At 67.3% G+C, this 57671-nt stretch carries 55 protein-coding genes, 1 pseudogene and 1 riboswitch (2 of these 57 cut by a window edge); of the genes and pseudogenes, 31 read left to right on the top strand and 25 right to left on the bottom strand.

Annotation, left to right across the window (positions count from 1 at the left end):
- The 3 genes from MLP_RS11995 to MLP_RS29230 all read right to left on the bottom strand — a co-directional run.
- Positions 1-332, bottom strand: partial view of an exo-beta-d-1,3/1,6-glucosidase gene (locus MLP_RS11995; protein ID WP_013863357.1) — the 5' end (the start) only. The gene continues 1924 nt to the left of window position 1, outside the view; the window shows 332 of its 2256 coding nt (coding positions 1-332); its start codon is at positions 330-332; its stop codon lies off the left edge, out of view.
- Positions 333-472: 140 nt separating this feature from the next.
- On the bottom strand, positions 473-985 hold the full coding sequence (locus MLP_RS29235; protein ID WP_013863356.1) for a TroA family protein: 513 nt from the start codon (positions 983-985) through the stop codon (positions 473-475).
- Positions 986-996: 11 nt separating this feature from the next.
- Positions 997-1506 (bottom strand): ABC transporter substrate-binding protein, encoded by a 510-nt coding sequence (locus MLP_RS29230; protein ID WP_013863355.1) that lies wholly within the window; start codon positions 1504-1506, stop codon positions 997-999.
- Positions 1507-1652: 146 nt separating this feature from the next.
- Between MLP_RS29230 and MLP_RS11980 the strand changes: the two genes are divergently transcribed.
- The gene (locus tag MLP_RS11980; protein ID WP_013863354.1) at positions 1653-2129 is read left to right on the top strand and encodes a glutathione peroxidase; all 477 of its coding nucleotides are present in this window, start codon (positions 1653-1655) and stop codon (positions 2127-2129) included.
- Positions 2130-2144: 15 nt separating this feature from the next.
- Here the strand turns inward: MLP_RS11980 and MLP_RS11975 are convergent, their stop codons facing one another.
- Together MLP_RS11975 and MLP_RS11970 are read right to left on the bottom strand one after the other, a co-directional pair.
- Positions 2145-3032 (bottom strand): M56 family metallopeptidase, encoded by an 888-nt coding sequence (locus MLP_RS11975; protein ID WP_013863353.1) that lies wholly within the window; start codon positions 3030-3032, stop codon positions 2145-2147.
- Positions 3029-3391, bottom strand: a complete 363-nt coding sequence (locus MLP_RS11970) for a BlaI/MecI/CopY family transcriptional regulator (protein WP_013863352.1) — start codon at positions 3389-3391, stop codon at positions 3029-3031. Before MLP_RS11970 ends, MLP_RS11975 begins: the two co-directional genes overlap by 4 nt.
- Positions 3392-3529: 138 nt before the next feature.
- On the opposite strand from MLP_RS11970, the gene MLP_RS11965 reads away from it, so the two are divergent.
- The 7 genes from MLP_RS11965 to MLP_RS11935 all read left to right on the top strand — a co-directional run bounded on the left by MLP_RS11965 (position 3530) and on the right by MLP_RS11935 (position 11744).
- Positions 3530-5020 (top strand): cytochrome ubiquinol oxidase subunit I, encoded by a 1491-nt coding sequence (locus MLP_RS11965; protein WP_013863351.1) that lies wholly within the window; start codon positions 3530-3532, stop codon positions 5018-5020.
- A 45-nt stretch (positions 5021-5065) separates the two neighbouring features.
- The gene (cydB, locus tag MLP_RS11960) at positions 5066-6091 is read left to right on the top strand and encodes a cytochrome d ubiquinol oxidase subunit II (RefSeq protein WP_013863350.1); all 1026 of its coding nucleotides are present in this window, start codon (positions 5066-5068) and stop codon (positions 6089-6091) included.
- 79 nt (positions 6092-6170) lie between these two features.
- Entirely contained in the window at positions 6171-7835 is a 1665-nt protein-coding gene (gene cydD, locus MLP_RS11955) for a thiol reductant ABC exporter subunit CydD (RefSeq protein ID WP_013863349.1), read from the top strand.
- On the top strand, positions 7832-9493 hold the full coding sequence (gene cydC, locus MLP_RS11950; RefSeq protein WP_013863348.1) for a thiol reductant ABC exporter subunit CydC: 1662 nt from the start codon (positions 7832-7834) through the stop codon (positions 9491-9493). The genes cydD and cydC overlap by 4 nt, the downstream gene beginning before the upstream one ends.
- 106 nt (positions 9494-9599) lie before the next feature.
- Positions 9600-10310 carry a hypothetical protein gene (locus tag MLP_RS11945; protein WP_013863347.1) on the top strand — a complete coding sequence of 237 codons (711 nt, stop codon included), beginning with the start codon at positions 9600-9602 and terminating at the stop codon, positions 10308-10310.
- Between the two features lie 57 nt (positions 10311-10367).
- The gene (locus MLP_RS11940) at positions 10368-11381 is read left to right on the top strand and encodes an LLM class flavin-dependent oxidoreductase (protein ID WP_013863346.1); all 1014 of its coding nucleotides are present in this window, start codon (positions 10368-10370) and stop codon (positions 11379-11381) included.
- A gap of 33 nt (positions 11382-11414) precedes the next feature.
- Positions 11415-11744 carry a nucleoside triphosphate pyrophosphohydrolase family protein gene (locus MLP_RS11935; RefSeq protein ID WP_013863345.1) on the top strand — a complete coding sequence of 110 codons (330 nt, stop codon included), beginning with the start codon at positions 11415-11417 and terminating at the stop codon, positions 11742-11744.
- A gap of 150 nt (positions 11745-11894) precedes the next feature.
- On the opposite strand, the gene MLP_RS11930 is transcribed toward MLP_RS11935, so the two are convergent.
- The 7 genes from MLP_RS11930 to MLP_RS11900 all read right to left on the bottom strand — a co-directional run bounded on the left by MLP_RS11930 (position 11895) and on the right by MLP_RS11900 (position 18691).
- Positions 11895-13370: an aldehyde dehydrogenase gene (locus tag MLP_RS11930; RefSeq protein ID WP_013863344.1), complete on the bottom strand. Its 1476-nt coding sequence runs from the start codon at positions 13368-13370 to the stop codon at positions 11895-11897.
- 118 nt (positions 13371-13488) lie between these two features.
- Positions 13489-14505 carry an aldo/keto reductase gene (locus MLP_RS11925; RefSeq protein ID WP_013863343.1) on the bottom strand — a complete coding sequence of 339 codons (1017 nt, stop codon included), beginning with the start codon at positions 14503-14505 and terminating at the stop codon, positions 13489-13491.
- 242 nt (positions 14506-14747) lie between these two features.
- Complete coding sequence (locus MLP_RS11920) at positions 14748-16337, bottom strand: FG-GAP repeat protein (RefSeq protein ID WP_041789996.1); 1590 nt, start codon at positions 16335-16337, stop codon at positions 14748-14750.
- Positions 16338-16470: 133 nt separating this feature from the next.
- A complete protein-coding gene (locus MLP_RS11915) occupies positions 16471-17013 on the bottom strand; it encodes a hypothetical protein (RefSeq protein WP_013863341.1) in 543 nt (180 codons plus the stop codon).
- Positions 17006-17581 (bottom strand): RNA polymerase sigma factor, encoded by a 576-nt coding sequence (locus tag MLP_RS11910; protein WP_231851456.1) that lies wholly within the window; start codon positions 17579-17581, stop codon positions 17006-17008. The genes MLP_RS11915 and MLP_RS11910 overlap by 8 nt, the downstream gene beginning before the upstream one ends.
- Before the next feature lie 162 nt (positions 17582-17743).
- Positions 17744-18145: a VOC family protein gene (locus MLP_RS11905; protein WP_013863339.1), complete on the bottom strand. Its 402-nt coding sequence runs from the start codon at positions 18143-18145 to the stop codon at positions 17744-17746.
- A 135-nt stretch (positions 18146-18280) separates the two neighbouring features.
- On the bottom strand, positions 18281-18691 hold the full coding sequence (locus MLP_RS11900; RefSeq protein ID WP_041789994.1) for a PepSY domain-containing protein: 411 nt from the start codon (positions 18689-18691) through the stop codon (positions 18281-18283).
- A gap of 7 nt (positions 18692-18698) precedes the next feature.
- On the opposite strand from MLP_RS11900, the gene MLP_RS11895 reads away from it, so the two are divergent.
- On the top strand, positions 18699-18977 hold the full coding sequence (locus tag MLP_RS11895; RefSeq protein ID WP_156821129.1) for a hypothetical protein: 279 nt from the start codon (positions 18699-18701) through the stop codon (positions 18975-18977).
- Positions 18978-19027: 50 nt separating this feature from the next.
- On the opposite strand, the gene MLP_RS11890 is transcribed toward MLP_RS11895, so the two are convergent.
- Entirely contained in the window at positions 19028-20515 is a 1488-nt protein-coding gene (locus MLP_RS11890) for a sensor histidine kinase (RefSeq protein WP_013863337.1), read from the bottom strand.
- The gene (locus tag MLP_RS11885) at positions 20512-21237 is read right to left on the bottom strand and encodes a response regulator transcription factor (RefSeq protein WP_013863336.1); all 726 of its coding nucleotides are present in this window, start codon (positions 21235-21237) and stop codon (positions 20512-20514) included. The genes MLP_RS11890 and MLP_RS11885 overlap by 4 nt, the downstream gene beginning before the upstream one ends.
- 114 nt (positions 21238-21351) lie before the next feature.
- Between MLP_RS11885 and MLP_RS26310 the strand changes: the two genes are divergently transcribed.
- Genes MLP_RS26310 through MLP_RS11865 form a run of 4 tightly spaced genes read left to right on the top strand, consistent with a single transcriptional unit; the run spans position 21352 to position 25473 of the window.
- Complete coding sequence (locus MLP_RS26310; protein WP_013863335.1) at positions 21352-23067, top strand: HlyD family efflux transporter periplasmic adaptor subunit; 1716 nt, start codon at positions 21352-21354, stop codon at positions 23065-23067.
- Positions 23064-23816 carry an ABC transporter ATP-binding protein gene (locus tag MLP_RS11875; RefSeq protein WP_013863334.1) on the top strand — a complete coding sequence of 251 codons (753 nt, stop codon included), beginning with the start codon at positions 23064-23066 and terminating at the stop codon, positions 23814-23816. Before MLP_RS26310 ends, MLP_RS11875 begins: the two co-directional genes overlap by 4 nt.
- Entirely contained in the window at positions 23813-25123 is a 1311-nt protein-coding gene (locus MLP_RS11870; RefSeq protein WP_013863333.1) for an ABC transporter permease, read from the top strand. Before MLP_RS11875 ends, MLP_RS11870 begins: the two co-directional genes overlap by 4 nt.
- A gap of 5 nt (positions 25124-25128) precedes the next feature.
- Positions 25129-25473, top strand: a complete 345-nt coding sequence (locus MLP_RS11865; protein WP_156821128.1) for a hypothetical protein — start codon at positions 25129-25131, stop codon at positions 25471-25473.
- Positions 25474-25529: 56 nt separating this feature from the next.
- On the opposite strand, the gene MLP_RS11860 is transcribed toward MLP_RS11865, so the two are convergent.
- Positions 25530-26189: a DUF7255 family protein gene (locus MLP_RS11860; RefSeq protein ID WP_172641563.1), complete on the bottom strand. Its 660-nt coding sequence runs from the start codon at positions 26187-26189 to the stop codon at positions 25530-25532.
- Between the two features lie 107 nt (positions 26190-26296).
- Positions 26297-26514: riboswitch (cobalamin riboswitch) on the top strand.
- A gap of 141 nt (positions 26515-26655) precedes the next feature.
- Between MLP_RS11860 and metE the strand changes: the two genes are divergently transcribed.
- The gene (gene metE, locus MLP_RS11855) at positions 26656-29022 is read left to right on the top strand and encodes a 5-methyltetrahydropteroyltriglutamate--homocysteine S-methyltransferase (RefSeq protein ID WP_013863330.1); all 2367 of its coding nucleotides are present in this window, start codon (positions 26656-26658) and stop codon (positions 29020-29022) included.
- Positions 29023-29154: 132 nt separating this feature from the next.
- Complete coding sequence (locus MLP_RS11850; protein WP_013863329.1) at positions 29155-30069, top strand: SDR family NAD(P)-dependent oxidoreductase; 915 nt, start codon at positions 29155-29157, stop codon at positions 30067-30069.
- Positions 30070-30160: 91 nt separating this feature from the next.
- Here MLP_RS11850 and MLP_RS11845 read toward each other — a convergent pair whose 3' ends face one another.
- The 9 genes from MLP_RS11845 to MLP_RS11805 form a co-directional block, all read right to left on the bottom strand.
- Complete coding sequence (locus tag MLP_RS11845; protein ID WP_041789988.1) at positions 30161-30874, bottom strand: GntR family transcriptional regulator; 714 nt, start codon at positions 30872-30874, stop codon at positions 30161-30163.
- Positions 30874-32322 (bottom strand): FAD/NAD(P)-dependent oxidoreductase, encoded by a 1449-nt coding sequence (locus MLP_RS11840; protein WP_013863327.1) that lies wholly within the window; start codon positions 32320-32322, stop codon positions 30874-30876. Before MLP_RS11840 ends, MLP_RS11845 begins: the two co-directional genes overlap by 1 nt.
- Positions 32319-32606 (bottom strand): (2Fe-2S)-binding protein, encoded by a 288-nt coding sequence (locus MLP_RS11835; protein ID WP_013863326.1) that lies wholly within the window; start codon positions 32604-32606, stop codon positions 32319-32321. Before MLP_RS11835 ends, MLP_RS11840 begins: the two co-directional genes overlap by 4 nt.
- Positions 32607-32753: 147 nt before the next feature.
- Positions 32754-33926, bottom strand: coding sequence for an NAD(P)/FAD-dependent oxidoreductase (locus MLP_RS11830; RefSeq protein WP_013863325.1), 1173 nt, complete (start codon positions 33924-33926; stop codon positions 32754-32756).
- The gene (locus MLP_RS11825; protein ID WP_013863324.1) at positions 33923-34924 is read right to left on the bottom strand and encodes a proline racemase family protein; all 1002 of its coding nucleotides are present in this window, start codon (positions 34922-34924) and stop codon (positions 33923-33925) included. Before MLP_RS11825 ends, MLP_RS11830 begins: the two co-directional genes overlap by 4 nt.
- A 100-nt stretch (positions 34925-35024) precedes the next feature.
- Positions 35025-35927, bottom strand: a complete 903-nt coding sequence (locus tag MLP_RS11820) for a dihydrodipicolinate synthase family protein (protein ID WP_013863323.1) — start codon at positions 35925-35927, stop codon at positions 35025-35027.
- Between the two features lie 193 nt (positions 35928-36120).
- The gene (locus MLP_RS11815; RefSeq protein WP_013863322.1) at positions 36121-37422 is read right to left on the bottom strand and encodes a flavin-containing monooxygenase; all 1302 of its coding nucleotides are present in this window, start codon (positions 37420-37422) and stop codon (positions 36121-36123) included.
- A gap of 69 nt (positions 37423-37491) precedes the next feature.
- The gene (locus MLP_RS11810) at positions 37492-38232 is read right to left on the bottom strand and encodes an SDR family NAD(P)-dependent oxidoreductase (protein WP_013863321.1); all 741 of its coding nucleotides are present in this window, start codon (positions 38230-38232) and stop codon (positions 37492-37494) included.
- Positions 38229-38966, bottom strand: a complete 738-nt coding sequence (locus MLP_RS11805; RefSeq protein WP_013863320.1) for an SDR family NAD(P)-dependent oxidoreductase — start codon at positions 38964-38966, stop codon at positions 38229-38231. Before MLP_RS11805 ends, MLP_RS11810 begins: the two co-directional genes overlap by 4 nt.
- A gap of 214 nt (positions 38967-39180) precedes the next feature.
- Between MLP_RS11805 and MLP_RS11800 the strand changes: the two genes are divergently transcribed.
- The 14 genes and pseudogenes from MLP_RS11800 (at position 39181) to MLP_RS11740 (ending at position 54058) form a co-directional block, all read left to right on the top strand.
- Positions 39181-40089 (top strand): LysR family transcriptional regulator, encoded by a 909-nt coding sequence (locus MLP_RS11800; protein WP_013863319.1) that lies wholly within the window; start codon positions 39181-39183, stop codon positions 40087-40089.
- Positions 40090-40139: 50 nt separating this feature from the next.
- Complete coding sequence (locus tag MLP_RS11795; protein ID WP_013863318.1) at positions 40140-40877, top strand: GntR family transcriptional regulator; 738 nt, start codon at positions 40140-40142, stop codon at positions 40875-40877.
- 186 nt (positions 40878-41063) lie between these two features.
- Positions 41064-43094, top strand: coding sequence for an oxidoreductase (locus MLP_RS11790; RefSeq protein ID WP_013863317.1), 2031 nt, complete (start codon positions 41064-41066; stop codon positions 43092-43094).
- 43 nt (positions 43095-43137) lie between these two features.
- A complete protein-coding gene (locus MLP_RS11785) occupies positions 43138-43914 on the top strand; it encodes an electron transfer flavoprotein subunit beta/FixA family protein (RefSeq protein ID WP_013863316.1) in 777 nt (258 codons plus the stop codon).
- 61 nt (positions 43915-43975) lie between these two features.
- Positions 43976-44956 (top strand): electron transfer flavoprotein subunit alpha/FixB family protein, encoded by a 981-nt coding sequence (locus tag MLP_RS11780; RefSeq protein ID WP_013863315.1) that lies wholly within the window; start codon positions 43976-43978, stop codon positions 44954-44956.
- A 44-nt stretch (positions 44957-45000) separates the two neighbouring features.
- Entirely contained in the window at positions 45001-47184 is a 2184-nt protein-coding gene (locus MLP_RS11775; RefSeq protein WP_013863314.1) for a cytochrome b/b6 domain-containing protein, read from the top strand.
- Positions 47185-47774: 590 nt separating this feature from the next.
- Entirely contained in the window at positions 47775-49094 is a 1320-nt protein-coding gene (locus MLP_RS11770; protein WP_231851455.1) for an MFS transporter, read from the top strand.
- A 107-nt stretch (positions 49095-49201) separates the two neighbouring features.
- Positions 49202-49591, top strand: a complete 390-nt coding sequence (locus MLP_RS11765) for a universal stress protein (RefSeq protein ID WP_013863312.1) — start codon at positions 49202-49204, stop codon at positions 49589-49591.
- A 400-nt stretch (positions 49592-49991) separates the two neighbouring features.
- The gene (locus MLP_RS26305) at positions 49992-50792 is read left to right on the top strand and encodes a hypothetical protein (RefSeq protein ID WP_013863311.1); all 801 of its coding nucleotides are present in this window, start codon (positions 49992-49994) and stop codon (positions 50790-50792) included.
- Positions 50793-50821: 29 nt separating this feature from the next.
- On the top strand, positions 50822-51604 hold the full coding sequence (modA, locus tag MLP_RS11755; protein ID WP_013863310.1) for a molybdate ABC transporter substrate-binding protein: 783 nt from the start codon (positions 50822-50824) through the stop codon (positions 51602-51604).
- A 19-nt stretch (positions 51605-51623) separates the two neighbouring features.
- Positions 51624-52466 carry an ABC transporter permease gene (locus MLP_RS11750; protein ID WP_013863309.1) on the top strand — a complete coding sequence of 281 codons (843 nt, stop codon included), beginning with the start codon at positions 51624-51626 and terminating at the stop codon, positions 52464-52466.
- Between the two features lie 53 nt (positions 52467-52519).
- Positions 52520-52942, top strand: a pseudogene (locus tag MLP_RS29485) (ATP-binding cassette domain-containing protein); the annotation flags it as partial.
- A 6-nt stretch (positions 52943-52948) separates the two neighbouring features.
- Positions 52949-53533, top strand: coding sequence for a TOBE domain-containing protein (locus MLP_RS29480; RefSeq protein WP_407939013.1), 585 nt, complete (start codon positions 52949-52951; stop codon positions 53531-53533).
- 120 nt (positions 53534-53653) lie between these two features.
- Positions 53654-54058 carry a TOBE domain-containing protein gene (locus tag MLP_RS11740; protein WP_013863307.1) on the top strand — a complete coding sequence of 135 codons (405 nt, stop codon included), beginning with the start codon at positions 53654-53656 and terminating at the stop codon, positions 54056-54058.
- A gap of 95 nt (positions 54059-54153) precedes the next feature.
- On the opposite strand, the gene MLP_RS11735 is transcribed toward MLP_RS11740, so the two are convergent.
- The gene (locus MLP_RS11735) at positions 54154-54363 is read right to left on the bottom strand and encodes a TOBE domain-containing protein (protein ID WP_013863306.1); all 210 of its coding nucleotides are present in this window, start codon (positions 54361-54363) and stop codon (positions 54154-54156) included.
- Between the two features lie 939 nt (positions 54364-55302).
- Here MLP_RS11735 and MLP_RS11730 point away from each other — a divergent pair.
- Positions 55303-56217, top strand: coding sequence for a LysR family transcriptional regulator (locus MLP_RS11730; RefSeq protein WP_013863304.1), 915 nt, complete (start codon positions 55303-55305; stop codon positions 56215-56217).
- 519 nt (positions 56218-56736) lie between these two features.
- Positions 56737-57671 carry the 5' portion of an NAD(P)/FAD-dependent oxidoreductase gene (locus MLP_RS11725; protein WP_013863303.1) on the top strand. It continues 319 nt past the right edge of the window, so 935 of the gene's 1254 nt are visible here — the first part of the coding sequence; the start codon lies at positions 56737-56739; the stop codon falls past the right edge of the window.

The raw sequence follows: 57671 nt of genomic DNA, 5'->3' as shown, positions 1-57671 counted from the left end.
CAGGAGCAGGCCATCGCCAGCTGGCTGCCGAAGATCGTCGCGCCGGGCCAGAACGAATGCCCGTGGATGCAGTCGTCGGCGGTCAGCAGCGGGATCCCGAGCCGGGTCTGGGTCTGCAGATCGATGGCCTCCAACACCCGAGCCGGCGAGGCGTGCAGGATCGAGCCGACGTGCTTGTCCTGGATCAGGTCGACCACGCCGGCGCGGGCATCCAGCTGCAGCATCTGACCGACCTTCTCCGCCAACGTCATCCGGCTGAGCAGATCCTCGACCCGCTCCTCCGCCGGCAGTGACGAGTCCTGATATGGCGCCTGATCGGTGGGGAGGGTCACGGGTTCCTTCTCTCACTGGGTCTCAATGGATCGACCGGCCGGCCCGCGGCTGGGGCGGAGGGCTCTGGTCGGTGCTCATCGTAGAGTGCCTCAGCAGAGATTCGCCGGTCGACTCGGCACCGTCGTCGCCCAGCCGTCAATCAGGCGTTCGGGTCCGTGGCGAGATCCCCGTCGAGCGCCTTGACGATGCGTGGCGTCGCGTTCTCCAGAGCCCAGCGATAGCTGAGGATGCTGCCCCAGTCCATCGAGTAGAGCAGGTCGTCATTGCCGCCGTTGGGCGCAAGCACGTAGCGGCCTTCCTTGGTCGTCCGCAGATCCCGGACCAGCTTGTTCTCCAGCAGCGCCTTCGTGTCGGTGTACTCGGTGGTCCAGATCACCACGTCCAACTCGTCGATCAGGTCGACCTTCTCACTGCTGAGCGGGGCGTTGTACTTCTTGCCGACCAGCTTGGCCAAGGAGTCCGGCATGGACATCCCGAGATCGATCAGGAACTGGGTGCGTGGCGCGCTGGCACCCAGGATGCTGAAGTCGGCACCCCAGAGCTCGGCGCAGGCCGCGTGCTTCCCGTCCAGGATCGGGTTCTGCTTCCGTGTCTCGGTGAAGGCCGCTTCGAGGTCGGCCACCAGCTTCGTCGCCTCGTCCGGCTTGCCCAAAGCGGCCCCGATCAGCTCGGTGTGGGGCTTAGCGGGACTGCCCAGTCCTCGTAGTCCGCCGGCTGTGCCACCGTCGGCGCCATCGCGCTGAGCTTGGCGTAGTCGCCCTTGGTGGTGCCGCTCATCACCGCGAGGATCAGGTCCGGTTCGAGCGCGGCAACCTTCTCGAATTCGATCTCGAGCATGTTCAGCACCGGCGGCGTGGTGCCGAATGCCTGCTTGTTCCAGGGCCGCACCGGTGTGTAGGTGCTGTCCACGAATCCGGCGAGGGCGATCGGCGTGTAACCGAGCGCCACCGTCGGGTCATGGTCGGTCTGCCCCAGGCACACGATCCGCTTCGGCGCAGCCGGCACCTCGGTGGTCCCGTACCGGTGCTTCACCGTGGCCGGGAATGCTGCATCGGGCGCTGCCGAGGGCGTACCCTCCTCGGCACCAGGTTGATTTGCCGGATTGGCGCAGCTGGCTACCCCGCCGGCGACGGCGAGACCGGCCAGGGCGGCGAGAAATTGACGACGATGCATGCTGACCCCCAAGATCAGTTCGACGGTGATGGTTAGGCTGACCTAACTCGTCGGCAGATGCAAATCTGGCTTGCCGGTGGCAGTCAAACTGGTCCAAGGCCGGCTCAGATCAGCTGAGGCCGGCTCCGGAGAACCAGGAGAAGACAATGACCACACTCAGTGATTTCGAGGCTCGCACCATCACCGGCCAGGAGCAGCCCTTGGCCGCGTACGCGGGCAAGGTGGTGCTCGTGGTGAACACCGCGTCCAAATGCGGACTGACCCCGCAGTTCGCCGGTCTGGAGCAGCTCTACGACGACCTGAAGGACCAGGGATTGATCGTCCTGGGCTTCCCCTGCGATCAGTTCGCCCACCAGGAGTTCGACTCCGACGCCGAGACCGCCGAGTTCTGCCAGCTCAACTACGGCGTGACCTTTCCGATGTTCACCAAGATCGACGTCAATGGCGAGCATGCCCACCCGCTGTACTCCTGGCTGCGTACCGAGGCCGACGGCGCGACCGGCGAGGACATCCAATGGAACTTCACCAAGTTTCTGCTGAATCGCGCCGGCGATCCCGTGGCCCGCTACGAGCCGACCGTCGTACCCGCCGATCTCGAGGCAGACATCCGCGCCGTGCTGTGAGATGCCGCCAGGGAGCTAGATCACCAGGGCAAGCAGTGGTGCGGCCACCACGATGACGGCCAGCCCATAGACAGCGGCGGCCAACAGAGCTGATGCCGGATGCGTCAGCCGCTCGATCCGGAGACAGGTGCTCCCCTCGGCCGCACCGAGAGCCTCGGTCGGCACGACGGACTCCGCGAGTGCCACCAGAGCGCGGGCCAGCGGTTCTGGTCCGACAGCCCGCACGGCAGCGTCATCAGCCAGCATCTCCACCAGCAGCCGCGCCTGCTGAGCCGGCAGGTCACTGCGGATGGCATGGGGAAACGCCTGATGCACCGCATCGAAGGTCGCCAACACCAGGTCATGACGGGCGTGGAGATGTGACTTCTCATGAGCGAGCACCGCAGCGATTTCCATCGGCGAGAGCACCGCCAGGGTGCCGGCGCTGAGCACCACTCGCGGCTGCCACAAGCCCGGCAGGCAGTACGCCAGCGGCCGGGCCTCGGCGAGCACTCGCAACTCGGACAACCGCCCAGCGACGTCAGCAGAGGTCTTCGAGGCGAGCAGGTCGACGAGGTCACGGTGCCGTCGACGGCGAGCCCCCGTGGAGGCGATCACACCGACCAATGCCCACACCAGGCGACCAGCAACCAGACCGGCGAACAGCACCACGGTTCCCGTCACGGCCCAGTCCCACCAGGCGACCGACGACTCCTGCGACCACGTCGCGGCGCTCAATAGCCAGGCGACCCCGAAGATACTGATCAAGGCGGCCACCGCGCCGGCCTGCCAGAGCACGACGGCAGCCCTCGGCACCCGATACAAGAATCCCCAGCGCGCCACCCAGGCGGGCCCTGGTCCCACCAGCACCACAGCCCCGAGCGCCAAAATCCCCGCCACCAGGAGCGGCGGGAGTGCGCTCATCGCGACTCCAGCCTCGCCAACGCCGCCCGCAGCGCAGCCGCCTCGTCGTCGCTGACCCGGTCGACGAAGGCGACCAGAGCAGCCGAACGGTCCGTCCCGCCATCAGCCAGGGCGGTATGCATGACCTCCGCCACCAATTGCTCCCGGGTGTGCGCGGCCGCGTACCGAAAGGCGCGACCATCCTGCTCGCGGTCAGCCAGGCCCTTCTTCGCCAGCCGGTCGAGCACCGTCATCACCGTGGTGTAGGCGATCACGCGCTCGGTGGCGATCGCCGTGTGCACCTCGCGGACCGTCAACGGCCGGCGGGCGCCCCACAGCTCCTCCATCACTCGACGTTCGAGGTCTCCGAGAGCATTCACGGTTCGAGTCTACTCGTACTACTACGGAAATAAGTACTACACGAGGACGTACGACGATGCGTAGTAGGCTGCGACCGTGGGCGTGGTCGCCCGCACCTCGACCCCACCAGACCTTGACCCCCCGAGGGAGAAACATCGATGGACGAAGTGAGCCTGGCCCGATGGCAGTTCGCCATCACCACCGTCTACCACTTCTTCTTCGTCCCCGTGACGATCTCGATGGCCAGCCTGGTGGCCGGATTCCAGACCGCCTGGGTGGTCACCGAGAAGGAGAAGTACCTCAAGCTCACCAAATTCTTCGGCAAGCTGTTCTTGATCAACTTTGCGATGGGTGTGGCCACCGGGATCGTGCAGGAATTCCAGTTCGGGATGAATTGGAGCGCCTACTCCCGGTTCGTCGGTGACATCTTCGGCGCTCCGCTGGCTCTGGAGGGCCTGCTCGCCTTCTTCCTCGAGTCGACCTTCCTCGGCCTGTGGATCTTCGGCTGGGACCGACTGCCCAAGAAGATCCACTTGATGACGATCTGGCTCGCCGCCATCGGCACCATCGCCAGCGCGTACTTCATCCTGGCGGCCAACTCCTTCATGCAGAACCCGCTCGGCTACACCTTCAACGACGGCCGCGGGCGTGCCGAACTGACCGACTTCTGGGCGGTGCTGACCAACCCGGTGGTCCTGGTCACCATGCCACACCAGATCACCGGCTGCTTCATGGTTGGCGGGGCGTTCATCGCCGCGGTCGCGGGCTGGCACCTCTATCGGATGGACAGGGCCGAGCGGAAGTCTCTCGACGCCCGCGAGCCCGAGCACGGACCGGTCTTCCAGGCCGCGATCCAGGGCAAGACCACGGTGATCCCTGCGGACCGACCCGCCTTCAAGACCGCAGTGAAGGTCGGCGCGATCGTGCTGATCATCGCCGGACTCGGCACGGTGATCAGCGGCGATCAGCAGTCGAAGGTGATGTTCGAGGTGCAGCCGATGAAGATGGCCGCCGCCGAAGCGCTCTACGAGACCGAGAAGCCGGCCGGCTTCTCGATCGTCACCGTGGGCACTCCCGACGGCAAGCGGGAGCTGTGGTCGGTCACCGTCCCCGGGCTGCTCTCGTTCCTGGCCACCGGGGACTTCGACGGCAAGGTCGTCGGCATCAACCAGCTCCAGCAGGAGTACACACAGCAGTTCGGACCGGGCACCTACTACCCGTACATCCCCCTCACGTACTGGTCGTTCCGCGTGATGATCGGGCTCGGCATGGCAGCCATGGCCATCGGCGCGCTGTTGCTGCTGTGTGTTCGCGGCGAGCGGCGACTGACCTCGTTCTGGTGGCCAACTGTGCTGGTAGCCCTGCCGCTGTTGCCGTTGTTCGCCAACTCGTTCGGCTGGATCTTCACCGAGACCGGCCGGCAGCCGTGGGTGGTGTTCGGGCTGCTCAAGACCGCCGCAGGAGTCTCGCCCACTGTCGGGGCAGGCAGCGTACTGACGTCGTTGCTGGTGTTCACCGCGCTGTACGGGGTGCTGGCGGTCGTCGAGGTGAAGCTGATGCTGAAGTACCTGCGACTGGGGCTGCCGGATGTCAGCACCCGCGAGCAGACCGACGACGACTCTGACGCCCCACTGGTCTTCAGCTACTGATGGCTCCGGCTTTGGGCCCAGCGAGCTGAGAGAGAGGAACGCGAGATGGAATTGTCCACCGTCTGGTTCGCGCTGATCGCCGTGCTGTGGATCGGCTACTTCGTGCTGGAGGGGTTCGACTTCGGCGTCGGCATGCTGGTGCCGATCCTGGGCAAGGACGACCGGGAGCGCCGGGTCGTGATCAACACCATCGGCCCGGTATGGGATGGCAACGAGGTCTGGCTGCTGGTCGCCGGCGGCGCGACCTTCGCGGCCTTTCCGGAGTGGTACGCCACCTTGTTCAGCGGCTTCTACCTTCCATTGCTGCTGATCCTGCTCGCGCTGATCGTCCGCAACGTTGCCTTCGACTACCGCGGCAAGCGCAACGAGCTGGCCTGGCGACGGCGCTGGGACCGCTGCATCATCGTCGGCTCCTTCGTGCCGGCGCTGCTCTGGGGCGTGGCCTTCGGCAACATCGTGCGAGGGGTGCCGTTGGATGCCGATCATGAGTACGTCGGCGGCTTCTTCAACCTGCTCAACCCGTTCGCGCTGCTCTTCGGCCTGGTCACGTGCTCGATCTTCTTGACCCACGGGGCGATCTTCCTGGCCCTGAAGTCGGACGGGGTCATCCGGGAACGGGCGAACGCGCTGGCGGCGAAGGTCGGGCTGGTGGCGGCCGGGCTGGCGGTGGTGCTGTTGATCTGGCTGAACCTGGCTCACGGCGACGTGTTCTCGGTGATCGCCAGCGCGGTGGCCGCCGTCGGTCTGGTCGGCGGGCTGCTGGCCAACCGGGCTGGGCGCGAGGGCTGGGCCTTTGTCGGCACCGCGGCGGCGATCGCGTTCTTCGTGGCCGCGGTGTTCCTTGCGCTGTTCCCCAACGTGATGCCCAGTCATCCCAACCCGGAGAACAGCCTGACGATCGCCAACGCATCCTCCACGCCGTACACCTTGACGATCATGACCTGGGCCGCGGTGATCCTGACGCCGGTCGTGATCGCGTACCAGGCCTGGACCTATTGGGTCTTCCGCAAGCGGATCTCGGTGCAGCACATCGCCGACGACGTGGTGCTGCCGGAACCCGCGAAGAGCTGAGACCTTGCCCGCTATGCCGCATGCCGCACGCCGCACCGATCGGAATTTCCGGTTACCTGTCCACGCCACGGGTGGACAGGTGACCGAAAGTTCGGCCCGGGGGGCGGTCGACCCGAGGCTGTTGCGGCGGGCGCGTGCCACTCGGGCCTATCTCGTCGCCGGGGTCGCAGCCGGGACGTTGACTGCGCTGCTAATCGTCGCTCAGGCGTGGCTGTTGGCGACGGCCATCGCCGGCACGTTCGAACACCGGGACCTTGCTGCGGTCGGCGCGACCTGGCTGCCGCTGGCTGGGGTGTTCCTCGCTCGAGGACTGCTGACCTGGCTGAACGCTGTGCTCGCCCAACGGTCCGCCGCGGCGGTGAAGTCACAGTTGCGGACCGAGATCCTGGCCGCTCGGCTGCGGAGTCGGGGACCGGCCGAGCTGGATGGCGCGGGGCTGGTGTCGGTGCTGACCCAGGGTCTGGACGCCTTGGACGGCTACTTCGCCCGTTATCTGCCCCAGCTGGTGCTGGCCGCAACAGTGCCGCTGGTGATCGGGATCGCCATCCTGACCACCGATTGGGTGTCCGCGCTGGTTGTCGCGCTGACCGTGCCGTTGATCCCACTTTTCATGGTCCTGGTCGGCTGGCTGACCCAGGCACGGGTACGCAAGCGCGCCGCGATCCAGGAGCGTCTCGCTCACCACTTCGCGGACCTGGTTGCGGGGCTGCCCACCTTGCAGGTGTTCGGCCGGGCCAAGGCGCAGGCCGAGGGGCTGCGTAGAACCGGGGAGGCGCACCGACGCGAGACCATGGCCACCCTGCGCGTCTCCTTCCTGTCCGCACTGGTGCTCGAGCTGCTGGCCACCTTGTCCGTGGCGATCGTGGCGGTGGGCATCGGGTTGCGGGTGGTAGACGGCCAGCTGACCCTGTTCATCGGTCTCTTTGTGCTGATCCTGGCCCCCGAGGTCTATCTGCCGCTGCGTCAGGTCGGCGTGCACTACCACGACTCGGCCGACGGGGTGGCGGCAACCGAGCGGGCGTTCGCGCTGATCGACGCCGCTCCGCTGGTGACCGGTAGCCGCCCGGTCCCCGACCTCGGCGCAGCGGTGATCGAGGTGGAACAGGTGTCGGTGACCTATCCGGGAGCCACCGAACCAGGTCTCACCGAGACGAGTCTGCTACTGGGACCAGGCGAGATGGTGGCGATAGGCGGTCCGAGTGGGGTCGGCAAGTCCAGTCTGCTGGCGGTGCTGCTCAGCTTTGTCCCGCCGACCACGGGACGGGTGCTGATCGGTGGCGTACCGCTGAGCGAGCTGGATCAGGATGCTTGGCGCGCGGTGCTGGCGTGGGTGCCACAGCAGCCCGCTTTGCTGGCCGGGACCATCGCCGACAACGTACGACTGGGTGCGCCGGACGCCCCGACCGCGCGAGTTCGGTCGGCACTCGATCGGGCTGGCGCCAAGCAACTAGACCTCGACCGAACGCTGGTGGCGGGCGGTGAAGGGCTCTCCGCTGGTGAGATCCGCCGAGTCGCACTGGCCCGGGCGCTGCTCCGCATCGACTGCGGCGGTGGTCAGCTGCTCATCCTCGACGAGCCGACCGCCGGTCTCGACGCCGCGACCGAGCTGACCGTGATCGCCGAACTGCGGAGGCTGCGAATCGGTACTCTGCTGGTGAGCCATCGGCCCGCCGTGCTGGCCGCGGCCGATCGCATCGTCGAGCTGGCCCCTGCCCAGCTGAGCCACTCGGCCGGCCAACTATGAACGAGCCCCACTGCCGCACTCCGGGGACCGCGCTGGTCGTCTCGCGGCCCCGGCAGCTGATGCGCGCCGTCTTGCTTGGCGCACTGGCCAGCGGAGCCGGTATCGCTTTGTTGGGCACCGCCGCCTGGTTGTTGTCCCGCGCCGCCGAGCGGCCGCCCATCCTCTATCTGATGGTGGCCATCGTGGCTGTCCGAGCGTTCGGCATCGGCAAGGGCGTCCTCCGATACACCGAACGGCTCGACAGCCATGATCTTGCGTTGCGGCTGCAGACGGTGCTGCGGCTCGACACTTGGCGTGCGCTGACCCAGTCGACCTGGGTAGGCCGCCACGGCGGTGATCTGCTGTCCCGATTGGTCAACGACGTCGAGGCGATCCAGGACCTGGTGGTTCGGGTGATCGTTCCAGTGGCCTCCGCCGGTCTCGTCGCGGTAGCCACCACGACCGTGATCACCCTACTCTCTCCCGGTGCCGGCCTCCTCCTTGCGGTGTCCGTCGCACTAGCCGGCGTCGTGATGCCCTGGCTGGCCGCACGTCTGGCAGCCCGCAGCATCGCCTCGCTGGCGCCCTTGCGCGGCGAGCTGGCCACGGTCGCTGCCGAGGCCAGCGACGCGGCTCCCGACCTGGTCGCGTACGGTGCCACAGACGCCGTCGTCGCTCGGCTCGCCGCTGTCGATACCCGGCTCCGGCGCGCCGAGCAGCGCGCCGCCTGGGCGAGCGGACTGGCCGGATTCGGGCAGACGCTCGCCGCGGGCGTCGCGGTGCTCGGTGGTCTGCTAGTCGGTGCCGTCCAGGTGTTCGCCGGTGTGCTGAGTCCGGTGAACCTGGCCGTCGTGGTGCTCACTCCCCTCGCTCTGCACGAGGTGCTCGCCACGCTGCCTGCCGCGGCGCTGGCCTGGCACCGGTCACATTCGGCGCTCGGTCGGGTGGGCGAGGTGCTGACCGCTCCCACTGTCGGTAGTCCCGACAATCTGAGCGTGGTCGCCACCGATACCTCCGAGGTGCCGCCGAGCATCGAGATCGCCGACTTGTCGGCGGGCTGGCCGGGCTCAGCACCTGCGGTGGTCGGACTCGACCTCACCGTTCAGGCGGGTGAGAAAGCGGCATTGGTCGGCCCCAGTGGAACCGGGAAGACGACCGTTGCCGCGACGCTGCTCGGACTGCTGCCACCAGTTGCCGGCACCGCCCAGGCACGCGGTCGGCTCGGCTATCTGGCGCAGGACGCGTACCTGTTCGACACCACGGTCGCCGAGAACGTCCGGATCGGCCGACGCGACGCCGGCGATACCGACATCGCCAAGGCCTTGGCCCGAGCTCGAGTGAGCATGCCACTCGATCGTCTGGTCGGCATCCACGGCACACAGGTCTCCGGCGGCGAGGCCCGCCGGATCGCTCTCGCCCGGCTGCTGCTCGGCAACGCCGATGTCCTGATCCTGGATGAGCCGACCGAGCACCTGGACGCGCCCACCGCCGCCGCGTTGGTCGACGATCTATGGGCCACCACCACCGATTCGGGGGCCGCCGTGCTGGTGATCACGCATGACCCGACGCTCGCCGCTCGCTGCGACCGCGTGGTCAGCCTTCCGAACCCGCCGGTGTCAGGGACAAATGCGGGTCTCAATCAGCTGCCGGCCCACGACACGCCGCCGCTGGCCGGTTGAGCCACCGGCTTGTCATCGTCCCGGGCAACAGGACCGCTGAGGCTGACAGCCGCCAGTGCCTCCGGCGATCCGAGGGCGAGGCGCGCAGGTCTGCGAGACTCTGTTCATGTCCGAGGACGAGCCAGCCGAAGGACGCGGCGGTCGGCGGCCGGAAGGCGAGAACCGTCTCCCGCCGGCCCTGGCGGTCCTGGTAGCCGCGCTCATCTATGCGCTCCTGCCCGAGTCGCTGCTCTTCACGCCGCGTTTCGTCATTCCGGCACTCGAGATCGTGCTGCTCATCGCGCTGCTGATCACCAATCCGCGGCGGATGGTCCGGGAGACCCGAGTCTCCCGGATCGCTTCCATTGCCCTCGACGCCGTGGTCATCGCGGCCAACCTGGTCGCTCTCGGACTGCTCGTCACGGTGCTGGACTCCGAGCAGACCTCCGGAAAGGGTCTGCTGATCGCGGCCATCCAGGTCTGGGTCACCAACGTGATCGGCTTCGCGTTGCTCTACTGGGAGATCGACCGGGGTGGCCCCGTCGCTCGCCGCACTCGTCCGCGGTCGAAGCTGCGGGCGGCCGATTGGCGGTTCTCCCAGGACGAGAATGCCGACACGATCACCGAGGTCGCCGTGACCTCCAGCAAGCACGACGACTGGCGGCCGACCTTCGTCGACTATCTCTATCTGTCGCTGACCAACTCCAGCGCCTTCAGTCCCACCGACACCATGCCGCTCTCGCCCCGGGCCAAGCTCTTGATGGGGCTGCAGGCCAGCGTGGCGCTGTTCACCTCGCTCGTCATCGTCGCGCGGGCCATCGGCGCCCTCGGCGGCTGACCATCATCGGCCACCGAGCCCACGGAATCTGCCGGCCGTCTGGGTGGTTGGGATGGCGTGAGCACTGCCCTTGACCAGACCTTGCCCCTCGCTGTCCTCGACTTCGTCGGCATCGAGTACGGCGAGTCCGCCACTGACTCCATCACCGGCGCGGTGGGTCTCGCCCGCGCCGTCGAAGCCGCTGGGTATCGACGCTATTGGGTGTCCGAACACCACAACATGAGTTCCCTGGCCTGCAGTGCACCGGAGATCCTGATCGCTCATTTGCTGACGCTCACCGAGTCGATCCGGGTCGGCGCGGCCGGGATCATGCTGCCGAACCACACCGCGTTCAAGGTCGCCGAGACCTTCCGTACGCTGCTGGCGATCGCACCGGGCCGGGTCGATCTCGGGCTCGGTCGGGCTCCGGGCACCGATCCGCTGACCGCCCATGTGCTGCGGCGTGGCACGACCACCGATCCCGGCGCGGACTTTCCCAAGCAGGTCGCCGAACTCCTCGCCTTCCTCGGCGATGGCTTCCCGGACAGCCATCCCTACCAACGGCTGGTGGCCGCCCCGGTCGTTGCGGAGCGACCCGACCTGTTCCTGCTCGGCTCCAGCAACTACGGACCGCAGTTCGCGGCGATCAACGGCATGCGAGCAGTCTTCGCGCACCACATGAGCCCGGAGATTGCCATCGAGGTGCTGCGTGACTATCGGGAGCAGTTCCGTCCCGGCGTCGAGGACGAGCCGTGGTCGGCGATCTCGGTGCTCGCGTTCGCCAGCGACAACTCGGACGAGGTCACTCGGTTCGAGGCGGGCTGGGCCTTGACGATGCTGAATCTGCGCCGCGGGATCCGTACGCCGCTGCGACCCGAAGAGGTGGACGCCTTCGCCACCTCGCCCGAGTTTCGGAACTCGCCGCGCGATCTGGATCGGATGGCGATCGGGCCGGCCGAACAGGTTGTCGCCCGGCTTCGAGAGCTGCAGCGAGCCAGCGAAGCCGACGAGGTCGTGATTGTCACGCCAGGTCTGGACCGCGCGGCTCGGATCGCCAGCTTCGAAGCGATCGCCGCCGCCTGGCCTCGCTAGTCGGCACCAGTGGGGTGTCACTAAGGTGACGTCGTGGACTGTGACGACTATCAGCGCGCCGCGTTGCGTACGGCCCGCGACCCGGACGCGCCCGACGAGTTCATGCATCTGGTGCTAGGCCTGGTCGGTGAGGCCGGCGAGATCGCCGAGAAGGTCAAGAAGCTGGTTCGGGACAAGAACAGCGACCTCGCTCAGCTCGATCGTGACGACATGGCGGCCGAGCTCGGCGACGTCCTCTGGTACACCGCGGTGCTGGCGAGCTTCCTCGGTCTCTCCCTCGACGATGTTGCCCAGCGAAACGTCGACAAGCTCGCCGACCGCCAACGTCGCGCGGTCATCGGCGGTTCCGGCGACCGTCGCTGAGCCTACGAATCGGCCTGTTGAGGGGCTGTTGGCTTCACCGACAAGGAGCAGTTACATCTCAATCCTCAACTTTGGGATGTAACTGCTCCTTGTCGATGGAGGTTGCTCCTTTAGGTGCCAGAGCCCAGGGCACTGACCGAGGAGGACGCATCAGTGCAGGGTGATCCAGATGGTCTTGACCTCGGTGTACTGCTCGAGCGCCTCGAGACCGTTGTCCCGACCGCCGAAGCCGGACATCTTGTAGCCACCGAACGGGGTGCCGATGTCGCCCTCGCTGTAGCCGTTGACCGCGACGGTGCCGGCCCGCACCGAACGGGCGGTACGCAGCGCCACATCGATGTCCTTGGACCACACGGTGGCTGCCAGACCGTACGGGGTGTCGTTGGCCAGGGCCAGCGCCTCGTCGACATCATCGAAGCTGAGCACCGACACGACCGGGCCGAAGATCTCCTCCCGAGCCACGCTCATCTGCGGGGTGACCTCATCGATCACCGTCGCGCCGGCGAAATAGCCACCGGTCTCGGCCAGCACCCGCTCACCACCGGTCACGATCCGAGCGCCGTCCGCCTTGGCCTGCTCGATATAGCCCAGCACCCGCTCCAACGCCGACGGCTCGATCAGCGCGCCGATCACCGTGGACTCATCCGTCGGGTCGCCAACCGTCCGCTTGTCGGCCTCAACAGCCAAGGCTGCGACGAAGTCGTCCTTGATCGAGCTATGCACCAGGATCCGGGACCCGGCCGAGCAGTTCTGGCCGGCGTTGAAGAACGCGGCCTCGGCCAGATCGGCGGCCACCTCCTCCAGCTTGTCGCTACAGTCGGCCATCACGATCTGCGGGCTCTTACCGCCGCACTCCAGCACGATGCCCTTGAGGTTCGAGTCCGCGGAATAGCGCAGGAACGCCCGACCCACCTCCGTCGAACCGGTGAAGCTCACCATGTCGACGTCCATGTGCAGTCCCAGCGCCTTGCCGGCGATGTGCCCCAGACCTGGCACCACATTGAACACACCGGCCGGAATCCCGGCCTCGGTGGCCAGCTCAGCGAGCCGGAGCGTGGTCAGGCTGGCCAGCTCCGGTGGCTTGATCACCACGGAGTTGCCCGTCGCGAGCGCGGGCGCCAGCTTCCAGGCCAGCATGGCCATCGGGAAGTTCCACGGCAGGACTCCGCCGACCACGCCGACCGGCTCCCGGACGATCAGACCGACATGATCGCTGCCGGTCGGAGAGGTCTTGCCGAACACTTTGTCGGCCGCCTCCGCGTACCAACGGATGGTGTTGATGATGTCGGGGAGATCGAAGCCACGGCAGTCGACGATGGGCTTGCCGGCGTCGATCGCCTCGGTGATGATCAGTTCCTCGGCATGCTGCTCGATCAAGTCAGCGAACTTGAACAGCACGGCCTTGCGGTCGCCCGGGGCGATCCGGCTCCACTCGCCCTTGTTGAAGGCGGCCCGCGCAGCCGCCACCGCGCGATCGACATCCGCCTCCGAGCAGGCGGCGACCTTGGCGATCACCTCGCCCGTCGCCGGGGCGAAGCTGTCGAAGGTGGCGCCGTCGAGGGCATCGACGAACTCGCCGTCGATGTACGCCTGGGTCCGGATAGCGTCAGGAAGCGTCGCTGTCATGGCAGCCTTTCGATAATCTGTGGGTTCTGAATTTCAGATACCTAGAGTTTAACCAAGGACGCCGATTCTACGGTCCCAGCCCGCTCCGGTGCTAGGGTCCCGCCGATACGATCCCACCTCACTGCGGCAGCGGAGCCTCCTGATTGGTCATCCGATCCTGCTCGTCGGGATAGCGAGCACCGACGATGGTCAGGCTGTCGGCCGCCGCCCTGATCTCGGCCAGCTGGGCATCATTCAGCTCGACCTCGGCGGCGCCTGTGTTCTCCACCAATCGCTCGATCCGTTTGGTGCCGGGGATCGGCACGATCCACGGCTGCTGGTTGAGCAGCCAGACCAGCGCCAGTTGGGCGGGTGTGGCGCCCACCTCACCAGCAACTCGCGTCAAGACCTCGACCAGCGCAAGGTTCGACGCGAGCGCCTCGCCCTGAAACCGCGGCGTCCGACCACGGAAGTCACTGGGATCGAAGGTGGTGCTCGTGTTGATCGTGCCGGTCAGGAATCCCTTGCCGAGTGGGCTGTACGGCACCAGAGCGATCCCCAGTTCGTCGAGCACCGGGATGACGTCCTGCTCCCGATCCCGCCACCACATCGAATACTCGCTCTGCACCGCGGAGACCTGCTGGACCGCATGCGCTCGGCGGATCGTGCCGGCGGCTGCCTCGGACATGCCGAAGTTCAGCACCTTGCCCGCCTCGATGAGTTCGGCGACGGTCCCGGCGACATCCTCGATCGGGACTGTGGTGTCGACGCGGTGCTGGTAATAGAGATCGATCCGATCCGTACGCAACCGCCGGAGCGAGTTCTCGACCGCCCGCCGAATGCTGTCGGGCCGGCTGCAGAGCCCGCCGCCCTCGATCCCGTTCTCGGCGAAGGCGAAGCCGAACTTGGTGGCGATCTTCACCTGATCGCGCACCGGCTCCAACGCCTCGCCGACCACCTCTTCGTTGGCGAACGGGCCATACACCTCGGCGGTGTCGAAGAAGGTCACGCCGAGGTCGACGGCCCGCCTGATCAGGGCGATCGCGTCCTCGCGAGGCACCGCCGAGGTGCTGCCGTACGCGCCGGTGAGGCTCATACAGCCCAGGCCGATCTCCGAGACGGCCAGGCCGTTGCTTCCGAGGGTGCGCTGTTTCATCTGCGTCCTTCCATGCTCTTCAGAAATACTCGTTCCGGGAACTCGCCATCAGGAGAGTCAAGCTGGTGTGGACGACGCTACGTCCGGCGCCACCGCCGTGGGAGGCCCCCTCAGTACCTGGCTCGCGAGACCCGGCGAGAAGCAGGTCGTGCCCCGATCACTCCCGACCCCCCAACCATGTCTCGGGAGTGCACGACCTACTTCTCGAGCATTGTCACCGCTTCGAGCGGGTGCTCAGACCGTCAGCCCCAGCGGCGAGGACCGCCGCCGAACCGCTCATCGGTGCCGGTCTTGCCTTGGACGCCCGAGGTGTTCGCCGTGAACGTCTTGGCACCACGTGGATTGGGTCCGTCTGCGCTGATCGGCAGCTGGGTGATGGCCCCTGCCGATCGGATCGACCCGACATCCTCGCGCGGCACTCCGATCACCAAGGTGGCCTGCGTACGACTCTGCAGATGGGGCGTGGTCACAACCTCACCGAAGGCGTCCTCGCTCTCCGGAGTGCCGGGGATGCCCAGGGTGGCCTGGGTGAATCGCGTACCACCGATGCCCTCGGTGGTGAGTCCGTCCGGCCCGCCGAGCAGCACGGTGACCGACCCGCCATCGGTGTCACCCGGAGCACCGATCACCAAGTCCGCCGTGGGTCCCTCGTCCAGCGGCGCCATCGCCAGCGCCTCGCTGAAGACGTTTCCAAGTCGCGCGGTGCCCGCCACGCCGGGACTGTCCTGCGTCCACAGCTGACTGTTCGACGTCGTCAGACCGTCCTTCGAGCCGGCCAGCAGCACCACGGATCCCATTGCATAGTCGACATCCGGTTCGTCGTGACAGCCGAAAGCAGGGTCCCCAACCGCCAGATCGTCTCGGCCATCGCCATGAACGTCGCCGCTGGCCAGCACGAAACCGAAGGCACAGAATCGATCAGCCTGGCCCGGCATCCCGACTGAATGAGGACTGATCGGCTCATTTCCGGTGAAGCCGTCCGGCGTGCGTTCGACGGTCTGGACCGTGCCACCGGACAATCCGTTGGTCGAACCGATCGCAAGCTCCGTGGACCCGTCACCGTCGAAGTCCCCGGTCGCCACCGCGGCACCGAAGCCGACGTACTTCCCGCTCTCCCCCGGGATGCCCGGCGTATCGCGGGTCAACATCGCCGACCTCGTCAACTGCAACCCCGAGGGCCCGCCGTAGACCACCGCGACGCCACCGGCCGCATCCTTCCCATCGACGCGGAGTCCGGCGATGCCGGCCATCAGGTCATCGATGCCGTCACCATCCAGATCGCCGGCAGCGAGCTCGTCACCCAGTTCCTGATCTCGTGCGCTGCCAGGTGAGCCGGGGATCTGCGAGAGAGTGAAGCTCTGCGTGCCAGTGGTCTTCAGACCGGTGGGCGAGCCGAAGAAGACCTGCACCCAGCCGGTGCCGGCGTTCTCCCCTGGGCTGCCGACCGCGAGGTCGGCGCAGCCATCGCCGTTGACGTCGGCAAGCAGTGTCGAAGTGCCGAAGGCATCGCCGGTCTCGGCCTTCCCGGGCACCCCACGGGTGTCCTGAGTGAGGTAGTGGTCATTCCGAGCGCTGCCGGTGGCGTTGGTGACCAAACCGCTCCGCTGTCCGTAGAAGACATGGACAGAGCCACGATCCTTGGCATTGCCCGGCTCGCCGACCGCGATCTCGGCGAAGCCGTCGCCGTTCACGTCACCCGGCACTCCCGAACTGCATCGGGCCGCCGGACGCGGATCCGCCTGGTGGTCGGTCGCTGTGGCCGGAGCCAGACCGATGGCGGTGATCACTCCCGCCAAGGCGATCAGGCTGACCATCGTCCGGCGCGTCGTCATCTGTCGTTGGTGCATCGTGCTCCTTCCCGAGCCTCAATGTCTGTCCTGGACACGACAGCTGTCGAAACGAATACGCGACGCCAGGTCAGAAGGTTGCACAACTGGGAAGAATTACGTCAGTTTCCGACCTGGCTCAGCGACTCGCTCCGTTCGAGGGAATCGGCAGTGCCGTATAGCTCGGACTTTCCTCACTGGGTTCCGAGGTGGGCGACGGCTCTGGCGTCAGGGTCGGGGTCGGCGTCGGGGTGTCGGTCGGCTCCGGAGTGGGAGTCGGCGTGGGCGTCGGCGACACCGATCCCGGATCCGGGGTGCTTGGCTTTGTTGTCGCGTACGGCAGCGGCACCGACCGCGGCCGCTCTCGGGGAGCTGAGGTGGTGGGCAGCAGACTGGCCCGACCGCTCGGCTCCACCGTGCTTTCGACGTACTGCACACTCGGACTCCGGGTGGGCAGGCCGGCCGGGACCGGAGTCTGGCGCTGGACGGTCAAGGCGTACACGCCTGCCCCACCCGAGATCATCATGACCGCGGCGGTGACGACCGTCACCGTCCATCGCCAATGCCGTCGGCGCGCACCACGCTGTCGCACGAGGGCCGGATCCAAGGGGTCATGGACGGACGAGGAGGCGCTTTCTCCCAGGTCCTTGAGCCGTTCCTCCAGCCGATCCCACTCAGCCATCGGCTCTCTCCTGATCAACGGAGCCCTCATCGGAGACGGCGAGCAGACCCGCCAACGCCGCCCGCCCCCGAGAGAGCCGAGCTTTCACCGTGCCGACCGGCGCTCCGGTCTCGACCGCGATGTCTCGAATGGACACATCGCACAGATGGAACAGCACGATTGCCCGACGCTGATCCGCGGGCAACTGATCCAGTGCGCGCATCAACTCCACCCGCGATGCGTCAGGCTCCGGCACCGGTCGGGGCAGCTGGGAGCGATCCGGTGGGCGTAGCGCCCGCTGGGCGCGTCGCCACCGACTGACGGCGAGCCGGTATGCGACCGTGCGGACCCACGCTTCCGGGCACTGCTCTCTGTCCAGCACGCGGCGCCGATCCCAGGCCCGGACGAACGCCTCCTGTACGCAGTCCTGCGCCTCGGCGAAGTTGCCGCACATCGCGTAGATCTGCGCAACCAGCCGCCTGAACGACCTCGCGTAGAGCGCATCAAACTCATCGGCATCCATCTCTCGCACCCGCGCGTCGCCAGCGGCCACCGACACCCGACCGGGGACGGCCATCGGTCTAGACATGACAACTCGAGGGCCCGACGCGCATGACCCGCCCCCTTTCTGGATCCGACTAAGCCCTCATACGCCCCAGGTCAGCAACAGGTTGCATACCCCGACGAAGATCTTTCACACAGTGATCCTTTTTCCACACCGGGTGCCGGCGGGTGGCCCGTCGGAGCCTGGTCAGGCAGCGGCCGGGTCTGGCTGATGCAAGCCGAACACGTTGCCCTCGGTGTCGAGGTAGTAGCCCTGCCAAGCCATCCCCGGCAGCGGGCTCTTGGGATGAGCCACCTGGCCACCGGCCTCGAGGATCGCCGTATGCAGGCTGTCGTAATCCTCGCAGCCCAAGGTGAGCACCGCCCCGTTCACCGGAGCTCCCGCGCCCCCGCCGTCGCCTCTCCGCTCCATGATCGCTCCGTTGATCCCCGGCGTGCCTTCCTCGCCGGTCACCGCCCCGAAATAGGGCATCCCTGCATACTCACTCCAGTCCTCGAACGCCCAGCCGAAGACGTCCCGATAGAACGCCACGGCTCGAGACACGTCGTCGGCGTGGATCTCGAAGTGGATCGGTCGCGCTGCTGTCATGGGTCGGTCCTCCGCCTCTGGTGAGTCTGCTCGGGCCTGCGGCCCTGGATCTACTCGCTCAGTCTGCTCCAGGTCCGGGGCCCACGCCACGGTCTCGATCCACTGGATCCGGAGGCTGCGACCCGACCCAGGCCGTCAGTCGTCGGCGCGGTTGCTGAGGACCTCTCCGCTGGTGGCGTCGATCTGCACCGTACGTTGCTGCGATCCCGTCGATACATCCGCCTCCCAGACAATCCGGCGGTTCTCGGTGTCGAGATTGAGCTCGTTGATCTGCGCGTCGCTGATCTCACCCACGGTCACCTCGACGGCGCGGACGAAGTCGATGTCGACCGAGCTGAAGCTCTTGTTCTCCGCCTTGTCATCGGCATCGGGACGATCGTCGGCGGGACCGGACACCACCCGGGTTCCGGACGGATCGGTCCGGAGCTGCTGCTCGCCGCCGTCGGAAGTCACGACATGCACCTCCCACCCGTCTCGCTCGGACTCGATCGAGACGACGGTCCCGCCGTTGATCTCCTTCGCGGCGAGTCGTCCTGCGGCAACCATCGCGTCGTTGGACTCGGCGGCAGTGCTGGATCCGGTCGTGTCGGGGGACGAACTCGCACTCGGACTCGCCGGTGCGGAGGCCGGCGCCGACGACGTGTTCGCCGGTACCGGCGAACTGGTCGGCGACTCGTCCGGCGCCGAGCACCCCACAGTCACTGCCAGGGCGATCGTGGCCGCACCGATGGCCAAGGGGCGGACAAACGAATTGGTCGAAAACTGCATGAAGGGTTTCCCGTCGGGTGTGTGCTCAGCTGACTACGGTGCTGACTTCATCACCTGCAGATGAGTGCCTCGTTGGCCGCAGATGAGACCTTTGCCATCTCTCGCCTCTCCGCGTCAGCCACTCACGCGTGGGAACGTGAGGGTGAAGGTGCAGCCCCCGCCCGGGGTGTCGGAGTGATCGATCGTGCCGTGGTGGGCGCCCATCAAGCCTGCGGCGATCGAGAGTCCGAGTCCAGCGCCTCCCTGGCTCCGCGCTCGGCCGTAGTCGCTGCGATAGAAGCGCTCGAAGACCCGCGCCGCCGTCTCGGGCTCGAGTCCTCGGCCATGGTCGACGATCTCGGCCACCACCGCGTCCGACCGGACTCCGATCGTCACCTCGTACGGCGTGCCGGCCGGCGTATGCCGGAGCACATTGGCGACCACATTGCCGAGCACCTGCCGGATTCGGCTCTCATCCCCCAGCACGACCGGCGGCTCATCGAGCCAGCCGTCTCCCTCTCCCCTGGCCAGGGTCACTGTCCGTTGCGAGTCCCGGGCACGGGCATCCAGCACCGTGTCAGCCGCGACGGTGAGCAGATCGACAGGCCGATGATCGAGTCCTGGCGCGGTATCCAGCCGGGCCAGCAGCAGCAGGTCGTTGACCAGATCGCTCATCCGGATGGACTCCGACTCGATCCGGTCCATGATCACCGCGACCTCTTCGGGACTGCTGGCGACGCCCTGACGGTACATCTCGGCATGGCCGCGGATGCTGGCCAGCGGCGTACGCAACTCGTGACTCGCGTCGGCGATGAACCGCCGCAGCCGCGCCTCGGTGGCGATCTTGTCGTCGAAGCCCTGCTCGATCTGGGTGAGCATGGTGTTCAGCGAGCCGGTCAACCGGCCGATCTCGGTGTCGGCGGGCGGCTGCGCCACCCGCTGTGAGAGATCGCCGGCGGCAATCGCCCGGGCGGTGCGCTCGATGGCAGTCAGCGGTCGCAGCGCAAGCCGCACCATGAACCAGCTGCCCAGCCCGCCGAGCAGCACGATGACCGCGGAGACGACCAGCGTGATCAGCTGCAGTCGCCGCAGCGTGTCGAACGCATCGGCCAGCGAGATCGCGATCACCCCGTACCCGTCCTCCGTGGCCGCCACTCTGACCCGCCACGGCGCCCCGTGCTCGGTGTCGGGCACGGTGATCGGCTGCTGGCTGGAAGCCGCGGCCGCAAGGTCCTCGGTGGCTCTGGACAGATCGGGACGGCCTGGAGCCGTCGCTTGCCGGGGCAGCTCACAGAGCACCGCGCCGGTGGCATCAGTGACGGCGAAGGCATAGCTGGTCGGGAGCTGCTGTCTGCCTCCGTCGGCACGGTCGATCACCTGGCACAGCTGCTCGGATGTCAGGCCCAGCCGATCTGTGTCGGCACCAGGCAGCGGGCCTTCGAGCTGTGCGTCGATGCGCTGCTGCTGATAGTTGCTGATCAACATCACCGCGGCCACGTTCGCCAGGATCAGCCCGAGCGTGAGCAGCCCGACCACCCCGATCACCAGCCGCCCCCGCAGTGAGAGCCGTCGGAGTCGGCTCACCGGCCAACGGGCCGCCGACGGACGCTCGGTCTGGGTCATCGGCGATCCCGCGGTAGCCGCAGGCTGTAGCCGACCCCGCGGACGGTGTCGATCAGCGGCGGGTCGTAGACGTCGACCTTGCGTCGTAGATAGCGGATGTAGGAGTCCACCACGCTGGAGTCACCGTTGAAGTCGTAGTGCCAGACGTGCTCGAGGATCTGGGCTCGCGACATCACCCGGCCGGCGTTGCGCATCAAGAAGCTCAGCAGCGAGAACTCGGTCGGCGACAGGTGGATCGGCTGGTCCCCGCGCCACACCTCGTGACCGTCCTCGTCGAGCACGAGATCGGCGTACCGGAGCATCCCGGAGCTCTGCGTGATGCCGGCGATGCCGGTCGGACGCAGCCGACGCAGGATCACACCGACCCGAGTGATCACCTCCTCCAGGCTGAACGGCTTGGTGACGTAGTCGTCGCCGCCGATCGTCAGCCCATGGAGCTTGTCGTCCATCGAGTCACGGGCGGTCAGGAACAACACGCCGACCTCGCCACCGGCTCGGAGCATCGGCAGCAGGGCAAAGCCGTCGGCGTCGGGCAGCATCACGTCCAACACCACCAGGTCAGGCCGGAACTCCTCCGCCACCCGAAGCGCCTCGACCCCGGTCGTCGCCGAGGCGACCTCGAAGCCGACGTACCGTAGGCTCACGCCGAGCATCTCCACCAGATGAGGCTCGTCGTCCACCACGAGGATGCGAGAGTCCCTCAGTTCCGGCGCGATCTGCATGTCTGCCAGAGTGCGCGATCTTGGTGAGAATTCGATGACAATCGGACCGCTCTCATCGAACTGTCACCGTCCTCCCGTCGTTCTGGCATCTTGGCGGGTCATCCTCGGCCCCATGTGCTCGAGCCCTCACTCGCCGGCCGGACGGCACCGGTGAAGCGCCGGACGATCATCATCAATTCCGTGCTCGGCGTCGCCATCCTCGGCGTCGGCGCCGCCACTGCGTTCTCGGCGATCGGCGGCGCTCCCCAGCAGCCGACCGGCACGCTGGTGAGCGTCCAACGTGGCACGGTCAGCTCGACGGTGACCGCGACCGGCAACGTCGAGGCCGGCTCGACGGTGGCGGTCAACCCCAGTGGTTCGGGCGAGGTCACCAAGATCTACGTCAAGGTCGGCGCCAAGGTGGCGAAGGGCGACAAGCTCCTCAAGATCGACGACACCTCGGCCCGGCGGGACCTGAAGACCGCGAAGGCAAGTTTGGCCTCCGCCGAGGCCGGCATGACCACCACGACGCAAGGTCGTTCGACCCAGGACCAGGCGGTCGACGACGCCGGCGTGCGGAGCGCCCAGACCGCTCTGTCGAATGCCCGCAAGGCGCTGTCGCAGGCCAAGGCGACCTACGCGTTGGATCAGAAGCAACAACATGCTCTGGTCAACAAGGCCGACTCCGCGGTCGAGGACGCCAAAGACCAGCTGTCCGATGCGAAGTCGGAACTCGCCAAGGCACAACGAGAGCTGGCGAGCGAGACCGACCCCACCAAGACGACGGAGTTGCAGAACCAGGTCACCCAGGCACAGTCCGCGGTCACCACTGCAGAGAACGCTGTCACCACCGCGAAGAGCAGCCTCACCCAGGCCCAGCAGACCCGCGACAAGACACTGCTCTCCTCGAAACAGAACGTGCAGACCCAGGAGGGCCAGGTGTCCGCCGCCGGGGACAGCCTCGCCTCGCAAGAGGCACAACGGGCGTCCAACCAGCAGCCGGCGCGTGAGGGCGCGGTCGAGTCGGCTCAAGCACAGATCGACAACGCACGTGTGTCGGTGGAGCAGGCCGAACAAGCCGTCAAGGACACGACTGTTCGCGCGCCGGTCGACGGCACCGTCGCCGACATCTCGGCCGTGCTGGGTCAGTCGTCCTCCGGCGGCGGTTCGGCCAGCGGGGGCTCGTCGGGAGGCACCAGTGGCAACGGGACCTCAGGCAGCTCTGGCACGTCAAGCAGCAGTTCCTCGTCGAGTTCGGGTCTGGTCACCCTGGTGAACGAGAAGGTCAAGCAGATCACCGCCTCCGTCGCCGAGGCCGACATCGTCAAGGTCAAGGCGGGCCAGACGGCATCGGTGACCTTCCCGGCGTCGAGCAAGACCCTGTCCGGCAAGGTCACCTCGGTCGCCACCCAGAGCACCGTCTCGAACAACGTCGTGCAGTACGACGTGGCGATCTCCCTGCCGACGGCCAACTCCACGGTCCGGCTGGGTCAGACCGGCGACGTCACCATCACCACCGCCTCGCACGCCGACGTCTTGTATGTGCCGACCAGCGCGATCACCACGACCGGCAACCAAGCCACGGTCACCCGGCGAGCCGACGGCACCGACGCCACGGTGCAGATCGAGACCGGCCTGGTCGGTTCGGTCGGCACCGAGGTCACCCGCGGCTTGAACGAGGGCGACCAGCTCGTATTGCCCACCGGCACCGGTACGCAAGGCTTCACCTTCCCCGGTGGACCTGGCGGCTCCGCTGGATCCGACGGCGCGGGCGGTGGATCCGGTGGCGCGGGTGGCGGGACGAACACTGACAATGGTGAGTCGGGCACTGGCAGCGGCGGACCCCGATGAGCAACCCAGCCGCCCGGGTGCCGGTGATCGATCTCCGCGGCGTCACCAAGACCTACGGCGAGGGCGAGACAGCCGTACATGCCGTTGCCGGGATCGACCTCGTCGTCGAGCGCGGCGACTATGTCGCGATCATGGGCGCCTCCGGCTCGGGCAAGTCCACGCTGATGAACATCATCGGTTGCCTGGACGTCCCCTCCACCGGGGTCTATCGGCTGGACGGCATCGACGTACGGCGGCTCAACGATCGACAGCAGTCCAGGATCAGGAACCACAAGATCGGCTTCGTCTTCCAGAGCTTCAACCTGATCGCCCGCACCAGCGCACTGCGGAACGTCGAACTGCCCCTGGCGTACGGCCGGGTCGGCGCGAAGGAACGGCGCGAGCGGGCGAAAGCAGCCCTGGAACTCGTTGGGCTCGGCGAGCGCCTGGGCCACACCCCGGCCCAGCTCTCCGGCGGCCAGCAGCAACGCGTCGCCGTGGCCCGCGCCATCGCCACCGAGCCGGTGCTGCTGCTGGCCGACGAGCCGACCGGGGCCTTGGACAGTCACAGCACCGAGGATGTCCTCGCCCTGTTCGACGCGCTGTCGGCGGCCGGTCGAACCATCGTGGTGATCACGCATGAGGATGAGGTCGCCTCGCATGCCAAGCGGGTGCTGCGGATGCGCGACGGCCTGATCGAGTCCGATAGCCGGCGGGTCCCGGTGCACGCCTTGCCGCCTCGACACCCCGACGCCCGGGCCGCGGCGTGAACCTCGCCGAGAGCCTCCGCTTCGCCTGGCGGGGGGTGACCGCCAACAAGGCGCGGTCGTTGCTGACGATGCTCGGGGTGCTGATCGGCGTCGCGTCGGTGATCACCTTGGTCGCGGTCGGAAACGGCGCCAGCGCCAGCGTCACCAGCACGCTCAACAGTCTCGGCTCCAACACCCTCACCGTGACCGCCGGGAGCTCCGGAGCGGGTCTGTTCGGTGGCGGTGGACCGGGCGGTCCAGGTGGCCCGGGTGGGGCGGGTGCCAACGCGCAAACCGACTCCGAGGACACCGATCCCTTCGACGGCGGCACCGACATCCGCAAGGCCCAGCTCACTCTCGGCGATGCCGAGGCTCTCGCCGACCGATCTCAAGCTCCCGACGTGCTCGGCGTTGCGCCGGTCGTGAGCGTGTCCTCGGTGACGGCGACCTACCGGGGCAACTCACACGATGTCGGCACGATGACCGGCACCACACCTGCGTACCTGTTGATCAACAACGACACGGTCGCCGGCGGCCGCGCCTTCACCGACGACGACTATCTGGACCATGCCCGGGTCGCCCTCGTGGGTCCGACTGTGGCGCAGGAGCTCGTCGGCGGCGACGGCAATGGGATCCTCGACAAGACGATCAACCTGAACGGCAACGCCTTCACCGTGGTCGGCATCCTGACCGCCAAGGGCAGCAGCGGCATCCAGAATCAAGACGACGTGATCATCGCACCGGCCACTGCCGTACAGGACACACTGGCCGGCTATCAGAATCTCGGCTCCATCTCGGTCAAGGCCACCTCGGCCGACACCGTCGATGCCGCCCAGAGTCAGGTCGAACGGATTCTGGATGCCCGCCACGGCACCAACTCCACCGATCGCGACTTCTCGGTGACCAGCTCGGCGTCGTTCCTGTCCGCGGCCACCACGATCACCTCGACCCTCACCCTGCTGCTCGGCGCCATCGCCGGGATCTCCTTGCTGGTTGGCGGAATCGGGGTGATGAACATCATGCTGGTCACCGTCACCGAGCGGACCCGCGAGATCGGCATCCGCAAGGCCATCGGTGCCGGGAAGGCCGACATCATCGCGCAGTTCCTGCTGGAGGCGGTCATGTTGTCGATGATCGGCGGCCTGCTCGGTGTGCTGCTCGGCTCGCTCACCGGACTGGTCGAGGTCGGCACCTTCCAGCCGGTCGTCTCGCCCGGCTCGATCGTGCTGGCCTTCTCCTTCTCCTTGGCGGTCGGGCTGATCTTCGGCCTCTACCCCGCCAACCGGGCCGCCTCCCTCAAGCCCATCGACGCCCTCCGCTATGAGTAGCCGCCATGAGTAGCACGCGACGTGACGAAGAAGCGATGCCGACAAGGAGTCCCCAGGCCGCCGGCGCTTCGATGACTACCTGGGTCGAGCCGGCCGAAGACGATGAGGACTACTACGAGCCGCCCAAGAAGCGCAGTCGACTGACGACTGGACTCGTCGTCGCTCTGATCTTCCTGCTCGGCATGTTCACCGGTGTCACTGTCAGCCGGCTGCTGCCCTCCCAACAACGACCCCAGGTCATCTATCTGCTCAACAACGAGGGCTCGCCCCAGGCGAGCAGCGGGATGCCATCCGGCATGCCGACCGATTCCCCCTCCGATCTGCCACCCGGAGGACCCTCCGGCCGCTGATCTCCTTGACGAGAAGTAGCCTGCGGTGCTAAATCGCACGAATATTCGACCACAAGCTACTTTTCGAAGCCGGATAGGGGTGCCGATCGGCCGCTCGTCGAGCGTTCATCGACGAGTTGTGCCACCGCGATCGCAGGGATGTCCGCCCGGCCATACAGCACATCGTTCAACAGCGCACCCGCCACCCGGTCGTAGATGGAGATCCGAGCCAGCCGGACCGCTCCTGAGGCGGCGGCCGTGTCCTTCATCGCGTCGTACAGAGCGCGTTGCTTCCATCGCGGCGCGCCTCGGTCGCCGAAAACACCGTCGGGATCGGCCGGGCCGAACATCCGCTCGGCGGACGGACTGGTCCATCGCCTGCCACCCGTCCCAGCCCGCCGTTCCCCGGTGACCACATACTCGCGGTAGGCATCGGCCCAAGGAAGATCGGTGACCCACGGTGCGGTGAGCGTGATGCCGCGATAGCGGTGGAAGTGCAGGTCTTCGTCGAGTTCCAGCAGTAGGCCATCGTCGTACGCGACGTCCCAGTTGCCGGGCGCGAGTCTGGGAACGTCCTGGACGCCACCGAGGACTCGGTACAGATCGAGCACAGACGCGCTAACGCTCTCGGGCAAAGAGTCCAGACGCGGCGCGGGCGGAGCTGTCTCCAGTTCCGCGCGGCCCGCGGAACGAAGCAACTCGCGGAGCTTCGTCACCCGCCTTCCGGTCTTCACCACGTACGAAGTTTCGCAGTCCGCCTGTTTCGTGAAGGCACGGTTCCGTGGAGGCATGGGCCGCGGTGCGGCTGATGGACAGCGCCGGCCGCTGGATCCTGTGTCGGTAGGCTGACGACCGCGTCTGGTTCTGCCCCGGTGCCTTGTGCGCCGTCGGCAGAGGCAAGAGGGAACCCGGTGAGAATCCGGGACTGCCCCGCAGCGGTATTCGGGAACGACAGTCGTCACCAAGCACTGGGTCCACGGGATCTGGGAAGCGACGGCCAGTAGGTGAGCCAGCCGGCTCGTGCCCGTGAGTCCGAAGACCTGCCTGACGTCCGGTTCGGCAACCGCCGAGTCGGTTCGGCACTGACCGCTCGGGCCGGTCATGGTAGGCGCCGTTGTCCCCGGGCACGCAGCGCGTCCCGAGCGGGGATCGGCCCACCGTGCTGGTCGGAGTGGTCTGCGAGAACTCGCGAAGGAGAGTTCCGTGACCACCACCCACCCCTCACCACTCCTGTCCAGATCCGCGGGGCGCACCGTCCTGGCGACGGCGTACGGCTATCCCCGGCAGGGCCGGGATCGCGAACTGAAGCGCGGCCAGGAACGCTACTGGCGCGGCGACACCTCCATTGATGAGCTGCTCACCATCGCCACACAGGTACGCGCCCAACGACTCGAGACCCTGACCTCCGCCGGGCTCGACGAACTCCCGGTCGGCGACTTCTCCCTCTACGACCACGTCCTCGACACCGCCTGGCTGGTCGGTGCGATCCCGCCCCGATTCGACCGCGCGGTCCCCGATGCCGACCCAGCCAGCACCCACACGGCCGAAGGTGGCTGGCAGCGCTACTTCGCCATGGCGCGTGGCACCGGTGACGAGCCGCCGCTGGAGATGACGAAGTGGTTCGACACCAACTACCACTACCTGGTCCCGGAGCTCTCCGGCAGCGCGACCTTCCGTCTCGATCCATCCAAGCTGCTGGCCGAGGTCGCCGAGGCGCAGAGGTACGGTCGACCGGTCCGCCCGGTGATCGTCGGCCCGGTCACCTTCTTGAGCCTGGCCAAGTCCGTCGACGGGGACGACTTCGACCCGCTGGCCCTCCTCGACCGGCTACTGCCCGTGTATGCCGAACTGCTCACCCAGCTGGCCGACGCGGGCATCGCGTGGGTCCAGCTCGACGAGCCGATCGCCGTGACGGATCTGTCGCCCGCACAGCTGCAGTACCTGGCGCGTGCGTACGCCACCCTGACTGCGGTCGAGCGTCGACCGAAGATCCTGGTCGGCAGCTATTTCGGCCATCTTGGCGAGGCTGCTGCGACCCTCGTCGACGCCGGCATCGACGGTCTCGGTGTGGAGCTGACCAGGGACACCGCGTCCGCGACGGTGGCCGAGCTCGCGGTCCTGCCGCGCTTGCGTGAGCTGCGGGTGATCGCCGGTCTGGTGGATGGCCGCAATGTGTGGCGTACCGATCTGGCCGCCGCACTGGCGACCGGCGGCACCCTGCTGGGACTGGCCGATCAGGTCGATGTCGCACCGTCCTGCTCCCTGTTGCATGTGCCGCACGACGCGAGCCGCGAGAACGACCTCGACCCCGAGGTCGCCGCCTGGCTCGCGTTCGCCGACCAGAAGCTCGCCGAGGTGGTCACGCTGGCCCGCGGCCTGTCGTCTGGCACCGAGGCGATCGCGGCCGAACTCGAGGCAAATCAAGCAGTCCTCGCCCAGCGCGCGGCCTCCTCGATCACCCGCAACCGGGCCGTCCGCGATCGGGCGGCCGCCGTGTCCGCGGACGACCTCCGTCGCCGCTCGGCCTATCCGGAGCGGGCCCGCCGCCAGCATGAGCGGCTGGCGCTGCCCGCTCTGCCGACGACCACGATCGGGTCGTTCCCGCAGACCGCCGAGATCCGCCGGGCACGTGCCGCGTACCGGGCCGGAAACCTCGCGTCCGAGGACTACCAGGCGGCGATGCGAACCGAGATCGACCGGGTCATCGCGCTGCAGACCGAGATCGGCGTCGACCTTCTGGTGCATGGCGAGGCCGAGCGCAACGACATGGTGCAGTACTTCGCCGAGCAACTCGACGGCATCGTGACCACCGAGTACGGCTGGGTGCAGTCCTATGGCAGCAGGTGCGTCCGGCCACCGATCATCGCCGGCGACATCACCCGGCCGGCCCCGATGACCGTGGAGTGGACCAGCTATGCGCAGTCCCGCACGACCCGGCCGATGAAGGGCATGCTCACCGGCCCGGTGACGATGCTGGCTTGGTCGTTCGTTCGCGACGATCTGCCCGTCGCCGAGACCGCCCGACAGATGGCACTCGCGCTGCGGGACGAGGTGAACGACCTCGAAGCCGCCGGCGTGGCTGCGATCCAGGTCGACGAGCCGGCTCTCCGGGAGACGCTGCCACTGCGGACCGGTGACCGCCCCGACTATCTGCGTTGGGCGGTGGACGCGTTCCGGCTCAGCACGGCTGGGGTGACCGACGAGACCCAGATCCACACGCACATGTGCTACGCGGAGTTCGGCGACATCCTGCAAGCAATCATCGAGCTCGACGCTGACGTGATCAGCCTGGAGGCCGCCCGGTCCCGGATGGAGGTGGTCGGCGAACTCGCCGAAGCCGGCTATCCGCGGGAGGTCGGGCCCGGTGTCTGGGACATCCATGCCCCGCGAGTGCCGAGCACCGAGGAGATCCTCGGCTCGGTCCGGCTGGCCTGTGCGCAGTTGCCGGCACAGCGGATCTGGATCAACCCGGACTGCGGTTTGAAGACCCGCGGCTATGCCGAGGTCGAGCCGGCGCTGCGGCACCTGGTCGCAGCCGCCCAGCAGTTGCGGACAGAGATGGTCGGCTGATCGTTGACCTGCTGGCCGGCTGAGCAGCCACCTCGCGATGGTCAGCCGGCCGGTACGGTCAAGTCCTCAGGGTCTGCTGCGATTCTGAGCGTGACACTCGCCACGGAAACCACGAGCCTCGAACAGGAACCGATGTCCACGATCTTGATCACCGGCGCTTCTGCGGGGCTTGGACGAGAGACCGCGGTCAGACTCACCTCGGCTGGGCACCGAATCCTGTTGGTCGTCCGCGATCCGGTAAAAGGGCAGCGGGTCGTCGCCGACCTCCGAGCCCGCCAGCTTGATACCGGCTCGGAGGCGATCACCTGCGATCTCGCCGACCTCGGATCGGTCCGGTCCCTGGCCGGCCAGCTCATCGCTCGCAAAGAGCCGATCGACACGGTGATCTGCAACGCGGGCGTACAGATAGTCAACGGGCCGGCACGGTCCGCCGATGGCTACGAGCTGACCTTCGCCGTCAACCATCTTGCCCACTTTCTGCTGGTCACCGAGCTCCTCGACCACCTCCGCCGTCCGTCGCGGGTGATCATGATCGGCAGCGGCGTACATCTGGGCCCCAGCAGATCGTTCGGCTTCCCGGCACCGGAGTGGGCTGAGCCACGACAACTCGCGCTCGCTGATCAGCTCACTGACCAATCGGGAGTTCCGACCTCTGGCAGAGTCGGCCGAGTTCGCTATGCCAACTCCAAGCTCGCCAACATCATGTTCGCGTACGAACTCGCCCGCCGAACTGTCGATGGCGAGGTCACCGTCAATGCCTTCGATCCGGGATTGATGCCGCAGACCGGTCTCGCCCGTCAGTATCCGGCGCCGATTCGTCAGCTCTATCGCTACCTCACGTCGCTGCTGACCCTTCTTCCCGGCGCCCATCGGGTCAGTAAGTCAGCCGCTGATCTGGCTTGGCTCGCCACGGCTCCCGAGCTGACTGGGGTGAGCGGCAAGTATTTCGTCGAGCGCCGCGCCAGACCCAGTTCGGCACTGTCGTACGACGGGGGCCTGGCGCTGCAGTTGTGGGAGCAATCCACGGCCCTCACCAGGCCGTACTAGCACTTGGTCGGGATTGACCTCCTGCGCCTGGCCTGACCGGCGCCGCCGGAAGCCCGGCCTGCTCAGAGCCGCGGAAGCCTGGTCTGGTCGATCAGCTCGCACTCCCGGGGCGCTGCCCGTCCGATCGACCGGCCCAGGTCGTTCGCGTCTTGCTGATGTGTTGATGCATGAACTGCTCCACGGCCTCGGCGTCGCGGGAACGGATCAGTTCGACGATCACCTGGTGCTCCTGCGCGGAGTCGATCAGCCGCCCCTGCTCCAGCAGCCCGGCGAGACCCAGCAGCCGAGTCTGACCGCGCAGGTCGGACACCAGGTCGACCAATCGTGGATTGTCGGCGTAGGACAGCAGCTTGAGATGAAACACCTGGTCTGCCTCGGTGTAGGAGACCAGGTCGTCGGCCCGAGCCCCTTCGACGATGTTCTCCGCCAGCCGTTCCAGCTCGGGGAAGTCGGCCTCGGGAATGAGCGGAGTCACCGCGGCCACCACGGGTGGTTCGAGGAGTTGGCGGATCTGGGTGATCCGGTCCAGCTCGACATCGTCGACCTCGGTCACCCGGAAACCCTTGTTCGGCACGATCGTGACCATGTTCTCGCGGGTCAGATCCAGCATCGCCTCACGGACCGGGGTGGCGGACACCCCGAACCGGCGAGCCAGGAACGGCGCCGAATACACGGTGCCAGGCTCCATCTCGCCGGACACGATGGCCGAGCGCAAGGCCTGCAGCACCTGATCGCGCAGGCTCTCCTTGCCGATCGTGGTCAAACTCGAGGCGGGCCGCGACGTCGACACACGAGGCGAGGACATCAGCGCGCCAACCGCTCGGCATCGGCCAGGGCAGCGAGCTCCCCCAGCGCGATCGGCGCGCACAGCGGACGTTTGGCAACCGGTCGCAACGCCTCCGCATCGACGGCACCGGTCAGCTGGGCGGTCGCGAAACCGCAGACCCGGCCCTGGCACCAGCCCATCCCGGGTCGACTCAGCAACTTGACCGTACGCGCGTCGCCGGCACCGAGCTCGTCGCGGGCATAGCAGAGGTCCCCATAGCTGACCTCCTCGCAACGGCACACGGTAGTGGACTCGGTCAGCCAATCCGACCACTGGGCAGGCACCGGATGGGCACGGTGCATGGCCCGGGCGAAGGCACGTGCGCGGCTGATGCGACCTTGCAGTTGCCGCCGGCGGCGGGGATCCTCCACCCCGGCGGCGGCCCGCGCCACCGCGCGACCGGCCAGCTCACCCTCCGTGACGGCCAGCGCAGCGCCGCCGACACCGGTGACCTCACCGGCCGCATACACCCCGGGGGTGGTGGTCTGCTGGGCATCGTCGACCACGGCCACCAACGAGCCGTCGACGTCGACCCGGGTGTCGGCGCCGACCGCCGTCACCAGTTCCAGCGACGGGGTGAACCCCCAGCCCAGCGCGACCAGATCGACGAGGACCTCCCGGCTCGTTCCGGGCCGGATCCGGCCCTGCCGGTCGAGCTTGGCCACCGTGACACTGCGTACCTCATCGGTGCCGTTGATCGAGACGATCGCGGTACGAGTCCAGTAACCGATCCGGCGTTTGGCCAGGCTGAACGCGTACTCGGCCGCCTCCCGGGCCTTGGCCGGCACCTGCGCCGCGCCGCGGGTCTGGGGTATCCAGGAGCTGATCGCACCGGCCTCGCAGACCCCGACCACCTCGACACCGCCCTCGGCCAGGCCGGTGGCAACAGGCAGCAGGAACGGTCCGGTGCCGGCCACGATCGCTCTGGTCCCAGTGCGCGTGCCGTACCCCTTCAGCATCGCTTGCACCCCGCCGGCGGCCATCACCCCAGGCAGGTCCCAGCCGGGGATCGGCAACTGCCTGTCGTACCCGCCAGGGCACAGGATCAGCCGGCGCGCCACGACCTGGTCCTGAACAGGCTGAGGCCCGACGTCGCTGAACCCGGTCAGCCGCAGCACGAACTCCGGTACGCCATTCTCGACAGACCGTGTCTCGATGAACCAGACCTGGCTGTTCGGCAGGTACTGCAGTCCGCTGTGATCACGAGCTTCGTCGAACCGGCGCCGGAGCTTGGCGTATGTCGTCACGTCGTGCAGGCCGATGGTCGGCTCCGAGCCTGCTTCGTCCCGATGCCGCCAATATTGCCCACCCACCTGCAGGTTCAGGTCGATCACCGCGACTGTGAGACCTGCCTCCGCGGCCGCAACGGCGGCGGCGAGCCCGGCCGGACCGGCGCCGACGACCGCCACATCCAGGGTCGAGATCATCGTGCTTCCTCTCCCGCCTCATCACTGGCCACCTGCATGCCCGGCTTAGCCGGCGTCAGGCAGGCGCGCTGATTGGGTACGCCGTCGATAGTGATCAAGCAGTCGTAGCAGATCCCGATCCCACAGAAGAGGCCGCGGGGACGGCCGTTCTTGCGTGTCGTTCGCCAGGACCGGATGCCGGCGCCGACCAGTGCCGCACCGACGCTTTGTCCTGGCTGGACCGGAATCGCTCCACCATCGAAGGTGAACGTCTGCTCGGGAGCCCGACCATCAGACTCGGTCATGGGCGGAGCCTCTCGGGAGTGCAGGAGCGATTCTGGGCGGCGCGTCCCGCGGGTGAAGCGAGCAGATCCGATCGAGCGCCGCACAGAATCGTGACGAACGAGCGAGACTTCGCGGAGCTCATGACCGCGGAGCGCGGAGCGCGACAATCAGACACTGAACCGCTCCGGCCGGAAGGGAGTCAGATCCAGATCGGTGGGCTGGCCGAGAATGGATTGGGCGAGAAGCTTTCCGGTGCCGGCCGACAGACCGATGCCGGCGCCTTCATGGCCGCTGGCATGCCAGAGTCCGGGGGCCCGCGGGTCAGGCCCGATCACCGGCTGGTGGTCTGCGCTGTAGGGCCGGAAGCCGAGGTAGCTGCGCATCACCTTCACCGAGGCCAGCATCGGGAACAGGGCGACCGCCTTCGCCGCGATCTCGGCCATCACCGGCAACGAGACCGTGCGATCGAAGCCGACCCGCTCCCGGGAGGAACCGATCAGCACGGTGCCGCTGTCGGTGCCCTCCACCACGGTCGAGGTCTGCAGGCCACCGTCGGAGGACAGCACGTTGGCCACATAGTCCGCGTCATAGACCTTGTGCCGGATGGTGAGCGGCAACGGCTCGGTGACCAGCACGAAACCGCGCCGGGGCAGGATCGGCAGCTTCACCCCCGCCAGCTTGGCGATGCTGCCGGACCAGGTGCCGGCGGCGTTGATCACTGCGTCGGCGCTGACCTCCCCGATGCGGGTCCGGACACCGGTCACCCGATCGCCGTCCCGCAAGAATCCGATCACCTCCGCGCCGGTTTGCACGACCGCGCCGAGCCCCCGGGCCAGCCGCAACAGGTGTGCCGCCAGCAGCATGGGCTGCACCTGGGCATCCTCCGGGTAGTACGCGCCGCTGCACAGGTCCGGCGAGATGTGCGGCTCGAAGTCACGCAGCCGATCCGCCGGCAGGTCGATCGCCTCGACGCCGCTGGCCCGTTGCCTGGTGGTGAGCTCCGCAAGCCCTGCAGCACCCGCTTCGGTCGCGGCGACGGCAATGCCACCTTTGCGCTCGTACTCCCACAGCGCATTGTGCTCGGCCAGGTCGGTGCCGTACAGCGCGTGCGAATACTTGGCCAGCTCCAACTCTGGACCGGCGTCCTTGTCCGAGTTGAGCATGTTGCCCTCGCACGCACTCGAGGTGCCGCTGACGATCTGACCACGCTCCACGACGTGCACCCGCAGACCATGCCGGGCGGCAAAGTAGGCGCACGCCGAACCCACCGCGCCGGCGCCGATGACCACGACGTCGGCCGTGGTGTCCCCGGCCGCCGGCGTCACAGCCGCCGGTGTCATACCAGGAAGCCTGCTGGGAAGGGATCGGTCGGATCGAGCATGTACTGAGCGGTGCCGGTCACCCAGGCCCGGCCGGTGACCCGCGGAATGACGGCGGTCAGGTCGCCGACGGTGGTCGTCTCGGCGATCCGGGCCCGGAACTGTGACCCGATGAACGACTCGTTGATGAACTCCTCGCCGACACCGATCTCGCCGCGCGCATGCAGTTGCGCGATCCGGGCACTGGTGCCGGTGCCGCAGGGTGAGCGGTCGAACCAGCCCGGATGGATGGCCATCGCATGCCGGGAATGCTGTGCCGTCGAGCCGGGTGCCTTCAGATAGACGTGGTGGCAGCTGTTGATGTCCGGCCGCAGCGGATGCACCGGCTGGTTCTGCTCGTTGATCGCGTCCATGATGGACAGTCCGGCCGCCAGCAGCTCGTTCTTGGCCTTCCGGTCGAACGGCAGACCGAGGTCATCGAGGTCGACGATGGCATAGAAGTTGCCGCCGTAGGCGATGTCATAGCGGACCTGGCCGAAGCCGGGGACCTCGACGGTCTGATCCAGCCCCAGGCAGAACGACGGCACCATGGTGAGGGTGACCGAATCGGCGTGTCCATCGCTGACCGCGACCTCGGCGATCACCAGGCCGGCCGGGGTATCCAGCCGGATGGTGGTGACCGGCTCGCTCACCGGCACCATCCCGGTCTCCACCAGCACGGTCGCCGTGCCCATGGTGCCGTGACCGCACATGGGCAGCAGCCCGGACACCTCGATGTAGAGCACGCCGTAGTCGGCATCGGGCCGAGTGGGTGGCTGCAGGATGCTGCCGCTCATCGAGCTGTGGCCGCGCGGCTCGTACATCAACAGCGTCCGCAGCTCATCGGAGTTCTCCATGAACCACAGCCGTCGCTCGGCCATCGTGGCGCCGGGCAGCACCCCGACGCCGCCGGTGACGACTCGGGTCGGCATGCCCTCGGTATGGGAGTCGACCGCGCTGATCACCCGACTGGTACGCACTGCTGATCTCCTCGAGTGGAGTGGTTGGCGAGCTAGCTGCGTGTTCGTCACCGACATCGGTGACGAACACGCAGCTAATGACACACCATCAGAGTCTGACTTACTTGTAGCCCTTGGCCAGTGCAGCCTCGGTGTCGGCGGTGACCTTGGCGTGGATGTCGGCCGGCAGCGGGGTCCGCGGCGGCCGGCAGATGCCACCCTTGCGACCGGCGATGTCCATCGACAGCTTGATCGCCTGGACGAACTCGGTCTTGGAGTCCCAGCGCAGCAGCGAGTGCAGGTCGCGGTAGATCGGCAGGGCCTTCTCGATGTCCGCGAGGTTGCCGGAGGTGGCCAGGTTGTACAGCTCCACGGTCGACTGTGGGATCGCGTTCGGGTAGCCGGCGATCCAGCCCACCGCACCGGCGATGCCGAGCTCGAGCAGCACGTCGTCGGAGCCGATCAGAATGTCGAGTTCGGGAGCCAGCTCCTGGATCTCGTACGCCCGGCGCACGTCGCCGGTGAACTCCTTGACGGCCACGATGTAGCCCTCGCCGTGCAGCTCGGCCAGCAGCTCCGGGCTCAGGTCGACCTTGGTGTCGTACGGGTTGTTGTAGGCCACGATCGGCAGCCCGACCTGGGAGACCGCCTTGTAGTGGTTGACGACCGACTCACGATCGGCCTTGTAGGTGTTCGGGGGCAGCTGCAGGATCGACACGGCGCCGGCCTCGGCGGCCTGCTCGACCCAGCGCACCGACTGCAAGGTGCCGTACGCGCCGGCGCCCGCCATCACACCAAAGCCCTCCGGAGACGCCTCGACAGCGGTCGTGATGACCCGGGCCCGCTCTTCGTCGGACAGCGTCTGGTACTCACCCAAGGAGCCGTTCGGGCACACACCCTGGGTGCCGTTGGCCGCCAGCCAGGAAACGTGCTCGGCGAAGCCGTCGAAGTCGACGGAGAGGTCGTCGTTGAAGGGCAGCGCCGTGGCGGTGAAGATGCCGTGCCACGCCTTGCTGTCAGCCATCTATAGCTCCTTGTGTGGGTCGAGCTGAGCTCGGTTCGAGATGATGGAGCATTTATAGCATGTGATATTGCACTGTGTCGAATGTCGGTCTGAGCGCTCATCCAGAAGGAGCTTCGGCCCTCGAAAAGGCGCAGTTACACCCGAAACGGCAGGCGGATCAGATGCAACTGCTCCTTCTCGGCGAGACGGCCAGTCAGACTTCCGATGTCTTGAGTGCCTTGGTGGGACGGATCACGGCGTACGCATCGAGCAGCCGCTCCGTGTCGGCCATCTGCTCGTTCCAGACGTTTCGGATGATGTCGATCCGGTCGTCGGGCTGCTGCAGACCGGCCAGGTAGGCCTGGATACCGGCGCCGTGGGCACCGGCCGCTTCGTGGAGTGCGATCATCCGGATGGCCAGCTTGGTCTGCACACCGTAGATCGGGATCTGCGGACCGCGTGGAGCGGCGAGACCGATGAAGTAGAGCTTCTCCAGCCCGACCGGGACGATGCCGCCGGCATAGCGGAGGGGCACGCCTCGGCTGCGCTCTAACAGCGACTCATCGAGGAACGGCAGGGCGGCATTGAATCCGGTGGCGTACAGGATGGTGTCGTACTCGCCGGAGGTGCCGTCGACGAAATGGACCGTCTTGCCGTCCAGCCGGGAGATGCCCGGGCGAACCTTGACCCGGCCGTGCTGGATCCAATAGAGCAGCAGGTCGTTGACCACGGTCGCGCCGCCGGCCAGCGTGTCGTGCTTCGGCTGCGGCATGCCGGGATAGTTGAACCACTCGCCGATGGACACCCGGGCCAGCAGCCGGGCGATCAGATCCTGATCGGACGGGCTGAACTCGGAGAGGAAGCTGACCTGCTGCCGGGGCACGCCGAAGAATGCCTTCGGCTGGAAGTACATTCCCTCCAGGACGACGATGTCGACGTCGATCCGGTGTTGCGCGGTGTCGACAGCCAGGTCGCAACCCGAGTTCCCGGCACCGACGACCAGGACGCGGTTGCCCTCGATCTCGCTGGTGTTGCGGTACGACCCGGAGTGGATCTGCTTGCCGGTGAACTCACCCTCGAAGGCGGGGATCTTCTGGTCCCACAAATGTCCGTTGGCGACCAGTACGCCGTCGTAGTCGTGCTGCTCGCCGTTGGCCAAGGTCACGGTCCAACCGGCTGAGCCGACCGGGCCGTCGGTGGCGATCGGCGTTACCGAGGCGACCTCGGTGTTGAATCGGATGACGTCGTAGAGACCGTGGTGCGCGGCGTAGGACTCCATGTAGGAGCTGACCTGATCGCGCCGCGGGAAGTGCGGGTAGTCGGTCGGCATCGGGAAGTCCTCGAAGAAGGTCTGGTCCCGGGCGGTGATCAGGTGCAGCGCGTCGTAGTCGGTGTGCCAGTGACCGCCTACCCGGTCGGTCTTCTCATAGCAATCGGCTTCGTAACCGGCGTTGCGGAGCTGCTGAAGGGCGGAGATACCGGCGGCACCGGCACCGATCACGCAATAGCGGGTCATGCAGGACTGTCCTTTCGTGGGTAGTTCTTGGTGTTGTTGATCGGGGATGGATGCAGAGCTATGCGGGGGTCAGCGGATGACGTCGCCGCCGGAGAGGGTGACGGTGTCCCCGGTCATGAAGGACGCAGCGCCGCCGCCGGTGAGCAGCCAGACCCAGTCCGCGATCTCGGATGGCTGTGCCACGCGACCCAACGGGATGCCTGCCGCCGCCGCTTCCATCCGCCCGGTGGCGGCATTGCCCGGAGTGGCCACCCAGCCCGGTGCGATGGCATTGACCCGGATCCGGCGCGGCGCGAGCTCCAGCGCTGTCGCCTTGGTGATCATCACGACCGCTGACTTGGAGGCGCCGTAGACCAGCTGACCAGGAGAGACGACGAAGGCGTCAACGGAGGCGAAGTTCACGATGCCGGAACCCTCCGGCATGTACGGCACCGCGGCGGCCATCACGTTCAGCACCCCGAGGACGTTGACGTCGAAGACCTTGTGGAACAGCTCGGTGGTGTATGTGTCCAGCGTCGAGGGCGGATAGATACCCGCCACGTTCGCCACCGCGTGCAGGGCACCGCCCAGGGCCGGCAACTGCTCAGCCAGCGCGCTCTCGATGGCCGCTCGGTCGCGGACATCGACCACCAGCGGGATCAGCCGCCCCTCGCTGTCGGCGGCATCCACCGGCGCGACGTCGACAGCGAGCACCGTCCAGCCGTGGGCGAGGAATGCCTCGGCGGTGCTGCGGCCCATGCCGCTGCCGGCACCGGTGACCAGGGCGACACCGGGCTGGGAGTCACCGGTCTGGGAGTCAGCCGCGCTCATCGCACCGTCACCCCGCCGTCGACCAGATAGTCCGCGCCAGTGACATAGGACGCGCCGTCACCGGCCAGGAACACGACCAGCGGGGAGATCTCATCAGCGCGGGCCCGGCGACCGAGCGGTGCACCGGAGGAGGTGCCACCCGGTGGCTCATCGAGATTCATCGGCGTGTCGACGCCGCCCGGGCTGACCGAGTTCACTCTGATGCCATCCGCAGCCAGCTCGAGAGCGGCGGCCCGGGTCAGCGCCAGGATCGCCGCCTTCGACGCGGAGTAGGCGCCGTAGCCCTCGGCGCCACGGTGGGCGGCGGTGGAGGAGATGTTGATGATCGAGCCACCACCGCCCCGCGCCAGTGCGGGTGCGGCGGCCTTGATGCCGAGCAGCACCGAGGTCGCATTGACGGTCTGCAGCAGCTCCCACTCCTTGAGGTCGAGCTCCAGCAGTCGGGTGACGCGGATGATGCCGGCATTGTTGACCAGCACGCTGAGGCGGCCGTCCGCGGCCTCGATGTCGGCGACGGTCTGCAGCCAGTCGGACTCGCTGGTCACGTCGAGATGGACGTACCGCACCGGCAGCCCGAGCGCCTGCAACTGCTCGGCGGTCTGGGCGCCATCCTCATCGCGGACGTCGGCGATGACGACGTGGTAGCCGGCGCTCGCCAATGCCTCGGCGTGTGCGGCCCCTTGGCCGCGCGCTCCCCCGGTGACCAGCGCCACCTCTGCCGACTGTATCGACATGAAACCTCCATCAACAGGCGATTACCTTGAGATAATGAGAAACTATAGGTAACTCCTAGATAGAAGTCCAGAGCCCACGTTCGACGATCTTGCCGGTAGTCATATAGGCGTTGCCTATATGCTCACGGCAGGAACTGACGGGTCACCACGCACCAGACCCCTCGGACCAGACCCCACACCAGACACCGTGCCGAACTCGAGATGCAGGAAACCGATGACGATCGTGCAGATCAACTACTTCCTGGCCGCAGAGGCAGCTGGATCGCTGTCACACGCCGCCGGCGAGCTCGGCGTGGCGCAGCCGAGCATGTCGGAGCAGATCCGCAAGCTGGAACAGCATCTGGGGGTCGCTCTGTTCACCCGGGCACGGCAGGGCCTTACGCTGACCGAAGCCGGCCGCCAGTTCCTGCCCCATGCCCGGCGAGTGCATGACGAGTACACCCAGGCGATGGAGTCGGTGTCCGGGATTCGTGACCGGGAGAGCGGCACGGTCGCCTTCGGCGTGTTCAACAGTGCTCCGTACGTGTTGTCAGGCCTGATTCCTGCGTTCCGCGCGCGCTATCCCAAGATCGCGGTCCGGATGATCGGCGCCAACTCCGCCCAGATCGCCGACGCCGTTCGCTCCGGGCAACTCGAGGCGGGCTTGGTGGCGCTGCCCATCGACGCCCGCGGCGTCACCATCGGCGACGTGCTGTGGTCCTGCGAAGCCGCCTACTTCCACCTCGATCCAGAGGCCACGGCGCGGCCGGTGTCGATCGCCGATCTCGCCGCCAGGCCGCTGGTGCTGCCCGATGCCGGCTACGCCGACACCGACCCGACCCGCCAGCAGCTCAGCATCCGAGCGCAGCGACAGGGCTTTCCACTGGTTCCGGACATCGAGGTGGAGACCGGCGCCGCCGCGCTCTCGGTAGCAGCCAGCGGACTCGCCGGCGCGATCGCGTCAGTGCCGGTCGCGGAGGCCCTCGGCTACACCAAGCACCTGACCTGGGCCAGCCTCGACCCACCGCTGATCGAGACCTTCGCGGTGATCACCCGCGACCCCAACAGCCTCTCCCCCGCCACCGAGGCCATGATCGAGCTGGTCAACCAGCACATGAGGATGCTGCATCAAGAACACGAATAGCTCCCGAGGCACTGGGCCCGACCAGACACCTTCTGTCTAGACTCCGCAGCGTGACGGAATCGGTGCGCCAAGGCTTGCGAGCCAGACAGCTGGTCGCCCGGCCGTCCCTGCGCGAACTGGCGCTGGAGGAGATCCGGCTGGCGATCACCACCGGACAGCTCGACGAGGGGCGTACCTATTCGGCGGCGGGGCTGGCCAAGGAACTGGGGATGTCGCTGAGCCCGGTCCGCGAGGCGATGATGTCGCTGGTGTCGGAGGGGACGGTCGAGGCGATCCCCAACCGGGGCTTCCGGCTCCGTCCGATCAGCGCCGACGACCTGGAAGAGATCATCCGCATCCGGATCATCTTGAGCACCGCTGCCGCCGCTGAGCTCTGCGCTCGTGCCCGAGCCAGCCATGCCGGGGGCAAACCAGACGATGGGATCGATGCGCAGTTGGCCGAGTTGCAGCACCTCGCCGACGCCGGGATCGTGGCGATCGAGGCCGTCGCTTACGAGGAGTTCTTCCGGCTGGATCGAGACTTCCATCGCCTGTTGCTCGAGTACGGTCTCGGCCAGCGTGCCGCCGACATCAGCTTGCGGCTGCGCGACCAGTCCCGCATCGTCGGTCTCGGACGGCCACCGTTTGCCGCAGACCGGCAGACCGCACAAGACCTCATCGACATCGTCGAGTTGTTGCGCGCGGGTCGCACAGATGACGCTCAGCGTGCGGTGACTCGAAATCTGTACTGGTACAAGCGGATTGTCGGTCGGGCCGAACCGGATGATTCGGCACCGGCACCTCGATGAAGGCCCCAGGGAGGACACGATGCCGAGGCCCTATTGACTTTGCGAACGCCAGGCCGTAAAACTCTCCTACGACCAGTAATCGACTACCGATTACCGGCCGCCGACCGCTAGCTCGACAGGGCGAGCTCCGCCTCGGTCCCGCCCGCCGACGCCACCACAGAACCCCCTCTGAAAGCGTGGAAGCACATGACCGACGATCCGCTCCTGCAGCCCTTCACCCTCGGCAATCTGACCCTGCGCAACCGCATCGTCTTCACACCGCACGAGCCGGCCTACACCGAGGACGGCATGCCGAAGGACCGCTATCTGGCTTATCACCTCGAGCGGGCGCGGGGCGGCGTCGGCCTGATCGGGATCGGCGGCTCCGCGGTCGTCTCCAAAGACTCCCCTGCCGTCTTCGGCAACATGGACGTCACTCGGGACGAGATCGTCGGCTGGTTGCGCAATTTCGGCGACGCCATGCACTCCGAGGACGCCAAGGTCGTCATCCAGCTGACCCATCTGGGCTGGCGCGCGTCCAACATCTTGGGTGACTGGCTGCCCATCATCGCCCCGAGTCGGCTGCGCGAGCCGGCGCACCGGTCTTTCACCAAGGCGATGGAGGAGTTCGACATCGATCGGGTGGTCGCCGACTACGCGGCAGCCGCTCAGCGGGTCAAGGCGTCGGGTCTCGACGCCATCGAGTTGATCCATGGCGGTCACCTGCTCGATGCCTTCCTGCTCGATCGGATGAACTTCCGCGACGACGACTACAACGGTGACCTGGACAACCGGCTGCGGTTCTCGCTGAAGGTGATCGATGGCATCCGGGCGGCCGTCGGCGACGACTTCGTCGTCGGAGTCAAGATGGTCTTCACCGATGACGCCGACGGCGGCATGCGGGAGGACCTCGCCACCGAGATCGCCAAGCGCTATGTCGATCACGGCATCGACTTCATCAATCTCGTGGTCGGCTCGACCTCGAGCGATGCCGAGTTGTCGCGCAACATCCCCGGGATGGGCACACCGTCCGCGCCCAACCTCGAGATCTGTCGCCGGGTACGTGCGCAACTCTCCGTGCCCCTGCTGCACGCCACCCGGATCACCGATGCCGCCACCGCTCGATTCGCGATCGAGGACGGCTGCGTCGACCTGGTCGGCATGACCCGCGCGCACATCGCCGACCCGTATCTGGTGCGCAAGATCGCCGAGAAGCGCGACGACGACATCCGGCCCTGCGTCGGCGCGAACGCGTGCCTGGACGCCATCTACGTGTCCGGTTCGGCGACCTGCATCCACAACCCCGCCACCGGCCGGGAGCAGACGCTGCCGCAACTCGAACCCGCCTCGCCGCAGCCCGGCAAGCGGGTGGTCGTCGTCGGCGCCGGTCCCGCCGGGCTCGAGGCCGCCCGAGTGTGCGCCGTCCGGGGACATCAGGTCACCGTGCTGGAGGCCGACTCGACGTACGGCGGACAGGTGCGGATCGCGGCTCGCTCGAAGCACCGTCGGGACCTGATCGGCATCGTCGACTGGCGCTATCAGCAGGCGGTCAAGCACGGCGTCGACTTCCGTTTCGACGTGCTGGCCGAGCCGGAGGACATCCTCGCGGAGAACCCCGATGTGGTGATCATCGCGACCGGCGGCATCCCCGACACCGACTACGGCGATGTCCGGGCCGAGGTGAACGATGTCTGGGACGTCATGCAGGACAGCCTGAAGAGCAAGAAGCGGGTCATCGTCTTCGACGATCACGGTTTCTATCCGGCGTTGGATGCGGTCGAGCGGCTCGCCACGAACGGCCAAGAGGTCATCTACGTGACCCCGGAACGTGCGATCGGCGTCGACGTCGGTGGGATGAACTCCCCCGAGTATCTGAAGACCTTCTCGACCTACGGCGTCCAGACCGTGCTGAACGAGCGCCTGATCAAGACCACGCGAGGCGAGGGACGTACGGTCGTCGCCACCCTGCGGAACGAATACTCCGACCGGGAGACCGAGCTGCGCGCCGACGCGCTGGTCATCGACCACGGGACCAACCCGAACGATGAGCTCTATTTCGCCCTCAAGGATGCCTCGCGCAACGGCGGCGATCTCGACCGGACCGCACTGGTGGCCGGCGAGCTGCAGCCGCCGGTCGACGGCGACGGCTTCCTGCTGTATCGCATCGGTGATGCGGTGTCGTCGCGTAACGTGCATGCTGCACTGCTCGACGCCCTGCGCATCGGCATGGGGCTCTAGCGCCCAGCTATCAGAAGAATCGGACTCCTAGGAACAAGGCCAGATGAAGATCGTCGTACTGATCAAAGAGGTCCCCGACACCTACAACAAGCGGGTGCTGGACCTGGAGACCGGGCTTGCGGACCGGGCGGCCAGTGACGCCATCCTCGACGAGAGCAGCGAGCGCGCGCTGGAGGTCGCACTCAGCCATGCCGAGGTCAACGACGACGTGGAGATCCTCGCCCTGTGCCTCGGGCCGGAGAGTGCGGCCACCTCGGCACGCAAGGCATTCGCCATGGGTGCCCACCGCGTCGCGCACATCGCTGACGACGCCCTCCTCGGCGCCGACATCGGCCTCACGGCCGAGGCGCTCGCGGCAGCGATCCGGCAGGACGGGTTCGATCTGGTGATCGCCGGCAGCACCGCCACCGACGGTACGTCAGGCATGGTGCCGGCCGCCTTGGCGGAGTTGTTGGATGCCGCCCTGCTCAGCGGTCTCAGCGCGGTCGACATCTCCGGTGAGGCGGTGGCCGGCACGCGCATCACCGATGGGCAGGTCCAGCAGCTGCGCGCCGCCTTCCCCGCGGTCATCTCCATCACCGAGGCGTTGCCGGAAGCCCGCTTCCCGAACTTCAAGGGCATCATGGCCGCGAAGAAGAAGAAGATCGAGCAACTCGACCTCACCGAGCTCTCGGTCGAGGCCGATCGCGAGGACACCGCGCGGTCGATCATGCTGTCGATCGCCGAGAAGCCGCCCAAGCAGGCCGGAGTCCTGATCGTGGACTCCGGCGACGCCGGCGAGCAGCTTGCCGCCTTCCTTGTCGACAACCACCTGGCCTGACGAGATGATCCAGCCCGAGACGATGCCGTACGAGACGAATGTCTGAGACGAGAAACTACAGATGACCACTTCTTCCCAGTCCGCCATCCTGGTTGCCCTGACGTCGGTTTCCGGCACACTCGACGGCTCGGCCCGTGAGTTGCTGGGCGCAGCATCGCAGATCGGGACACCGGTCGCCTTGATCGCCGTCAAGGGCGGCGACGCGGACTCCGCCGCCGCGGCCGCCGCCGACCTCGGCGCTGCTCGGGTGCTGCTTGCCGAGATCCCGGACGGATACGGTACGGTCGCCACCGTCGATGCGCTTGCCGCGGCGGCACTTCGGGTGAATCCGGAGGCGATCCTGATTCCGCACACGGTCGACGGCCGCGACCTCGCGGCCCGCTACGCGGCGCGTACGCGTTCGGCACTTGCCGCGAACGCCGTGGGAGTCTCCCGTGACTCCGAGGGAGTCGTCGCCCACCATTCGGTGTACGGCGGCGACTACGACGTCACCTCGACGGCAACCTTCGGAGCGCCGGTGATCACCGTACGGCCGGGTGCGGTCACCGCCCGCGCCGAGGCGGCTCCGATGGTGGCGCAACGGCTCGACTATGCGGTCTCCGGCAAGCCGGAGCCGGTCGTCGAGTCGGTGGAGCCGGTCGCCGAGTCGGGTTCCTCGCGCCCCGACCTGCGCAGTGCCCGCCGTGTTGTCTCCGGAGGCCGTGGCCTGGGCTCGGCCGAGAAGTTCGCCCTGGTCGAGCAGCTTGCCGATGCGCTCGGCGCCGCGATCGGCGCCTCGCGTGCTGCCGTGGACGCCGGCTACATCCCGCAGTCCCATCAGGTCGGCCAGACCGGTGTCTCCGTTTCGCCGGACCTCTATGTCGCACTGGGGATCTCCGGGGCGATCCAGCACCGGGTCGGCATGCAGACGGCCAAGACCGTGGTCGCCATCAACACCGACGAGAACGCCGCGATCTTCGGCGTCGCCGACTTCGGCGTGGTCGGCGATGTGTTCACGGTGGTTCCCCAGCTGATCGCCGCCCTCGAAGCGCGTAAGAGCTGACCCGTGACCGTGTTCGATGGTCGCACTCCCGAGAGGCTCCGCCCGTGACCGTCCTGCGTCCTCTTCGCCAGGGGCTCCCGCGCGTTCCGGGCGGTGAGCCCTGGCCGCCGGCGGGCGTCGTCGAGGTGGAGGATCGGCCGGACTATCTGGCCGAGACGGCCGGACTGGCCGCCGCCCCGGCGGGAGACCTCGACCCTGCGGAAACGACCGCGAGCGTCGAGGTGGTCTCCTCGGTGGCTCAATCGTCGGCATCGACAGTCGCAAATGCAGCACCCGTGGTGACGAGGGAGGAGCGGCGAGTGCCGCTGCGCCGTGGACTGCCGCGGATACCAGCCGGCGAACCGTGGCCACCCGAAGGTTTCGGCGTGCTGACCGTCTCCAGCGACGGGTTCGACCTCAGCGTGGTCGCCAGTCAACCGGCGGGATCCGAGGCCGTCCCGCCGTCCACGGTCGCCAGTCAAAGGTCGGGATCCGAGGCCCAGCACGCGGCCACGGTGGTCCCGGTGGCCGCTCCGACCGCAGTGACAGCACCGGCTGCTCCGGAGGCGGTGTCCGCAACTGCTGCTCCGGCGACGGTGTCAGGACCTGTCGCGGGGACCGCCGGTGCGCCTGCCCTGGCTGCGTCGGCGACCGAGGTACGGCGGGTGCCGCTGCGCCGGGGACTGCCGCGAGTCGCGGGTGGCGAACCCTGGCCGGCTGCGGGCGACGGCGTACTGACTGTCTCGGTCGGCGAGTTCGATCTCAGCCCGCCGGCCGAAGCCGCAACCGCGCCCGCAGCACCGTCGCTGCCCGCTACAACCGAGCCGGCTGTCGCGGTCTCGACGACCACAGAACGCGTTCCGCTGCGGCGCGGGCTGCCGCGAACTGCAGGCGGCGAGCCGTGGCCGGCTGCTGGTTTCGGCGTCCTGTCGGTTCCTGTCGTACAGGAGGAACCGACCCCTCCGACGACCACCGCTGATCGTCTTGAGAGTGCCGCATCCGAGACCCCCACGGTGGCGCCGACGGCCCCGACGGCTCTGGATGATGACCGCGATATCCCGGCAACGAGTGTGTCCACCGCGGTCGCGGCCACAGATCAGGCGGCCGTACCCGCTCCCGCAGCCAGCCCGACCCAGGCAGCCCGCCCGACCTCCCCCGTCGACCCGACCCCGGCGGCCGGTGCATCCCCGACCGCCCGTCCCACGGCTCCCGGTGCCCGCCCCGCCCCTGCGGCCCGCCCGACAACTCCTCCAGCTCGCCCGGCCGCCAGGCCGGCGGCCCGATCGGCTGCCAAGCCGGCAACCGGCACCTCTGCCGAGCGGCAGCCTTTCAATCTGGCCGCCTTCTTCACCAAGGTCGTCGAGGCGGTGCGGTTCCCGGCCCTGGCGCTCGTCGGAGCCATCGCTGTCGTCGGCGGTCTGTTCATGCTGGTGCGCTGGATGATGGGCACCGACGCGCTGGCGGAGTTCCTGGTCAGATATCCAGGCGAATACCCGCTGCCGGAAGGGGCCGAACCCGGGTTTCCGGCGTGGGTGCGCTGGAATCATTTCCTGAACATGTTCTTCATCATCTTGATCATCCGCAGCGGGTTGCAGAACCGCTACGAGAAGAAGCCACCGGCGTACTGGACGCCACGGTGGTCGGGCTTCGGCGGCGGTAAGAAGATCAGCATCTCGCTCTGGCTGCACCAGATGCTGGACATCTTGTGGCTGCTCAACGGCATCGTGTTCATCACGCTGCTGTTCGTCACCGGTCACTGGATGCGGATCGTCCCGACGAGCTGGACGGTCTTCCCCAATGCCTTGTCGGCGATGTTGCAGTATCTCTCGCTCGACTGGCCGACCGAGAACGGTTGGGTGGCCTACAACAGCCTGCAGCAGCTGACGTACTTCACCATCGTCTTCATCGCCGCCCCGCTCGCCGCGGTCACCGGCCTGCGGATGAGCGGACTGTGGCCGGCCAAGGCGCAGCGGCTCTCGACCCTGTATCCCGTCGAGCTGGCCCGGGCGGTGCACTTCCCGACCATGCTGTTCTTCGTCTTCTTCGTGATCACCCATGTGGCGATGGTCTTTGCCACCGGAGCGCTCAGAAACCTCAACCACATGTTCGCCGGCACCGACTCGACGAACTGGGCCGGCTTCTGGATCTTTGTCATCGCGCTGGCTGCGATCGCCACGCTGTGGGAGTTGGCGCGACCGATGATCCTCGCGCCCATTGCCAGCCTGCTCGGTCAGGTGACCCAGCGCTAGACGCCTCACGCCTCGGCGATGACTGCGTTTCCGTCAGACGTCGGCTTTCGCTGCATCTCCGCCCTCCCGAGACGTTTCGCACCGCCGGGCCACGGACGAACGTGAACCGCGGGTAGGACGCGTACGCCTTGCGCCCGCGGGACGCAAACGACCGCCCACCCCCGAAGCACGTACAGGTACGCAAGCAGGTCTCGACTCTCGCAGCCTCTCGGTACTGCGAGCGTCCCTATTGACACGGCGACATCTCTTGCCATACTCTCAGGCACGCTGGTTGTATGACAACATGACAATCACCTCTGAGGCCACGTGACCCCACACACCGACCCCACGACGTCAGATCGTCTGTCCCGTCCGCACCGTCGAGGGGCTGCGACTCCTTGCCGTCCGGACGCCGTGTTCCGCCAGCGCCCCCGTGGACCCGCGCGCCTGCGAGTCCAGATAACCCCTGATCTCAAAGGAGAGACACCGTGTCAGGAACTGCCCATGTCAGTTGAGTTCGAAGCACCAAGCAAGAGTCCCGCCAATCCATCGCACCGGACACGCGTTGCGGTCCCCGACTCGAGGGGTATCTGATGTCGTCTGCTGCACCTGTGTATGAAAGATCGTCCGATGCCTTCAAGAAGAGGTTCATCTGGCGGCTGATCGTCGTGCTCGTCGGCGGCATGCTGCTCGACGGCTACATCCTGGGCATTCTCGGTCCGGTCACCGGCACCTTGAAGGTCGAGATCGGCTTGAGCACGGTGCAGATCGGCGCTCTCAGCGCGATGGCCCTGCTCGGGATCCTGGTCGGTTCCCCGATCGGCGGCTGGGCTGCTGACAAGTGGGGTCGCCGGCCGTTGTTCTTCGTCGATATCTCACTGTTCGTGCTCGCCTCGGGGGCACAGATCTTCGCCGGCTCGTTCGAGACCTTGATCATCATCCGATTCATCATGGGCATCGCGATCGGTGCTGAGTATTCGGTCGGCTGGCCGATGCTGGCAGAGTTCTCTCCGCCTCACCTCCGCGGCCGGCTGATGGCCACGATCAACCTGGCCTGGTTCTCCGGCTTCGCCATCGGCTACACCTTCGCCACCCTCGCCACCGAGGCCGGCGTGCCCTACCGGCTGATCCTCGGCTCCTCCACCATCATCGCCGTCGCCTTGTTGATCGGTCGGATCGGCCTGCCCGAATCCGCCCGCTGGATGTGGAACGTCGGCAAACACGAGGAGGCCCGTCGGGTCACGTACAAGTACATCCAGGACCCCGAACGAGAAATCGCCGACCTGGAACGCGAAGTCGTCCACGATGGGCCCAAGAAGGGCATCAAGGAGCTCTTCGCCCCCGACTACATCCGGTCCACCGTCTTCGTGTCCTGGTTCTGGTTCTGCAACGTGTTGCCCTTCTTCGGTATCGCGACCTTCGCCGGCGAGGTGCTGAAGCAGTTCGGCATCCACGGCCTGTTCGGCGAGCTCACGATCCAGGTCACCGCGGTCGTCGGTGTCGCGGTCACCATGTTGCTGATCGACAAGGCCGGCCGCCGCGTCTTCACCGTGCCGCCGCAGTGGATCACGCTGGGCATCTTCCTCATCCTCGGATTCTGGGCGGGTGCCCCCGCGAGCGTGGTGCTCATCCTGTTCTTCGCGTTCGCGTTCTTGAACGCGGTGAACGGTGTGCTCACCTCCGTCTATCCCGGCGAGGTGTTCCCGACCGAGGTCCGTGGCGTCGGCACCGGCTTCGCCGCCGCCGTCTCCCGACTCGGCGCGGCCACCGGCACGTTCCTACTGCCGGTCGGCATCGAAGCCGTCGGCATTCAGCCGGTGATGCTGATCCTGGCCGTGGTGGTCCTCTCCGGTGCGATCGTGTCTCAGCTCTGGGCGCCGGAGACCAAGGGCAAGAGCCTGTCCGAGACCGCCGCCGGTTTCGGCCACTGACCCATCGTCCGCGCAGTTGAGGAACCGGTGGCCCGCAGCCGCTGCTGCCCGGTCACCTATCCTCGCTCTTGCCTGATATCAATGAAGAAGAAGGAGATTACAAGACCATGACTGTTGCTGTTGCCTACAGTGACTCCCCACGTGGCGAGGCCGCGCTGCGCGCCGCAGCCGAAGAGGCCGTGCTCCGGGGCACCGAGTTGGCTGTGTTGAACATCATTGCCGGTGTCGATGAGGTCGAGACCAACGACCCGGCGGTGGAGGCCGATGTGGCCGCCAAGCTTGCTGGAGTGGACGGTCTGACCTGGACGCTCTACACCGCACCGGAGGAGTTCGACACTGCCGAGGCGCTGCTCGATCTGGCCGAGGAGGTCGGCGCCACACTGCTGGCGATCGGCTCCCGGCACCGCACCCGGGTCGGGAAGCTGCTGCTCGGCTCGACCGTGCAACGCGTGCTGCTCGAATCAACCATCCCGGTCCTCGTCGTCAAGACGTCCTGACCGACGGATAGCACTTTCGAAGAGCCCCTGTTCCTGCCCATCTGGCAGGGACAGGGGCTCTTCCTTCGTTTGCTTCGTGGATTGTCGGCGACGCCTGCTCCAGACCAGTCAAACCTCTCAATGTCGAATCGTCATTGAGATCCGCGAATACGTCACCACTGTCGTCAATATGTCGTGAGTGCTGCTGTAGTGTCGCCTACCGACCGCGAATGCGGAGATTCACTCGGAGGTGTCACCAGGCATGAATCGCCATTCCCTGAACCCCCTCAGGGCCACCGCGACGGGAGTTCTCGTCGCCGTCCTCGCTGCACTCCTGCTCATCAGCGGGGCCACTCCGGCGTCGGCGACGGGCAAGTCCCGTCATCGGCCCTCTCACCCGAGCCACGCGAGATCGATCACGGTGGGAGGTCAGGTCGTCACGCCCGCCAGCTACTCTGCGGCCGATCTCGCGGCCTTGCCGCAGACAACCCTGCCGGACCAGCGTGAGCGTCGGGCACGGCCGGATCTGACCGGTGTCCTGCTGGAGTCGCTGGTCACCGCTGCCGGTCCCCAGACGCCGGCGGTCAAGAACGCCGACTTGCGGGTCAGCATCGTCGTCGCGGGCAAGCATGGTGCCGTTGCCGCCACTTTGGCCGAGCTGCAGCCTCGGTTCGGCAATCACCCGGCTCTGCTCGTCACCCAGGGTCACGGTCGTCACGCCCGAACGGATCTGGTGTTCCCCGGCGATCGCGGGACGCAGCGCACCGTCCACGATGTCAGGTCGATCAAGTTGTCGGTCGCCGATCCGGCCTTGCCCACGGGACTGCCCACCGGCGCCCTCAAGATCACCACCGACCGGGGCTCCGTCCTCGTGACCGCCCGGCAGCTGGCCAAGCTGCCTCAGATCACTCGCACGGTGACCTTCGCCTCAGGTAGTGGTCAGCAGACCCGCGTCGAGACCGGGCCGACGCTGGCCGCGGTGCTGCGTGCCGCCCATGTACGTACGACACCCACCAGCGTCGTCGCGGCCATCGCCGACGACAGCTACGTCTCGACGGTGACGCCCGGTGAAGCGACCAGCGGCCGCCGCACGCTGCTGCTCTCCCTGGTGGAGGTCGGCACCGCACTCACCCAGCCGCGACTCGTCACCGACGGCGATATCGCCGGAGGTCGCTACGTCAGCGGCCTCCTCGGACTCCAGGTGACCAACACCTGCCGCTGACCAGCAGCATCACCCTCGAAAGGACAATCATGCGTACGAAGACCCCAACCGCCATTGCCGCAGCGCTGCTCGGCCTGAGCCTGGCCGTCGCCGGCTGCAGCAGCTCCAGCGCCCCGGAGAGCTCGACCACCGAGTCCACGAAGACCGTGACGGTGTTCGCCGCCGCGTCGATGAAGACCACGTTCACCGAGTTGGGCAAGACCTTCGAGGCCAGCCATGCCGGCACCAAGGTGACGTTCAACTTCGCCGGCTCGCAGACCCTGGCCGAGCAGATCACCCAGGGTGCGCAGGTCGATGCCTTCGCCTCGGCCAACGAAGCGAACATGAAGACGGTCACTGACGCCGGGCTCAATGCCGCGGAACCCAAGATCTACGCCACCAATGTGCTGGAGATCGCCGTACCGCCGGACAACCCCGCCGGTGTCGCCTCTTTCGCCGATCTGGCGAAGAAGGACGTTAAGGTCGTCGTATGCGCTCCCGCGGTGCCTTGCGGCGCCGCCACGGAGAAGGTCGAGAAGGCGACCGGGATCACGCTGTCCCCGGTGAGTGAGGAGCAGGCGGTGACCGACGTCCTGGCCAAGGTGCAGGCCGGCGAGGCCGATGCCGGTCTGGTCTACAAGACCGACGTGCTCTCCGCCGGCGACACGGTCAAGGGTGTCCCCTTCCCGGAGTCGAAAGAGGCGATCAACAAGAACTCGATCGTCGGTCTGAAGGGTCCGCAAGCCGCTCTCGGCCAGGAGTTCGTCGATCTCGTGCTCAGCAGCGACGGCCAGAAGGTCCTCGCCACGGCAGGATTCGGTCCAGCCGAGTAGTGAACCAGCTAGCACAGTAGTGACCCAGGACAGCAGGGCAGACCAGTCGCGGGGTCGGCGCCACCAGCGCCGGCCCCGCGTCTATTCCGGTCTCCCCCGCTGGGTGTTGGTCCCGGCCGGGCTCGGTGCGGCGTTCATCCTGCTGCCGTTGGTCGCCATGACCATCAGGGTGGACTGGACCAGGTTCGGCGAGCTGATCACCAGCGAGTCCTCGAGGGCCGCGCTACTGCTGAGTCTGCAGACCTCGCTCAGCTCCACGGCGTTGTGCGTCGTGTTCGGCGTCCCGATGGCGATGGTGCTCGCCAGGGAGCAGTTTCCCGGCCAGCAGCTACTGCGCTCGCTGGTTCTGTTGCCCCTGGTGCTGCCGCCGGTCGTCGGCGGTATCGCCCTGCTCTACACCTTCGGCCGTCGCGGCCTGCTCGGCCCCTCTCTGGAGTTCCTCGGCATCCACATCGCCTTCTCCACCGCGGCCGTCGTCCTGGCTCAGACCTTCGTGGCGCTGCCCTTTCTGGTGGTGTCCCTGGAAGGCACGCTGCGTACGGTCGGAGCCAGGTTCGAGCTGGTCGCGGCCACCTTGGGCGCCCGCCCGTCGACGGTGCTGCGCAAGATCACCCTCCCGCTCGTCTTGCCCGGACTGGCTTCGGCCGCGGTGCTCTCGTTTGCCCGGGCGCTGGGTGAGTTCGGGGCCACCATCACCTTCGCCGGGAGCCTGCAGGGCGTGACGCGTACGTTGCCCTTGGAGATCTATCTGCAGCGGGTCGATGACCCGAATGCCACAATCGCGTTGTCTCTGGTGCTTGTCGCGGTCTCGATCCTGGTCACCATGGCGACCGCCAAGATCTCGGAGAAGGCGATGATATGAGCCTGGAGTTCTCCGCCACCCTGGCGCAACGAGACTTCGACGCTGACCTGGAGATCCGCTCCGGTGAGCGGGTCGCCATCCTCGGCCACAACGGCTCGGGCAAGTCGACCCTGTTGAGCATCCTCGCGGGCAGTCTCCGACCCGACCGAGGTCGAGCCGTGCTGGACGGCCGGGTGTTGTTCGACCTCAGCCCCCGTAGGCACCGGTGGTTGCCACCGCATGCCCGCGGGATCGCGCTACTGGCCCAGGATGCGTTGCTGTTCCCGCATCTGAACGTGATCGACAATGTCGCCTTCGGGCCGAAGGTGGCCGGTCGATCCACCGCTCAGGCACGCGCCAGCGCGGCGCGCTGGCTGGACGAAGTGGGCGCGGCGGAGTTCTCCGATCGGCGGCCGAGCCAGCTGTCCGGCGGTCAGGCCCAGCGGGTCGCCATCGCCCGGGCGCTGGCTGCCGAGCCCGACCTGCTTCTCCTGGACGAGCCGATGGCCGCCTTGGATGTTGCGGTCGCGCCGTTGCTGCGCCGCGTCCTCGGTCAGCTCCTGGCCGAGCGGGCGACGATGATCGTCACGCACGACCTGCTGGACGCGCTCTTGTTATCGGAGCGCATTGTCGTGCTGGAGCAGGGCAAGGTCGCCGAGTCGGGGCCGACGGAGGAGGTCCTGCGCCATCCGCGTACCCGGTTCACTGCACGGATCGCCGGACTCAACCTGGTCCGGGGCAGCTATCACGCCAACGCCGTGGTGGATGGCGACGGGCTCAAGATCCAGGGCTCGGTCAAGGAGGGCGCGGCGCTCGGCCAGGGTGAGCCGGCTGCCGCGGTGTTCTCACCGGCCGCGGTATCCATCTTTCTCGACCTGCCCGGCGGCAGCCCTCGCAACAACCTGTCGGTGACCATCGCCGAGCTCGAGCCGTTGGGCGATCTGGTGCGCGTGCGCAGCGAGGACGCAGCCGGCCACTTCCTGTCGGCCGACGTCACCCTGGGCTCGGTGAGCGAGCTCGACCTCTATCCCGGGCGAGTGGTCACGTACTCGATCAAGGCGTCCGCAGTGACCATCTATCCCACCTGAGCGGCTTCCCCGATTTCTGGCTATCTGTCCCCCTCACACGTGGACCAATGACCAGAATCGTGGACCTCAGGCCGCCTAGCGGGACTGATTCGGGACCGACCGCGCCGGTATGCTCTCGGCGTGCCGAAGCTACGGATCCGCGATGCCGCCGCCTTCCTCGGCGTGAGCGATGACACCGTACGACGCTGGATCGACCTGGGCACCCTGCCGGCCGAGACCGACGCCAGCAACCGCAAGGTTATCGACGGCTACACCCTCGCCAAGTTCGCCCAGACGCAGGCCCACCCGATGGCCGACCCCTCCCGGGTCTCGAGTTCGGCCCGCAACCGGTTCGTCGGACTGGTCGTCGGGATCATCACCGACAAGGTGATGGCCCAGGTCGAGCTTCAGTGTGGTCCGTTCCGCGTGGTGTCGCTGATGTCCAGCGAGGCGGTCCGCGATCTCGGGCTGGAACTCGGCTCGGTGGCCGTGGCCGTCGTGAAATCGACCACGGTGATCATCGAGACGCCTCGCGACGAGCCCTGACCTGGCAGCCTGATTCCGACTTCGCACCAGCTAGTGCCACTGCCCGGTACGCGTGGTGCGCAGTCGCAGGGAATGGTGCGAAGTGGGAGCTGGCGTCATTCGACGCCAAGCATTACCTCGGTCGCTTTGACCAGTGCGACCACCGGCTGACCGACCTGGAGATCGAGTTCCTCGGCGCCATCCCGGGTGATCGCCGCGGTGACGGTCTGCCCACCGCCGATGTCGACCTTGACGATCGTCATCACGGCACCGACCTCCACCTCGGCCACGGTGCCCTTCAACTGATTCCGCGTCGACAAACGCATGCTCTTTCCAGACCTCTCTGCCTGACCACACTCATCCTGACTTGCTGCCACCTTAGTCAATCCCCACATCCCCAATCCCGACTTCGCACCACCTGCTGCTACTGCGCACCAAGTTCCGTACACCTGGTGCGCAGTCGCAGCCAACGGTGCGAAGTCGATGCGGGATCTCGGCGGTCGGCGGTAGAGGCGAGTGCAGGCAAGTCCCGTTCGGCCTGCCCGCTCGGCGCACGCAGGTCCTCGCGAGAAGGAGTTCTGGCACCTGATTCGGCCGTGAACAGGTGCCTTGCCTCCTTCTCGATCAGCGATCCCACCCGACAGAGCCAGAAGTCGTCGCTCCGGCGCTGATCTGTGGTCCCGCGGCGCGAGAGGTACGCCGCACACGCCCGGTCAACGACCGTCCTTGGCCCCGCGGCGCAAAACGTACGCCGTGCACGCCCGCTCAGCGACCGTCCTTGGCCCCGCGGCGCAAAACGTACGGCCGTGCACGCGCAGCTGGTGGTCGTTGGTGGCCCGGCGGCGCGAGAGGTACGCCGTGCGGGCCCGGTCAGCGGTCGTCCGTGGCCCCGCAGCGCAAAACGTACGGCCGTGCACGCGCAGCTGGTGGTCGTTGGTGGCCCGGCGGCGCGAGAGGTACGCCGCGCACGCGCAACTGGTGGTCATCGGTGGCCCGGCGGCGCAAACCGACTCAGCATCCCGTCAGAGCCGCGTACATCTTGGGCCCGGCTGCGCCAGCCGAACCGGCGACCGCAGGTCACACCACCCCAATCCCCACTGCGCACCAGCTGATGCAACTTCGCACCCCGCGTACCCAGTGCGCAGTCGCAGGAAATGGTGCGAAGTCGGGATCGGGCGGCGGGCAGGATCGGGGCGGGGCGGGCAGGATCGGGCGGCGGGCACGGCTGGCGAACACCGCGGTGCGCACGTCATGCTGAAGCCCTCATGCTGAACCCCTTGCATCTGCGGACGTTGTCGGTCGTATTGCGCGCCGGTTCGTTCGCCGCGGCCGGCCGTCAGCTCGGCTACAGCGGCTCGGCGGTGTCCCAGCAGATGGCAGCGCTGGAGACCGAGAGCGGCTTGACCTTGTTCGAGCGCAGCGCTCACGGCATTCGGCCGACGCCGGCCGCCGCGCTACTGAGTGAGCGGGCCACCGACACCTTGGGCGCCCTGGCCAGCTTGGAGGACGCGGTACGCGAGATCGCCACCGGCACTCGCGGGCGGCTAGGACTTGGCTGCTTTCCGACCGCCAGTGAGGTGCTGGTGCCGGACGCGCTGGCTCGGTTCGCGCGCACCTTCCGCCACGTCGAGGTCCGCTTTGACGATGGGGAGCCCGACGTCTTGGTGCCGCGCTTGATCGAAGGAGGTCTCGACCTCGTCGTGGCCTACCGCTACGACCTCGTTCCGCGGCTATGGCCGGCCGGCCTGCGACGCGTCCCCCTGGTCGCCGAGCCCGTGAAACTGTTGGTCCCGGAGAGCTACGACCGTTCCGCCGCAGCGGAGCTGCGGTTGGTGGACTTCGCAGACGCATCTTGGATCACCACCCGCGAGGGCACCGCTGGGGCGCTGGCGCTGGAGCGAGTCTGCGCCACCGCCGGTATCGCACCGCAGATCCGCTTCCGGTCCAACGACTACGACGTGGTACGCAGCTTCGTCCGGGCCGGCTTCGGGGTCGCCGCCGTCCCTCGGCTGGGCTTCATCGGCCGCTCGGGTCTGCACGCGCTGGAGATCAGCGATCTGACGCTGCGTCGCCGCGTCGAGGTGCTCACGCCCGCCGATCGACGCAATCCGGCGGTCGACGGCATGATCGCCGCACTCCAATCGGCAGTGGCAGCGCTCCCGATATCGGACTATCCCTAGGACGTGAGCGGGAAGATGACGTGCCCGGCGTGCGGAGGAACGATGAGTGAAGGCAACGCTTCACCGCCTTCACGAAGAGCGACGACGTAGCCGGTGAACGCACGTCATCGTCGCGAACGGACCCGTGACAGACGTGAGCGGGAAGATGACGTGCCCGGCGTGCGGAGGAACGATGAGTGAAGGCAACGCTTCACCGCCTTCACGAAGAGCGACGACGTAGCCGGTGAACGCACGTCATCGTCGCGAACGGACCCGTGACAGACGTGAGCGGGAAGATGACGTGCCCGGCGTGCGGAGGAACGATGAGTGAAGGCAACGCTTCACCGCCTTCACGAAGAGCGACGACGTAGCCGGTGAACGCACGTCATCGTCGCGAACGGACTCATCGAGAGCAGCGTAAGCAATCCTTGGGCTGGGGTGCGGAAGTGTCGCGTTCCGGGGGTGGTCCCGGGATTGACACCGTGCCAGGCTGGCGTCCGTGCTCGCCACCGGTCCCGACGTCGAAAGGGAGAGAACGCGATGACGACCAGTGACCAAGCCATCGGCGTACCGGCCGATGCAGCAGAGCGACTGGAGCATGCGGGGCGACTGGAGCACGTGGTCCCGCTCGGCAACCCGGTTGCACCGCTCCCCGACACCGTCGAGGTCGCCGTGATCGGCGGCGGCATCATGGGCGCCAGCATCGCGTACCACCTGGCCGAGGCCGGAGTACGCGACGTGCTGGTGCTGGAGCGCAGCAGTCTGGGCTCTGGTTCTTCGGCCAAGCCGCTCGGCGGGGTCCGCGCCACCTTCTCCGATGCCAACAATGTGCTGCTCGGCCACCGCAGCCTGGCCGCCTTCGAGACCTTCGAAGCCCGGTTCGGCACCCCGATCGGCCTGCATCAGGTGGGCTATCTGTTCCTGTGCCGCACCGAGGCTGAACTCGCCGCCGTCGAAGACAGCGTCCGGTTGCAGAACTCGCTCGGCTGCAACAGCCAAATAGTCAGCCCGGCGGAGGCGTACGAGATCAATCCGCTGATCGACCCGGACTGCCTGCTGGGCGCCTCATTCTCGCCACGCGACGGGTATGCCGAGCCGGCCCAGGTGGTCGCCGGCTACGCGGCCGCAGCCACCCGGCTGGGTGCCACGTTCGCCGAGTTCACCGAAGTGTTCGACCTTGCCACGGACGTCGACGGGACCCACCGCATCACCACCCAGCGCGGTGGGATCCGAGCGAACGCCATCGTGATCGCGGCTGGCGCCTGGTCCACCTGGCTGGGTGCGAAGGTTGGCCTGCATCTGCCGGTCGAGGGCGTACGCCGCCAGATCGGCTTCACACCGCAGCAACCGACACCGCATCCGACCGTGCCCTTCACGCTGGATCTGTCCACGACGCTGTATTTCCACAACTACCGCAACGGCCTGTTGCTCGGCATCTCCAACCCGGACGAGGAACCGGGCATGTGCCGGGAGTT

The sequence above is a fragment of the Microlunatus phosphovorus NM-1 genome (assembly GCF_000270245.1).
GTDB lineage: Bacteria > Actinomycetota > Actinomycetes > Propionibacteriales > Propionibacteriaceae > Microlunatus > Microlunatus phosphovorus.
The sequence above is the reverse complement of the archived record's forward strand: the minus strand, read 5'-3'. Positions and strand labels throughout refer to the sequence as shown.

Excerpts from the sequence above, each read along its gene's own strand:
- cydB (WP_013863350.1), top strand. The coding sequence starts at position 5,066 with ATGGAATTGTCCACCGTCTGGTTCGCGCTGATCGCCGTGCTGTGGATC.
- MLP_RS11965 (WP_013863351.1), top strand. The coding sequence starts at position 3,530 with ATGGACGAAGTGAGCCTGGCCCGATGGCAGTTCGCCATCACCACCGTC.
- cydC (WP_013863348.1), top strand. The coding sequence starts at position 7,832 with ATGAACGAGCCCCACTGCCGCACTCCGGGGACCGCGCTGGTCGTCTCG.
- MLP_RS11915 (WP_013863341.1), bottom strand. The coding sequence starts at position 17,013 with ATGGCTGAGTGGGATCGGCTGGAGGAACGGCTCAAGGACCTGGGAGAA.
- MLP_RS11780 (WP_013863315.1), top strand. The coding sequence starts at position 43,976 with ATGACCACTTCTTCCCAGTCCGCCATCCTGGTTGCCCTGACGTCGGTT.
- MLP_RS11850 (WP_013863329.1), top strand. The coding sequence starts at position 29,155 with ATGTCCACGATCTTGATCACCGGCGCTTCTGCGGGGCTTGGACGAGAG.
- MLP_RS11900 (WP_041789994.1), bottom strand. The coding sequence starts at position 18,691 with ATGGTTGCCGCAGGACGACTCGCCGCGAAGGAGATCAACGGCGGGACC.
- MLP_RS11925 (WP_013863343.1), bottom strand. The coding sequence starts at position 14,505 with ATGAAACAGCGCACCCTCGGAAGCAACGGCCTGGCCGTCTCGGAGATC.
- MLP_RS11865 (WP_156821128.1), top strand. The coding sequence starts at position 25,129 with ATGAGTAGCACGCGACGTGACGAAGAAGCGATGCCGACAAGGAGTCCC.
- MLP_RS11840 (WP_013863327.1), bottom strand. The coding sequence starts at position 32,322 with ATGATCTCGACCCTGGATGTGGCGGTCGTCGGCGCCGGTCCGGCCGGG.
- MLP_RS11910 (WP_231851456.1), bottom strand. The coding sequence starts at position 17,581 with ATGTCTAGACCGATGGCCGTCCCCGGTCGGGTGTCGGTGGCCGCTGGC.
- modA (WP_013863310.1), top strand. The coding sequence starts at position 50,822 with ATGCGTACGAAGACCCCAACCGCCATTGCCGCAGCGCTGCTCGGCCTG.
- MLP_RS11845 (WP_041789988.1), bottom strand. The coding sequence starts at position 30,874 with ATGTCCTCGCCTCGTGTGTCGACGTCGCGGCCCGCCTCGAGTTTGACC.
- MLP_RS11905 (WP_013863339.1), bottom strand. The coding sequence starts at position 18,145 with ATGACAGCAGCGCGACCGATCCACTTCGAGATCCACGCCGACGACGTG.
- MLP_RS11830 (WP_013863325.1), bottom strand. The coding sequence starts at position 33,926 with ATGACACCGGCGGCTGTGACGCCGGCGGCCGGGGACACCACGGCCGAC.
- MLP_RS11785 (WP_013863316.1), top strand. The coding sequence starts at position 43,138 with ATGAAGATCGTCGTACTGATCAAAGAGGTCCCCGACACCTACAACAAG.
- MLP_RS11800 (WP_013863319.1), top strand. The coding sequence starts at position 39,181 with ATGACGATCGTGCAGATCAACTACTTCCTGGCCGCAGAGGCAGCTGGA.
- MLP_RS11875 (WP_013863334.1), top strand. The coding sequence starts at position 23,064 with ATGAGCAACCCAGCCGCCCGGGTGCCGGTGATCGATCTCCGCGGCGTC.
- MLP_RS29230 (WP_013863355.1), bottom strand. The coding sequence starts at position 1,506 with ATGCATCGTCGTCAATTTCTCGCCGCCCTGGCCGGTCTCGCCGTCGCC.
- MLP_RS11920 (WP_041789996.1), bottom strand. The coding sequence starts at position 16,337 with ATGACGACGCGCCGGACGATGGTCAGCCTGATCGCCTTGGCGGGAGTG.
- MLP_RS11930 (WP_013863344.1), bottom strand. The coding sequence starts at position 13,370 with ATGACAGCGACGCTTCCTGACGCTATCCGGACCCAGGCGTACATCGAC.
- MLP_RS11975 (WP_013863353.1), bottom strand. The coding sequence starts at position 3,032 with ATGAGCGCACTCCCGCCGCTCCTGGTGGCGGGGATTTTGGCGCTCGGG.
- MLP_RS11735 (WP_013863306.1), bottom strand. The coding sequence starts at position 54,363 with ATGCGTTTGTCGACGCGGAATCAGTTGAAGGGCACCGTGGCCGAGGTG.
- MLP_RS11835 (WP_013863326.1), bottom strand. The coding sequence starts at position 32,606 with ATGACCGAGTCTGATGGTCGGGCTCCCGAGCAGACGTTCACCTTCGAT.
- MLP_RS11980 (WP_013863354.1), top strand. The coding sequence starts at position 1,653 with ATGACCACACTCAGTGATTTCGAGGCTCGCACCATCACCGGCCAGGAG.
- MLP_RS11945 (WP_013863347.1), top strand. The coding sequence starts at position 9,600 with ATGTCCGAGGACGAGCCAGCCGAAGGACGCGGCGGTCGGCGGCCGGAA.
- MLP_RS11730 (WP_013863304.1), top strand. The coding sequence starts at position 55,303 with ATGCTGAACCCCTTGCATCTGCGGACGTTGTCGGTCGTATTGCGCGCC.
- MLP_RS11805 (WP_013863320.1), bottom strand. The coding sequence starts at position 38,966 with ATGTCGATACAGTCGGCAGAGGTGGCGCTGGTCACCGGGGGAGCGCGC.
- MLP_RS11885 (WP_013863336.1), bottom strand. The coding sequence starts at position 21,237 with ATGCAGATCGCGCCGGAACTGAGGGACTCTCGCATCCTCGTGGTGGAC.
- MLP_RS11890 (WP_013863337.1), bottom strand. The coding sequence starts at position 20,515 with ATGACCCAGACCGAGCGTCCGTCGGCGGCCCGTTGGCCGGTGAGCCGA.
- MLP_RS11765 (WP_013863312.1), top strand. The coding sequence starts at position 49,202 with ATGACTGTTGCTGTTGCCTACAGTGACTCCCCACGTGGCGAGGCCGCG.
- MLP_RS29480 (WP_407939013.1), top strand. The coding sequence starts at position 52,949 with ATGGCCGCCTTGGATGTTGCGGTCGCGCCGTTGCTGCGCCGCGTCCTC.
- MLP_RS11820 (WP_013863323.1), bottom strand. The coding sequence starts at position 35,927 with ATGGCTGACAGCAAGGCGTGGCACGGCATCTTCACCGCCACGGCGCTG.
- MLP_RS11790 (WP_013863317.1), top strand. The coding sequence starts at position 41,064 with ATGACCGACGATCCGCTCCTGCAGCCCTTCACCCTCGGCAATCTGACC.
- MLP_RS11815 (WP_013863322.1), bottom strand. The coding sequence starts at position 37,422 with ATGACCCGCTATTGCGTGATCGGTGCCGGTGCCGCCGGTATCTCCGCC.
- MLP_RS11810 (WP_013863321.1), bottom strand. The coding sequence starts at position 38,232 with ATGAGCGCGGCTGACTCCCAGACCGGTGACTCCCAGCCCGGTGTCGCC.